This is a genomic window from Xanthomonas sp. D-99, assembly GCF_017746145.1.
GTDB lineage: Bacteria > Pseudomonadota > Gammaproteobacteria > Xanthomonadales > Xanthomonadaceae > Xanthomonas > Xanthomonas cissicola.
Genome location: NZ_JAGHWU010000016.1, coordinates 173015 through 230320, shown reverse-complemented (window position 1 = coordinate 230320; position 57306 = coordinate 173015). Strand labels below are relative to the sequence as shown.

Below are 57306 nucleotides of genomic sequence, written 5' to 3'. Positions count from 1 at the left end.
GCACCGGTGCCCGCGCAATTTGCCGGCACGGATGTGTCGGCAGCCCCTCCGGCTGCCGCTGCCGATACCGGCAGCACCACCGACACGGCGTACATCGCCGACATCGGCTGGCGTGAGGTCTTCACCGATCCGGCGCTGCAGCAGGTGATTGCGCTGGCACTGGACAATAATCGCGACCTGCGCGTGGCCGCGCTCAATATCGAGGTCGCCCGCGCGCAATACCGGGTGGATCGCGCCGCGCTGCTGCCCGCCATCGAGGGCACCGGCACCGCCAACAATGCGCGCACGCCCTCGGAGCTAGCCATTCCCGGCCAGCCGCAGGTGTTCCGCACCTACAGCGCCAACATCGGCATTAGTGCCTACGAGCTGGACCTGTTCGGTCGCGTGCGCAGCCTGAAGGAACAGGCGTTGCAGCAATTCCTGTCCACCGCCGAGGCACGCCGCAGTACGCATATCAGCCTGGTGGCAGAAGTGGCCACCGCCTACCTGACCTTGGCGGCCGACCAGCAGTTGCTGCAGCTGGCGCAATCCACCCTGAGCAGCCAGAGCGACAGTTATCGTCTGCAGCAGCGCAGCTTCGAACTGGGCGCGGCTTCGCAACTGACCTTGCGTCAGGCGCAGACCACGGTGGAAACCGCACGTGTGGATGTGGAGCGCTACACCGCGCAGGTGGCGCAGGATCGCAATGCCCTGGTGCTGCTGGTCGGCAGGTCGGTGCCGGTGGAATTGCTGCCACATGCACTGCCCGACAACGCGAGCGTGGAAGGCAATGTGTTGGCCAGCGTGCCGGCCGGCCTGCCATCGCAGTTGCTGCAACGTCGCCCGGACATCCTGGAAGCCGAGCGCAACTTGCGTGCGGCCAACGCCAATATCGGTGCGGCGCGGGCAGCGTTCTTCCCCAGCATCAGCCTGACCGCGTCTACCGGTTCGTCCAGCAGCAGCCTGTCCAGGCTGTTCGACGCCGGCACGCGTGCCTGGAGTTTCGTGCCCACGCTGACCTTGCCGATCTTCAATGCCGGGCGCAATCGCGCCAATCTGGACATGGCCAAGGCCAACCGCGATATCGAAGTGGCGCGCTACGAAAAGTCGATCCAGAGCGCGTTCCGCGAGGTTTCCGACGCGTTGGCGCAGCGCGACACGCTGGGCAGGCAGCTGCAGGCCCAGCAAGCGCTGGTGGATGCCACTGCCGATAGCTACCGGCTGTCGCAGGCGCGTTTCGAACGCGGCATCGACAGCTATCTGCAGGCGCTGGATGCGCAGCGCTCGCTGTACAGCGCGCAGCAGACCTTGATCAACACCCAGCTGTCGCGCTTCACCAACCTGGTGACGTTCTACAAGGCCATGGGCGGAGGCTGGCTGCAAACCGCTGCGCCCACTGCCGCCGCGAGACCGGCAGTGGAGTCGCCGCGTGGATGATGACGCGCCGCCCATTGCACGTGCGCCACACGACAAGCGCGGCGCCATCCTGGCGGCGGCACGCGTGCTGTTTCAACAGCACGGCTTCGACAGGACCAGCATGGACACCATCGCCGAGCGTGCGATGGTGTCCAAGGCCACGGTGTATGCGCATTTTGCGTCCAAGGAGGTGCTGTTCCGCACCACCTTGGAAGCGCTGGCGCAGGCCTCGCCCAATCGCTGGACGGCCTTGCTGGCGCTGCAGGGGCCGTTGGAGCAACGCCTGACTGCGGTGGCCGATGCAGTGCTGCGCGTGTCTGCCAGCAGCATGCGGGAGGATGTCGCGTATGGCCTGGTACGCCCGCCACTGCTGCCTAGCCAGATGCGCGAGGAAATGTGGACGCTATGCTTCGAGCGCTACGACACCATGATGCGCGCGTTGTTGGCGCGCGAGGTGCAACGCGGGGCATTGGTGATCGACAACGTGCCCGATGCATCGGTGCATTTTTTCGGGTTGATGACCGGGCGGCCGGCCACCGCTGCTGCCTGCGACGATGCGCCAGATGCGCGGTCGGTGCAGCTGGATGCGTATGTCAGCGGCGCGGTGGCGTTGTTCCTGCGGGCGTATCGACCGGACGCGGTGGTGCCAGGGGGAGATAGCAAGCGCGAGGTGCCCAGCGAATTCTAGGCCGGCCGGCGTGCGATGGAGCAGTCGTACGTGCCCAGGTCATCGCGGTGGGCCAGCGCGCTACAGTGCCAAGACTAGAAATGAAGGAGCGCTGCAATGAATCCTTTCGCGACCGCGATATCTGTCTCCATGATGGCCGCCGTGACGACGGATGAGGCTGCGCAGCCGATCAGGGTGAGCAGGGCGGGCGAGGCGCCATCGGTAGTGGGGGCGGCCGAGTATTTCACCGGCAAGGTGCGCATCGACGCACCGTTCCAGGCCGACGCGCCGGCACGCGTCGGCGGCGCCACCGTCACCTTCGAGCCGGGCGCGCGCACCGCATGGCATACCCATCCGCTGGGCCAGACGCTGATCGTCACAGCTGGCGCCGGGCGCGTGCAGGAGTGGGGCAAGCCGGCACAGCAGATCCGCCCGGGCGATATCGTGTGGATTCCGCCCGGCGTCAAGCATTGGCACGGCGCCAATGCCAACGTGGCGATGACGCATATCGCCATCGCCGAGTCGCAGGACGGCGCGCCCGTCACCTGGCTGGAGCAGGTGAGCGAGGCGCAGTATGCGGCGGAGTAGACAGCCGCGATGCCGATGCTGGCGCGGCGATGGCGCCGCCGCGCGGCCCGTGCTGGGCACGGCAGACCTCACGCCGCTTCGGTGGCGTCCTGCGCGTTGGCACGCAGCCGTTGCGCATCGCGCGCAGGCGAGATGCCGAGAATACGTGCGTAGTCGCGGCTGAACTGCGACGCGCTCTCGTAGCCAACCCGGAAGCCGGCGTCGGCAGCGGTCAGCGCCTCGGCCACCATCAGGCGGCGTGCTTCGTGCACGCGCAGCTGCGACCGGTATTCCAGCGGCGTCATCGTGGTCACCGCCTTGAAATGCGCATGGAAGGTGGAGCGGCTCATCGCCGACAGATCGGCGATCTGCTCGATGCTGAAGCGCTGCGCATAGTGTTCGCGCAACCACACGATGGCCCTGGAAATCTGGTTGAGCCGGCTGTCGGTGATGGCCATCTGGCGCACCGCCGCATTGGCCGGGTCGGCCATCAGGCGGTACAGCAGTTCGCGCACGATCAAGGGCGCGAGCGCGGCAATTTCATGCGGTTGGTCGAGCAGGCGCGCCAGCCGTAGCGCCGCGTCCTGCAACTGCGGCGTGCTGCGGTTGAGTAACAGCCCGGCCGATGCCGCATCGCGCTGCGTGTCCACCAATTCCGGATGGTTGATCGCCAGCTCGCTGAGCACCGAGGTGTCCAGGTCCAGGCAGAAGCATAGATACGGTTGCGCGCCGCTGGCTTCGATCACCGAGCCGACGATGGGCAGATCCACCGACGCCACCAGGTACATCTGCGGGTGATAGAAGTACGCCTGCGCGCCCAGCATTGCCTGCTTGCGGCCTTGCGCCACCAGGCACAGCATGGGTGTGTAGACAGTGGGCATGGCCACGGTCGGCGATGCGCTACGCATGATCTGCAACCCGGCGATCTGCGTGGGATGCATGCCGTCGCCAGGCGCATGACGCAGCAATATCGTGCTCAACTCGGTCAGCGAAGACATGCCAAAACCCGTCGACGATGCAATGCGGTCCAGCCGCGAAGGCACCGATCGTACAAGAGTGCAGGTGGTGCGGGCGGCAAGGTCCGCTGCGCGGGTTGCGGGCTTGCGCCCGCTCGAAGGCGCGGCAGCCGTCGTGGCCGCCTGCGCGTGAACTGCGCGTCGGCCTGATAGGGCGGTCACAGGCCGGCCGTATCATGGCGAGGTCTCTCGCATCCGCCTGCTGCCATGCCCGCAAAACGTTCCAGCTTTCCAACGCCGACCAGCCCCGCCGAGTGGAAGCGGCTCCAAGCCGCTGCCGCCACCGAATTGGCACGGCGCACCGCGCAGGCGCATCTGCAGATCCTGGGGCTGCTGCGGACGCATGGACATCTATTGAGCGCCGCGCAGCGGCGTAGCCTGCACAAACGCCTGCTGCGCGGCGGGCGTTGATCCGGGGCAGCGATTGCCTCGGCGGTTGCGCACGCAGCCGGCCTCAGCGTGTGGTCGTGCACGGTGAGGCCGAGAGCCGATGTAACAGCTGGCCAGCCCGTCATGCGGCCGAAGGCTGCGCGTTCGGGCTGCCAGCCAGTCGCGCAGTGGGCGCGCATGAGACGCCGCGTACAACTCATCGATGCCGTCGTTTCCAATGATGGCTGGCATGCCGCAGACCTCGACGTCCCCCGGCGTGCAGCACAGGCACGCGCGTTTGGCTGCGGGGCCATCCGCACGGCAACCGCCGATGCCGGCCGGTCCCATGCGCGCGGCAGCGGGCGCTATGTCGCCAGTTCCCACGGCGGCTGCTCGCCTAGCCGCTCCTGCAGGAAATCCACGAACGCGCGCACGCGCGGCGGTTGCAACCGCCGCGCCGGCATCACTGCGCTGATCTGCGAGGCCGGTGGCGGGTAATCGGGCATGACTTGGACCAGGCGGCCGCTGCGCAATTCGTCGGCGATGTGCCAATACGAATGCACCGCGATGCCCTGGCCGGCGACCACGGCGTCGCGCACCAGTTCGCCGAAGTTGCTTTCGAAGCGGCTCTGCATGCGCACGCGCACCAGCCCGCCGTCGGGCGTTTGCAGTGTCCACACGTCCTGGCGGCCGTCACGGCCCATCAGCAACACGCCGGCGTGCTGCGCAAGTTCGTCCGGCGTGCGCGGTGTGCCGTGACGCTGAAGGTAGGCGGGCGAGGCCGCCAGGGTACGGCGGTTGTCGGCGATACGCCGGGCCACCAGCCCGGAGTCCTCCAGTGGGCCGATCCGGATCGCCAGATCGAAGCCCTGTTTGACCAGGTCCACCAGGTCGTCGCTGAGGTGCGCGCTGATGCGCAGGCGCGGATGGCGGGCCTGGAATTCCGGCAGCAGCGGCGACACGTATTGCCGCCCGAACGAGGCGGACAGGGTCATGCGCAGCACGCCGCCCACATCGTGCGCGCTTTCGCGCAGATCCTCGGCCAGCGCGTCCAGATCTTCCACCAGTACGCGGCCACGTTCGGCCAGCCGCTGCCCCTCGGCAGTGGGATGCAGGCGGCGCGTGGTCCGGTGCAGCAGGCGCACGCCCAGCTCGCGTTCCAGGCGCTTGAGACGCTGGCTGGCCACCGCCACCGACAGATCCAGGCTGCGCGCGCCCGCGGTGATCGAGCCCAGGTCGAGCACGCGCAGGAACAGGGCAATATCGCCAAGACGGTCCATTGCGATTCTCAATGATTGATTGAAAGTGAATCAGCATAGCAGGGGTCATCGCGGGTAAACGTAGGGCGCAGGCTATGCGCAGTCTTCCCTGGCCCATGCCCATGTCCAACCTCACCTCTGCGCGTTCGTCGCGCTTTCCGCCGGCGTTGCTGGCACTGACCATCGGTGCCTTCGGCATTGGCACGACCGAATTCGTGATCATGGGGCTGCTGCAGCAGGTGGCCGCGGATCTGGGCGTTTCGCTCAGCGCGGCGGGCCTGTTGATCAGCGGTTACGCGCTGGGTGTGTTCGTCGGTGCGCCGGTGCTGACCCTGGCCAGCGCACGCCTGCCGCGCAAGGCGGTGCTGGTCGGGTTGATGCTGATCTTCACGGTCGGCAACGTGGCGTGCGCGCTGGCGCCGGACTACACCAGCCTGATGGTCGCGCGGGTGCTGACGTCGCTGGCCCACGGCACGTTCTTCGGCGTCGGCGCCGTGGTGGCGACCTCGCTGGTGCCGGCCGAACGCCGTGCGTCGGCCATCTCGCTGATGTTCGCCGGACTGACCGTGGCCACCTTGCTCGGCGTGCCGGCCGGTGCCTGGCTGGGTCTGCAACTGGGTTGGCGTGCGACCTTCTGGGCGGTGGCTGCGATCGGCGTGCTGGCCACTGCCGCGGTCGCGGTGTGGGTGCCGGCCGCGGCAGGTGCTGCCACGCCGGTGTCGTGGCGGCAGGAAGTGGCGGTGTTGCAGCGGGGGCAGGTGCTGCTGGCGCTGGCGATCACGGTGGTGGGCTACGCCGGCGTGTTCGCAGTGTTCACCTACATCCAGCCGCTGCTGCTGCAGGTCACCGGCTTTGCGCAATCGGCGGTGTCGCCGGTGCTGCTGGTGTTCGGCATGGGCATGATCGTCGGCAATCTGCTCGGTGGGCGGCTGGCGGACCGTCGTCCCACCGCGGCCCTGCTGGGCAGCCTGGCGGCCCTGGTAGTCGTGCTGGGCGCACTGGGATGTGTCCTGCACAGCAAGGCCGCCATGGTGACCTTGGTCGGGCTACTGGGTGTGGCTGCTTTCGCCACCGTGGCGCCACTGCAGTTGCGCGTGCTGGAACACGCACGCGGCGCCGGCCAGAACCTGGCCTCCAGCCTCAATATCGCCGCCTTCAACCTGGGCAATGCGCTGGGCGCATGGCTGGGTGGTGTGGTGATCGCCACCCAGGCGGGCCTGGTCGCAACGCCTTGGGTGGCCGCGCTGTTGAGTGCCATCGGGCTGGGTATCGCGCTGTGGAGCGTGCAGTTGCAACGCCGCCGCGCGGCTGCGCCATTGGCCTGTACGCAGATGGGGTGAGTTGATTGCCCGCTGGTCATTGGCCACGTGGCGCAGTGCGCGTCAGGCGGCTCTCGATGTGCATAAACGCTGGTTTCGCCATCAACACTCCACAGGCGCTAGCGGCCGACGATAACGCAGCGCATCTCCCATTCAACGTTGCAAGGACTTCTTCGATGGAAACCCGTCTACTCGGCCGTTCCGGTTTCAAGGTGCCCGTGCTTGGCCTGGGTGCCGGCACGTTCGGCGGCAAGGGGCCGCTGTTTTCTGCATGGGGCGACACCGATGTGGCGCAGGCGCGGCGCATGGTCGAGGTGTGTTTGGAAGCAGGGCTCAACCTGTTCGATACCGCCGATGTGTATTCCGATGGTGCGTCCGAAGACATCCTTGGCCAGGCGCTGCAAGGCCGCCGCGATCAGGTGATTGTTTCGACCAAGACCGGCCTGCGCCTGGGCGATGGCCCCAACGATGCCGGCGCGTCGCGCTTCCGTTTGCTGCGTGCGGTGTAGGCATCGTTGCGACGCTTGCGCACCGACTACATCGATCTGCTGCAGCTGCACGCGTTCGATGCCATGACGCCGATGGAAGAAACCCTGTCCACGCTGGATGACCTGGTGCGCGCGGGCAAGGTGCGCTATCTGGGCGCGTCCAATTATTCCGGGTGGCAGTTGATGAAGTCGCAGGCGGTCGCCGATGCGCACGGCTGGAGCCGCTTCGTCGCCAACCAGACGTATTACTCGCTGGCCGGGCGCGACTACGAGTGGGAGCTGATGCCGCTGGGTATCGACCAAGGCATCGGGGCGGTGGTGTGGAGCCCGCTCGGTTGGGGGCGGCTGACCGGCAAGCTGCGGCGTGGCCAGCCATTGCCGCACCACAGCCGTCTGCATGCCACCGCCGCGGCCGGCCCGGCGATCGACGATGCGCGCTTGTTCGACATCGTCGATGCACTCGATGCCGTTGCCGCAGAGACCGGCCGCAGCGTGCCGCAGATCGCCATCAACTGGCTGCTGCAGCGGCCGACCGTGAGCACAGTGCTGATTGGCGCACGCAACGAAGCGCAACTGCGCGAAAACCTCGGTGCGGTGGGTTGGTCGTTGACTCACGACCAGCGTGCCCGCCTGGATCAGGCCAGCGCAGTGGAGCCGCCGTACCCGTACTACCCCTATTGGCGCGGGCAGTTCGCAGAGCGCAGCCCGCTGCCGCTGTAGGGCGGGCTGCGCCAAACGCGCCACGCGGCAACCCAATGCAGCGTGGCGCGCATGATTGCCGCGGTGCTAGTGCAGTTGCATCACAATGGCCGTGCCGCCGGAACGATCACTTCCGGCTTGATCGCTCCCACGCCGTTGCTGCCTTGCAGCTGGCGGCAATTGTCCAATGCCGTCATCGCCGAGGCGTAGCCGATCATCGCGCTGCCGTCGGTAGCGGAGGCATAGATCAGCCTGCCGCCCGTACGCGCAGCCAGTGCGCGGGCGATGGCTGGCGTGGTATCGAACAATTTGATCGAAGCACCGAGCAATGCCGGCTGGCCGCTACGCGTTTCCAGCGCGGCAACGACGCTCGCCGATGCTGCGCTGCGCGTGGTGCGCGCAACCGCGTCCGCGGCGCCGCTGGTGTCGAGGTAGATCGCGTAGCGATCGACGCGGGCAACCGGTGCCTTCGTGCTGGTTTGCGTGCTTCTTGGCGATTGCGTGGACGCAGTGCCGCGCGTGGCCTCGGCCAGCTGTACCACCGCTGCTGGCATCAGCCGGAAACTGGCGCGGTCCACCACAACGGTTTGTCCGGTTGCGGCAGCACGCAGGCGGGCGCGATCGAACACCTGTGCCGAGGCAGGTGCAGACATGCTGGCGGCAACGACGCACAACAGTGCGATCAGAGAAGTTTTCATGTCAGTGGCCCACCACGCGCATTTCGAATTCCTGCAGTTGTTGCTTGCCGTTGTCGGCGAGCATGTCGTCCACCTCCAATGTCCAGCGACCGGCTGACGCTTCGTCCAGGAACGCATTGCTGGAGGTCAGGAAGACCACGAAGCCATCGCCCGGATCGAGCGTGGAAAACGGCGTCATCACGGTGCTGCGGGTGCCGCTGGGCGAGACCAGCACGGCGCGCAACTGACGAGGATTCTTGTGCGTCCCTGCGAAGTACAGCTGGACGCCTTCCACCTTGAAGGACTGCTTGATGTCGATCGCCAATCGCGCTGGCGAGCTGATACCGCCGATGGTGCTGCTTTTTCCGTCATAGACGGTCCACTCGGTGTCTTGCATTGCAGGCAGCGGAGTGAAATGCACCGCACGCTCCACCGCCGCGGCTGCATCCACCAAGCCGAAGCCATACCAATTGCTGAAATGGTGGCCGGCCGCGTTGGTGATCCAGGCGGGCTCGATCACGGCGTCCTTGTAGAACGCCTTGGCTTGATGAGGATCGACCTGTACCGCCGTCGTTGCCAGGATGTATTTGACATCGCGCAGTGTCAGCTGCGGGTTGGCGCTCAGCATCAGCGCCGCGACGCCTGCAACTGTCGGCGCGGAGGCAGAGGTGCCATTCATGCGTGCGCTGTAGTTGCACGAGGCATCGATTTTCGAGTGGCTGGTATCCAGCGCGTTCTGCGGCGCGCGCGTGCGGTCGCGATTATTGCCTGCCGCGCAACCGCTCAGATCGGTGGTGACGATCGCCGGTGAGAAGAATGGCTGCGGACCCTGCGCAGCGAGCAGTGTATAGAGCGGGCTGAACGTCTCAGGGTGCGGATCGAAGCGACGCTGGAAGCCAAATTCGCCGGACAGCCCGGACACCCACAATGCCGATCCGGGCGATGAGTAGCTCGCGCGTACGCCGTTGGCATTGACTGCACCGACCACAATCATGGTGGTCAGGCTGTTGAGGTTGTCGATATTGGCGCTGCTGCAGGCGACACCGAGCTGCCGGGTCTGGTCGCTGCAGCGATCGATCAGCGTGCCCTGTGCATCCACATCGAGCAGCGTATTGAAATCGTTGCCAGCTGCCTTGACGTAGATGCCGCCCTTGCCGCCACGCTGGGCACGCATCATTTTTTCCAGGGAGCGCTGCTCGTCGAGATCGCTGAATGGATAGACCGCTGTCGAGATGCCGAAGCTGTTGTTGAACACGTCCATCGCACGGGCTTCCGGGCCATCGCCCCAGGAGTAGCGGATGTCGACGTATTGCTTGCTGCCGTCATTCTCGGAAATTGCGTTGAAGCCAGCCACATTCGCCTCCGGCGCGACGCCACGTCCACCCAGGCCATTCCATCCACGTGCGGCGATGATGCCGGCGACCGCGGTGCCGTGGTCATTGTCGATTTCATCCGCAGGCGGCGTCGGATCGTTGGAACCATTCAAGAAGTTGTGCGAGCCGCCGGCAACGATGTTGTCGACCAGATCCTCGTGCGCAATCTCAAGCCCGCCATCGATGACCGCCACCTTGACTCCAGCGCCACGGATGCCGAGCGTATGCAGGATGTCCACATCCAGATCGACTCCTGGCCGTGGACGTTGGTCGCCGAACACCGGCTGGCCTTGATTGAGCAGATGCCATTGGTAGCGGAACAACGGGTCGCTGGTTTGGTTTGTGTTCTGCGTCGTCCTGGTCGGCGCATCGACCCCGTTTGCTGCAGCAGCGGCTGTCAGCGAGAAGGGGCCCAGCGCCAGCAGGCAGGCGCAAGACAGCGGCAATCGCCGCGGGAGAGAGGTTGTCATGGCATGGTATCGGTCATGGTGGTGTACGCAGATGCAGGTGTCGGCCAGACCGGCCGGCCTGCTGCCCGCCGTGGAACGGCCGCAGGGGTCAGCCTGCGGCCGGTGTATTTACATCGGTTGCATGACCGCCTGCATGACCACCAGCGCCGCCTGCGCGACAACGCTGCTGCGCTGCAGGCCGGGTAGTGCACGCTGGGCGCTTTCCACCGATGCATAGGTGATCACTGCGCTGCCGTCTACCGTCGAGGTGTACGCAATGGTCCCGCCGGTGCTGGCCGCCAGCGATGTCGCCGTGGCCGGCGTCGTGCCGGTGAGTTTCACCTGCGGGTTGACCAGCACGACACGACCGTTGCGCTCATTGACCGCAGCGGCGATGGGGCGTTCGGTGTTGGTGGCGAGACTGCGCGCAGCACCTGCAGGCGCATCCAGTACCACCGCATACGGCCCGATACGCGCGGCGACCTTGTCGTTGGGGGCCACTGCACCTGTACTGCCGGCTTTGGCTGCCGATCGCTGCGCTGATGCTGCGTTCCGTGGCGGCATGTGCTCGCTCACCACCGTGCCCGGCAGCATGCGGAACGTGTCCGCTCCGGAGGTGAAACGCACGCCGGTCGCTGCCGCACGCAGGGCATTGGCGTCCATGTATTGCACTGCCTGGGCAGCACCGGTTGCGGCCATGGACAGCGTCAACACGCAAGCAAGAATGATCGGTTTCATATCAGTGCCCCACGATGCGAAGTTTGAAAGCGTTGAGTGCGACAGTGCTCCTGGGGTCGCTCATGTCGGTGACTTCCAGAGTCCAGATGCCGCGCGATTTTTCGTCCAGGAACGCATTGCTGGAGGTCAGGTCGATGTAGAACCCCGTCTGCGCATAAGCAGCCGGATCCAGGACGGAAAACGGCGTGGCGACCACGCTGCGCGTCCCGCTCGGCGACACCAGCACCACACGCAGGTTGGACGGCGTCTTGTGCGCCGACTGCAGCGACAGCTGCACCGCTTCCACCTTCATTGCCTGCTGCACCCGGATGCGCAGCTTGCCCGGTCGCGCCGGGCCACCGATCTGGCTGGCCACGTCGGTGGAGCTGACCCACTGGGTGTCGCGCATGGGCGGCAGCGGCGTGAAATAGCGCGCCTTGTAGACCGCGGCCGCGGCATCGGCCAGGCCGAAACCGTACCAGTTGCTGAAACGGTGCCCGGCTGCGTTGGTGATCCAACCCGGATCGATCACGCTGCCCTGGTAGACCACCCGCGGCTGGTACGGATCGATCTGGCGCGCGGTGGTCGCAAGAATATATTTGACGTCGCGTGCGCTCAGGCTCGTATTGGCACTGAGGATCAACGCAGCCACGCCAGACACGGTGGGCGCTGCAGCCGAGGTGCCATTCATGATCGCGTTGTAGTTGCACGACGCATCGATCTTCGAGTTGCTGCCATCCAATGCGTTGTAGACCACGTCGGGAGCTTCGACGTTCTCGCCCGCTGCGCAGCCGCTGAGATCGGTGGTGACGATCGCCGGGTCGTAGGCATAAGGCGCCGGATCCGGGGCAAAGGTCGACGCTGCGTTGGGATAGAACTTGCGTTGAAAGCCGAACTCGCCACCAAGGCCGGAGACCCACAACGCAGAGCCTGTGGACGAATACGAGGCATGGGTGCCCTTTGCATTCAGACTGGCCACGACGATGGTCCCGGGCAGATTTGCCAACGGGTCGATGTTGGCCAGCGAGCAGCCGACTTTCAATTCACGCGATTGTGCGCTGCAGATATTGACGGGGTTTCCGTTCTCGTCGGGCGCAAGGAACCGCTGGAAGCTATTGCCTGCAGATTTGACATAAATGCCGCCAAGGCCTCCACGTGTCGACCCCATCAATGCTTGCCAGGTGCGCTGGTCTTCCAGAGGAAAATCCAAATAGAACGGGGCAGCCGCCCCCCAGCTGTTGTTGAAGACATCGATATTGCGCGCCTCCGGACCATCGCCCCATGCATACCGGACGCTGGCACCAGTATTCGAAGAATCGCGTGCAAGAAAGTCGAATCCTGCCAGTTGCACTTCTGGCGCCACGCCGCGTCCGCCGCGGCCATTCCAACCCACCGCACCGATGATGCCGGCGACGGACGTGCCGTGACCGTTGCGCGGGTCGATCGGCGTGGTGTCGTGCGAGCCGTCGCCGAAATTGTGCGACCCGTTCGGCAGGATGTTGTCTGCCAGATCTTCATGGCCCAATTCGAGCCCAGTGTCTATTACGCCGACCCGCACGCCGCGTCCGCGAATGCCCAGGGCATGCAGGATGTCGACATCCATGTCCACGCCGGCGACCGGACGGCTGTCGCCGATCACGGCCTGCCCCTGATTGGAGAGATGCCACTGGTACCGCAGCAACGGGTCGTTGCCATTGGCCTTGGCCGTGGCGCTGGTAGTGGCCGGGGTGGTGGCAGCCGCTGCCTGCGCGGCAGCAAGTACCGACAGTGGTGTGCTGCCGGCGAGGAGGGCAACGATCAACAGCGCGAGAGGTCGCCTGCGAAAAGAGTTCATTCCGTCTGATTCCAGTCAAAGGGTGGGCGCCGTCGAAGTGACACAGTCCTCCGTCAGGCCAACCGCGCGATCGGCCCTTGCAACTGCTCCACTCCACGAAAGCTCGCGCCTGTGAAGCCGGTGTTGGTGGAGCCGGAAGGAGGAATGCGAGTGAAGGAACCGGCAGATGCCAGCCGGGTCCGGAAAGCCCCTCAGCCAACGTAACCTGCAAGCGGAGTTGCACCGCAGGCAGTCAGATGCCACGTGTCGATGCCCGGGGTGCGACATCGATGCAAAGAAGCAGCGACAAGCGCCATGTGCGTTTATCCCAGTTGAGTCACAAAAGCGCATTTGCGCCGATGCAAAGCTGCTGTCAGGTCCTGCGTCGGCTCCCCTGTGCGTGTCGACGCAGCCGATGTTGTCGATGCGTCTGCACCAACAACGCCTGGATTACAAAGGGGGACAGCATTGCCTGCAAGGCATGCACACGGCGAGATATTCGTGACACATCGCGCAATTTACGACGGGCGTGTCGGGTGATGCGTTGCATGCGAAGTTCTGCCGACGAAATTTGCAGAAAAACTTGGCGGGGGCGGTCATTTCGATCGAAATAAGCGATCACGATGCGTCGTTGTGCTTCGCATGCGAGCTGTTCGCCTCCGCCCCGTCATCACCGGGTTGCAGCGGCCGTCGCGCGTGGGAAAACGCATGGGTGCCGCAACGCCTGGCAACGCCGGTTTTGGTCCGGGCATGCCAGCGTCGCGAGACTGCGCATCGAGGCATGCGCTAGCGAGGTCCCGCGCAGCAGTCTCCGCTGCTGCGCGGCTCAGGTGTGGCGGCGGACTACCAGCGGTACGCCACCGAGAGTTGGTACTGCCGCCCGGCGATGGGGCGGCCCATGAAGACACCACCGGTGGCTGCGCCAGGCACGCGCACGTTGCCTTCGGTCAGGCCCAGCGTGTCGGTGACGTTGCTGCCGCTGGCCGTCACTTCCCAATGTTCGCCCACATGCAGGTTGGCGCCGATGTCCAGCATGTCGTACGCGGGCAGGCGCTGGCTGTTGGCCAGGTCTGCAAAGCGCTCGCCGATGTACGAATAGGTGGCAAACACCTTGAGGTCGCCGAACGGCAGCATCCAGTAATAGCTGGGCGTGATGCGGAACTGGCGCTTGGGTTGGCGCATCACCCGGTTGCCGGTGAACTCGCGATAGTTGCGATATTTCGCATCCAGCCATACCCCGGTGCCAGCCAGCTCGAACCCGCCGAACGGCCGGATCGCACCCTCCACTTCCAGGCCACGTGCGCGCGAATCGCCCACAGCGGTGAAGTTCTCGCCATTGGCCAGGAATGCCTGGAACGGCGAGTTCTTGAAGGTGTTGTAGAACGCGGTGAGATACAGGTCGTAGACGCTTGTGCCGGACTTCAAACCCAGCTCGTATTGATCCACATCCTGCACGCGGTTCTGCCCATCGCGCAGGTTGTCGAAGCCGGGAAACTTCACCCCGGAGTTGACCCGCGCAAACAGGCTGTTGTTCTGGTCCAGCGTGAAGTTCAGGCCAGCTGTCCACGAGAACGCTTCATCGTCCTGATCGATGCGCCGGGTGGTCGCCAATGCCAGCGAGGTGGCGTTGTCGTACAACGTGGCCGGGTTGCCATCCAGATCCACGGTCGTGGTGTCGTGCACATCGCCGGTGACGCTCTGGCGCTCGTAGCGTGCGCCCAGGTCCAGGCGCAGGCGTTCGCTCAGCTCCCATTCGTCGGCCACGAAGGCGGCGATGTTTTCGCCGTCGTACTTGGCGCGCAGGTTCAAGAACGCGGTACTGGTGAACCCCTGGCGCGTGGCCTGGCGGCCATCGTCCAACGTTACATCGATGCGGCGTGCGTTGTTTTGCGCGGTGAGCAGCATGGTGTTGCCCAGGTACCAGGTATCGGCAGACGAATACTTGGCGTAGTACGCGCCCACGGTGAGCGTATTGCCGGCAAACAGCTCGCGGCTCAGACGCAGGTCGTTGGTAAAGGAATTCAGGCGCTTGTCCACCGACCACCAACCGGCTTCGAGCACCTGCTGGTTCGGATCCACCGTACCCCCGCCATTGGTGTAGCTGGCGCTGCCGCCGCTGCCGTAACCGGCAATGAAATCGCCCAGGCGCTGTGGCGCATCGCCGGTAAAGAGCGCGTAGGTCGGCGCGCTGCCGCTGATCACGTTGAAGCGGTCGGCAACGGTCCAGCCGCCGCTTTCCCAGTTCCATTCGCCGCCGAACACGTCGATGTTGACGCCGCGCCCGTCGGCCAGATCGCGCCGCAACGTCTGGCCATCGGGCCCGACCAACAGCTCCACATTGCGGAAGTCGCGGCCGAGCAGGGTGCCGGTCTGCGCGTTCAAGCCGGGGAAACTGGAAAGATCGTTGCCGTTGTTGCGCGAGAGCAACGGAATCGCGGTGTAGAACGCGTTGTTATCGTCGGTGTGGCGTGCGTAGAACGACAGCTCGCCGCTGTCCCAGCGCTTGCTCAACGTGGCGCTGAACTGGCCGCCCTTGTCGGCGGAGAACTGCGGGTCGCGCACGCCGTCGGTTTTGCGAAAAAAGCCGCCCACGCTGTAGTACCAACCATTGCCCATCGGCCCGCTGTTGAACACATCGATGCGGCGCAAGGCGTTGTTGCCGCCGGTCAGGCGCACGCTGCCTTCGGGTTCGTCCTGGCCTTTTTTCTGGATGAAATTGACGGTCAGGCCGGACTGGCCGTTGGAGAAGATCGGACTGGAGCCGCCGCGCAGCACTTCCATGCGTTCGACAGTGTCATCGACACGGAACAGCGTGGAATTCTCCAGGAACGACAAGGTCGGCGGTGGAAACAGCGGTGAGCCATCCAGTTGCATGGTCACGAACGGCGCATCGCCTTCCGATGGCATGCCGCGCACGAAGATGTTGGCACCGGTGCCGCCACCGCTGGGCTCTGCCCACACGCCGGGCACGATCTTGAGCAGGTCGGCGGTGCTTTGCGGCACCGCCTGCTGAATCTGTTCCGGGCTGGCCGTGGTGATCGAAAAGCTGGCATCGCGCTTGGCCAGGCCCTTGAAGCGCGCGGTGCCGCTGACGATGACCGCATCCAGCGTCGTGGCCTCTTGATTGGCTGCTGCGGGCGTGGCGGTTTGCGTGCGGCCATCGGGTGCCAACAGCGCGGCAGCGACGGCGAGCGAGAGGGTGTAGCGGGGCGATGAAAAACGCATGCGCAAGGCTCCTTGTGTAGGTGCGAGAACGCTGCCGAGCCATGCGGCGGTGTGCAGGCATCGGCAGCCAGTGCACGCGCGCGCCCGCGCTATTGCGTCGCGTGCGCCCCCTGTCAGCGCAGTGCTAATGAAGTTTTAACCCCAGATGCGCCGCAGCCTGTTGTGCGACGCAGCAGCATGCGGCAGCGTTTTCTGTTGGGAACACGGCGGTACTTGCTTGCAGCGCGACGGTGCCCCCGTCCTGTGCGCCATGCAGCTCCGCACGATGGCGAACGCGACTGCAGCCCCGGTGCAGCGCGCTGCCGTATGCGCCGACCGGTCGGCAACGCCCATAAAAAAGGCCGCCCGAAGGCGGCCTTCCTTCCAGTCAGCAGGGGAGAGAGTCTGCTGTCAGAAGAACAGGCGCACGCCGAACGAGGCGCTGCGGCCAGGAAGCATCACATCGTCCTTGAGGAAGGAGGTGTGCACGCGTGCGTCCTGGTTGGTGAGGTTATTGCCGTCCAGGAACACTTCCCACGCCGTGCTGCCATGGTCCACGTGATACGCCAGGTGTGCATCGACGAAGGTGTAGCCGTCGGTCGGCGTTTCGTTCACTGCCACCTTGTCCTGCTTCATGGTGCGTGTGGCACCGACCGATGCGCGCCACTGCTGCGCATCCCAGCGCAGCTGCGCACCGAAGCGGCCCGGCGCGATCCGCGGCAGGTTGCCGCCATCGTTCAGGCGCGCACGTACGGTATCGCCGAACACGCGCAGGTCCCACGCACCGTTCTGGTTGTTGGCCAGGTGGAAGGTGGCCTCGCCTTCGAAACCGTGGAAGATCGCGTCGGCCTGCGTCCACTGGCGAATCGGCAGGAAGTCGTTGTCTTCTTCGTTGAACCACTGGCCGCCGGTGTCGACGATGTAGATGAAGTCGTTGTAGCGGTTGTAGTACGCCGCCACCTTGGCATCCACCCATGTGTTCTGGAAATTCAATCCCAGCTCGGCCTGGTTGGCCTTCTCGGTCTTCAGATCGGCGCCGCCGATCTCGAAGGCCAGGGTGGCGATGTGCGGGCCGTTGGCGAACAGTTCTTCCTCGGCCGGCGCGCGTTCGGCGTGGTCCAGGTTGGCGGTCAGGCGCCACTGCTCGTTGAAGCGGAAACCGCCGCTGGCCGAGAAGCTGGTCGGCGTGAAATCGCGGTCCACGCCGATATCGGTCTGGTACTTGACCTTGTCCACGCGCGCGCCGACTTCGGCGGTGACGCGCTCCCAACTGTTGCGTGCGACGGCGAAGGCGCCGAGCGAGCGGGTATCGGTCTTGGGCACGAAGGATTCTTCGCCGATCGCCTGGAAGGTGCTGTCGCTGCCCTGCAGGCCGAATGCGGTCTGCCAGCCGCTGCCAAACGTGAACGAGGCTTCCACGCGGCCTTCGTTGGCCCGCTTGGTGAACACGGTGCCGACTTCGGCGCCTTCGAATTCGGTATGCGCGTAATCGGTATGGCCGAAGCTGTAGCGCAGTGCGCTGCCGTCGCCCCACGGATCGGTCAGCCCGCCCTTGAGGTCGTAGCGGTCCTGCTGCAGTTTCAGCGACACGCCGCGCTCGCCGATGGACGGGTCGCCCGGTTCGCCCGGGTTGCCGTAGTTGTCGCGGAAACGCGATGCCGACAGGCCGACAAAACCCCAGTCGCCGGACAGCGATGCACCGATCGAGCCCACCTTGGAATCGATCCAGCTGTTGAGCTGGCGGCCCTTCGGCGTGTCGTAGTCGTTCTGGTTGCGATACACACCATCGGCATGGATCGACAGGCCGCTGCCATTACCGGCATCGACGCGGAACATGTCGGTGTTGCCGTCCTTGTCGCCGCCGTCGAAGCGCGCTTCGGCGCGCCCGCTGAAGCCGTCCACGGGAGTCTCGGCGATGCGCCCATCGACCACGTTGACCACGCCGCCGATGGCGCCGGAGCCGTACAACAGGGTGGACGGACCCTTCAGCACTTCGATTTGGTTGGCCAGGAACGGCTCGATCGCCGGGGAATGGTCCTGGCTGACGGTGGACACGTCCTGGGTGGACAGGCCGTCGCGCAGCACTGCAACGCGCGGGCCGTCCAGGCCGCGGATGATCGGACGGCCCACGCCGGGCCCGAAGTTGGAGCTCTGCACGCCCGGCAGGCTGGCCACGGTTTCGCCCAGGCTGGAACTGCGCACCTCGTCCAGGCGCTCGCCGGCCAGCACTTCCACCGGGCGGCTCAATTCACCGGCCGCATCGCGCAACGGGCTGGCGGTGACCACCACCTTGTCCAGATCCTTGATATGGCGCCCACTGGAGGGGCTGGCATCGTGGCGGGTGTCCGAATTGGGCGGGGTCTGCCCATCGGCAGCGACCGGAGCGTCCTCGGCCATGGCCAGGGCAGGGGTCAGCAGGCTGGCCAGGGCCAGCGAGAGCGCGGAACGGTGGAACGAGGGTGCAAATGGGGGCATGGTGGGCCGGACTCTGTAATTGTTACTGTGTATCAGTGGTAAGGCGCAGCTTGCCTGCTGCGCCGGCGGCGAGCCCGCATGGCTGCGCGATGCACTGATGCGGGGCTGGAACAGTAAGATGTTATATTATTCCACGTCGCCGCGAGTACCCTGCTGGACGTCATGCCTCTACCATCCCTTCGCCATCTTCTTGACCGCTTCGGCGCAACCGGCTCGCTGCTGTGCGCCGTGCACTGTGCGGTATTGCCACTGGTGCTGGCGCTGGCACCGTCGCTGGGCCTGTCGGTCTGGCTGGGCGACGGGGTGGAACGGGCCATCGTGGTGTTCGTGACGCTGCTGGGCCTGTTCAGCCTGGTGCTGGGGTATCGCCGGCATAAAGCGCTGCATGCGCTGGCGTTGCTGCTGCCCGGTCTGGGGTTGCTGTGGCTGGGCCTGCTGTACGACCCGCTCCATCATTCGGTGGTGCCGCATGCGGTGGTGATGACGCTGGGTGGCGCCCTGGTCGGTATCGCCCACCTGGTCAATCTGCGCCTGAATCACGGGCATGGGCATGTGCACGACGCCAGCTGCGCGCACTAAGCACCGCTACCGCTGCAGCGATGGCCCTTGGGCCGAGGGCTGCACGCAGAATCGAGACCTGCCGTTCGTCCATTCGGGCCGCTCTACGGCGTTCGCCTGATCACAGCGCGGCGCGCACAACGCACGCGGTGCGCCGCAGGCAGCCAGCTCGGCAGGGCGGCCAGGCGCTGCCCAGCTACGCGCGCCGGGGGCCGCCGTGATAGGCTTGTCGGCCTTGCGCGAGGGCGCCGCCGGTGAAACCTCGCCAGACCTGTGCCAGCACGGGAATTTGTATTCACATTCAGGAGTCGACGAAATGGGTAAGGGTGACCGTAAGACCGCCAAGGGCAAGCGCTACAACGCCAGCTACGGCAATTCGCGTTCGCACGCGGTGAGCAAGGTTGTCGTGGGTGCAGCTGCCCCGGTTGCCAAGAAGGGCGTGGTCAAGGCCCCGGCCAAGAAGGCCGTCGCCAAGAAGACTGTCGCCAAGGCCGGCTGATCCCAGCCAGCTTCGCGACACCAGAACGCGGCGCTTGCGCCGCGTTTTTCGTTTTGCAGGCGGTCGTTACGCTCCCGGCCCATCAACGTGCGCCCATATGCGCAGGATGCCGGCGGCGATCTGCGCTAGAAGCGATCAATGACGCTGATGCCGAGGTCGCGCATGGCGTCCATGCCGGTCAGCACCGCAATGGCCTCGTCCAGGTCCACCCGTTTGCCGATGAGCCGTTGTGGTGCGATCTTCCCGGCCTGGATCATCTCCAACATCGCATCGTACCGCCACGCCTGCATCCCGTGGCTGCCGTAGATCTCCAGTTCGTGGCCGATCACCTGCGCCATCGGGATCCTGGGCGTGGCGTGTTCGCCCAGCATCAGTCCCACCTGGACATGACGGCCGCGCCGCCGCAGGTTGCTGATGGAGTTGAAACAGGTCGCGGGGCTGCCGAGCGCATCGATGGAAACATGCGCGCCGCCCTTGGTGATCTCGCGAATCGCCTCCACCGTGTCGGCCGCTTTCGACGCGTTGACCGTTGCGACCGCGCCGCATTCAACGGCGAACGCCAGCTTGTCGTCGAAGATGTCCACTGCAATCACCTGCGCCCCCAGTGCCGCTGCGATCATCACTGCCGAAAGCCCGACGCCGCCGCAGCCATGTACCACGACCCATTCGCCAGGGCCGGTTCTGGCCTGATCGACCACGGCCCGAAACGAGGTGGCAAACCGGCATCCCAGGCTTGCCGCCGTCGCACTGTCGATGCTGTCCGGCAGTCTAACCAGATTCGTTTCGGCAAAGTCGATCGCGACATATTCGGCGAACGATCCCCATGCGGTGAAGCCGGGCTGGAACTGGTTCGAGCACACTTGCTGATGGCCGCCGTGGCACTGCGCACAGCGCCCGCACCCGGACACGAAGGGCACGGTGACCCTGGTGCCGATCGCAAAGCCCGAGATGTGTTTTCCCAAGGCGACCACTTCGCCGGCGAACTCATGTCCCGGCACGTGCGGCAATGCAATGTCCGGATCGTGCCCCATCCAGCCGTGCCAATCGCTGCGGCAGATGCCAGTGGCCGCCACTTTGATCACCACCCCGTCATCGGTTGGCGTCGGGTCCGGGAGCTGCAGAATTTTCGGAACATGTTCGAAACGCTCGAACTGCATTGCACGCATACATAACCTCAGGAAGCAGCACAACGAAGAGGGGATCTACCGCGCTGCACCGCTGGCGAGCGTTGCGGCAGCTTAGGTTCGTGGCGAGGCGTCGTCCTGGCTGCTGTTTCCGGCCAATGTCTGGGACTGCGACGTTGACGCATGCTCTGCAGCGGGCGCCGGCACCGGCAGCAATTGCTCGGCCAAGCCACGATAGATCGGCGTCTTGCAGACCAGCCCGGAGACTGCGCGCGCGATCAGCACGGTGGCCAGGATCGGCAGCAGCATCTGGCCGGTGTCGGTGAGTTCCAGCGAAATCACCGCCGAGGTCAGCGGCGCCTGGGTCACGCCGGTGAGATAGGCGCACATGCCCAACAGCACGAAGGTGCGCGGGTCCACGCTGGGCATCAGCACCGAGAGGTTGTGGCCGATGCCGGCACCCACTGCCAGCGCCGGCGAAAACAGTCCGCCCGGAATGCCGGCCAGATACGAGACCAGGTTGGCGATTAGTTTCATCAAGCCGAACTCGTGGCCGACCACCGCATGCCCCTGCACCAGGCTGCGCGCCTGTTCGTAGCCGTGCCGAAGGCGCCTTGCCCGAACACCAGCGCCAGCCCGACCAGGGCAACGCCGCACAACGCGGCCAGCAGCACCGGATGCCGTTGGCGCAGCGCGCCCAACCAGCGCGGTTTGCCGCTGACGCTGGCCAGCACCATCCGCGCGAAAAGGCCGCCAAGTAACCCGGCCACGCTGCCGCACAAGGCGATCGCCAGCCAGGCCTGGCCCAACGGCAAGGCCACCGCCACTTTGCCGAAATAGGTGTAGTTGCCCAGCAGGCCTAATGACACCACTCCGCCGACGATCACCGCGGTGAGCAAGGTGCCGGAAAAGCGGTGCTCGAAACGCCCGCTCAGTTCTTCGATCGCAAACACCACGCCCGCCAGCGGGGTGTTGAACGCAGCCGCGATGCCGGCGGCGCCGCCGGCGAGCAGAAAATGCGAGAGCTCGCGTGGGTCGCGAAAACCGAACCAGCGCCCGAACACATGCATCAGGCTGGCGCCGACATGCACGGTGGGTCCTTCGCGTCCCACCGATGCGCCGCCGAGCAGCGACAAGGTGGTCAGCGCGAGCTTGCCAACCGATACGCGCAACGAGAGGTTGCTGTCGCGAAACGCCGGGTCCGGGTGCTCCAGCGCGGCGATCACCTGCGGGATGCCGCTGCCGCGCGTGGGCCGCAGCGCACCGGAGGTGAGCCAAGCGAGCAGGGCGAAGATGCCCGGCGTCAGCAGCAATGCCCACCAGATCGAGTGTGCGGTAATGCGTTGAAAGAGATGAAAAGCCGCGTCGCTGGCCTTGGCGAACACGATCGCCACCAGCGCCACCGCAATGGCGCCGCCCCACAGCGCAGCGCGACGACGCCAGCCTTCGCTGGACAACAGCGGCCGCGAGCGATGCGGCGGGGGATTGGAACCGGACATTGCGTCATTGTCGCACTGCCGGGCCGCAGCGGTGTCTACAGCGATCCGCATTTTTGCGCGCTCGCCAACACGCGCTGCGCGGTGGCGAGGTGGAGCGGGATCTTCCCTGCGTGCGCATTGTCGGCGTTGATGCGGCCCGCTTACGCACCGCGGCGGCGTTGCGGATGCCGGTCGCGATTACCGGGCGTCGGCTGCCGGCGGCATGCGCAGGGCCGGCAGCAAGGTTGCCGGGTTGCCATCGTTGGGTGCGGCCGCAATCCCCAGCAGCCGGATCATCAGCGCATAGACATCCACGTTGTCGAAGCCTGGCAGTGTCTTGCCCTGCGCCAGATCCGGGCCTTGCGCCAGGAACACCGCGCGCATCGACGGCAATGCCGGATCGAAACCGTGCGAGCCACGCATGCCTTGCCGCGCGCGCTTGGCAAGCTTGTCCGGGAAGAGCGCATCCCAGCCTTCGTGCATTTGGCAGACGATCGACGGAATGCGCGGGTGGCTGCCGTACTGCCAGCGTGCCGGCAGCTCGGCCTTGCGCCAGCAGTCGTAGTGGTCGTGCGCGCCAAGCACGCTGGCCTCGGCAGCGGCCTGTTGCCCGGGCAGTGGCTCCAAACCGATCACCTGGCCATCGGTGATTGCGGTGGCGATCTGCGGCGGCGCGATGTCTTCCACGCTGATCGCATGCCCTGGCGCCACCTCGGCCATGCCATGGTCGGAGACCACGATGATGTTGGTGCGCGCACGCGTGCCATCGCGTTGCATGCCTGTCAGCAGCCGGCCGATGGCCGCATCCACCGCGCGCACGGCGTCGGCGTATTCGCGCGATTCCGGGCCGTGGTCGTGGCCGGCTTCGTCCACGTGTTCGAAGTACAGCGTGACCAGGCGATTGCGCTGGGCACCGTCGGTTTTTAGCCAGCCCCGCACTGCGTCCACGCGCGTGTCCAGGCGCACGCCTTTTTGGTAATGGCGCCATTGCGACGGGCGCACGCCCTTGATCGCCGCCTCGCTGCCTGGCCACGACCAGGTGGCCGCATGCTGGCCCGATTTTTCTACGCCCACCCACACCGGTTCGCCGCCCCACCAGCGCGCATCGCCCACCGCGTCGGACTTGCTCAACCAGAATCTCCCAAGCGTCGGGTCGCGCATGCTGTTGTGCACGATGCCGTGGTGGTCCGGGCGCAGCCCAGTGACCAGGGTGTAGTGATTGGGGAAGGTCAGCGACGGATACGAGGGCGTCATCCAGCGCGCACGTACGCCTTCGCGTGCCAGTTGCGACAGGTTCGGCGTGATGCCGCGATCGAGCATGTCCGCGCGCAGGCCGTCGATGGAGATCAGCAGCAATGCGTGCGGGATGCTGGCCGATGCGGTAGTCGCCGCTGCAGTCGGCAACTGCGTGGGCGCGCTGCGCGCAGATGGGGGGCTGCTACAGGCCGCAAGCAAGGCAAGCGCCGCTGCGGCAACTCCAAAACGTCGGTCGATCATGGCGTAAGTTTACGGCGCAGCGATGACTCCGCGAAGTCAGCCAGTGCGCGCTGCCGAGGCAGGTGCGAACAGATCGTCGGCGCGCGCGGCGCTGCGCGGCGACCAGCCTTCCAGCTGCAACAACGCCTGCTTGGTCGGCAGGCCGCCGCCGAAGCCGGTCAACGCACCATTGGCGCCGATCACGCGATGGCAGGGCAGCACGATCGGCAGCGGGTTGCGTCCGTTGGCAGCGCCCACCGCGCGACTGGCGGCCGGCTTGCCGACTGCCTGCGCTAGTTGCGCATAACTCCAGGTCTGCCCGAACGGAATCTGCGCCAGCGTGCGCCAGACCATCAGCTGAAACGGTGTGCCGACTGGCGCCAGCGGCAGATCGAAACTGCGTCGCCCGCCATGCAGGTAATCGAGCAATTGTTCGCGTGCTTGTCGCACCAGCGGCGCATCGGGGGCGCGCAACCAGCGCGCACGGCCGATGGCGTCGTAGCGGTTCTGCGCAAACAGGATGTGGTGCACGCCGGTGTCGTCGGCGGCCACGCTGAGCGCGCCGATCGGCGAGGGAAAGGTGTCGTAGTGCAGTGTGCTCATGCGCGGGTGTCCTTGCGGTCGTTGGCCAGATGCCACAGGTGCAGCACGGCGTAGGCGCGCCACGGTCGCCATGCCTGCGAACGGGCGTCGGTGGCGCGTTCGCTCAGGCGCTCGGGTGCGCCGAGCACCTGCTGCAGGATCAAATCGCCAGCAGGGAACGCATCCGGATGCGACAACGCGCGCATGGCCACGTAATGCGCGGTCCATGGGCCGATCCCTGGCAAGGCGGTGAAGGCGGCGATGAAGTCGGGCAGGCGCTGTCCGGCGCCGAAGTGCAGCCGGCCTTGCGCGCAGGCCGATGCCAGCGCACGCAGCGTGGCGGCACGCGCACGCGGCAGCCCGAGCTGTTCCAGCGGCGCGTCGGCCAACTGTTCGGGCGTGGGGAAACTGCGATCCAGTCCGGGGGGCATGTCGGCATGCTGGCCGCCGTGGCGGTCGACCAGCCGCGCTGCCAGCGTTGCCGCGCCGGCCACGCTGATCTGCTGCCCCAGTACCGCACGCACCGCCACTTCGAAGCCGTCCCAGCCACCGGGCACGCGCAGGCCGGGTCGGCGTGCGATTGCCTCGGCCAGCAGGGGTTCCGGCGCGAGCGTGGCGTGCACGGCCTGCAGGTCTGCATCCAGATCGAACAGCCGGCGCACGCGCCGCACGATCTGCGGAACCTGGCGCGGGTCGGTGGCGCCGATGCGCAGCAGCAGTTCCGGGCGCTGCGGTGCCGCGCTGACCTCGATCACGCTGGCCTTGCCCGGCGCGCCGATCACGCGCCGGTAACCGTTGGCGTCGACCTGCTCGATGCCCGGAATCGCGCGGCGCTGCAGGAAGGCCAGCATCGCCGGCAGATCCAGCGGCGGGCGATAGCCCAGGCGCAATGTCAGTTCGCCGCCCGGCACCTCGGCACGCTGCTTGCGCAGTGCAGAGGGCGGCATGCCGCAGCCCTGCAGGAAGGCCGCATTGAAGCGGCGCAGGCTGTTGAAGCCGGCTGCGAGCGCGACCTCGGTGACCGGCAGGGCGGTTTCGGTCAGCAGTTGCTTGGCCAGCAGCAGCCGATGCGTGCCGTGCACCTGGATCGGCGTGGCACCCAGCTGCTGCACGAATTGCCGCTGCAGCTGGCGCGCGCTCACGCCCACCGCATCGGCCAGCGTCTGCACCGGCTGCGCCTGCAGCGCGCCGTCGGCAATCATCGCCAGCGCACGCTGCACGCTTTCTTCGCCAAGATGCTGCTGCGCCTGCGGCGACAGCTCCGGCCGGCAGCGCAGACATGGCCGGTAGCCGGCGGCGCTGGCCGCCGCGGCAGTGGGGTAGTAACTGATATTGGACGGATTCGGCGGCGGCGCCGGACACACCGGGCGGCAATAGATGCCGGTGCTGCGCACGGCGGTGAAAAACAGCCCGTCGAAGCGTGCATCGCGTGCCAGCCGGGCGCGGTCGCATTGGGTTCGGTCGGGCGTTGCGGTCTGCATGTCGCCAGTCTATGCGCTCGCACCAGCGCCGGCTGGCCGTTTTCGGACGCGGTTGCGGCGGGCCTGCGCGTTCATGGCCGGGTCAACCCATCGATCCATTCAGCCATAGACTGCGGGTGATCTCCGTCGCGCGCAGTGCCCCACATCATGCTGAAATCGGTTTGTCTGTCCCTTGCCTGCTTGCTCCTGCTGGCCGCCTGCGATCGTTCGGCGACCTCGGCCGATGCAGCAGTTGCGCAGCAGGGTGGTGCAGGGCAGGCCGGCGATGGCGATCACATGGTGTCGGTGGATACGCCCGAACCGGTACCGCCGCCGCGCCCGCGCACGCAGGCAGGCGAGGCAAGCTGGCCGCAGGCGGAACTGGAATCGGGCCAGGCCTGGATCAGCTGCGCGACCGATTACAGCCGCGAGGCCGGCGACGGCACGTTACTGGCGGCCCTGGACCGGGCCAGCGTGGAAGCGGTGCTGGCGCCGTGTCGCGAGACCGGGCTGGTGCGGGTGCGCTACGCCGGCAAGATCAACGCAGGTTTTGCGGCGCTGGTGTGGCGTCTGGCCTCGGTCGCGGAGCAGTGGAAGTTGCCGCATCGCATCCTGGACCTGGATTCCAGTGGCGGGCAGGTGGAGGCGGCAATCCGCGCCGGCTACACCATCGGGGAATCCAACTGGACCATCTGGGTGCGCGAAGGCTCGATCTGCCACAGCGCCTGCGTGTTCGTGCTGGCGGCCGGCGACAACCGCCTGGTCGCCGGCAAGGTCGGCATTCACCGCATGATGCGGATCAGCTCCAAGGCCACCTCGCGCGCCGAGCTCAATCGCGAACTGCGCGAGGTCTACGGCAACGTCAAGGATTACCTGGAGCGCAACGGCGTGGCGGTGGCGGTGGCCGACCTGATGATGACCGTGCCCAACCGTAGCCTGCGCCTGCTCAGCATGGAAGAGCTGCGCGAATACGGGCTGGATGGCACCAACGCGGTGCAGGACGACCTGGAACGCATCCGCCAGATGCGCAAGTGCGGCGATGCCTTCGTACGCCGCAAGGACGCGTTTCTGGTCGCCTTCGACCAGAAGTGCAAGGGCGAGGGCGCAGACCTGGACGCGGTCAATGCCTGCGGCCTGGCCTTGAAGCAGCGCTTCGGCTTTCCGGATGCCGCCTGCCCGGAAGAAAGCCCGCTGGCCGAAACCGATGTCGCGGCGCTGCCGGCCAGCCAGCCGGCCGAGACGCAGACGGGTGAGGCGCAGACCGGCCAAGCGCAGAACGACCAAGTCCAGCGCGACGCCGCAGGTGCGGCAACACCTGCAGCCGAACCAGACGCCGCGCCTGCGCAGGATGCGGCCCAGGCCGGCTCGCCGTCCGCGCTGCACCCCGACGGCTGAGCGCAGCGACCGGCTTCACGCGTATCGCACTGGGCGCTGCCTATCGTCGCTGCATCACAACCGAGCCGGTGACGTATGCGAGGCAAGACCAAGGGTGTGTTACTGGCATATCTCCCGTCGGCCCTGCTGGTGCTGGTCGGCTTCGGCGTGGCCGAGTTGCTGCGCCTGGCCGCTGCCGCCATGCACGAACAATGGCCGGCGACGCTGGCGACCTGGCTGAGTCTGGCGGCGCTGATTGCCGCGATCGCGCGTGCCTTCTGGGTCAGTTGGCGTCTGTGGCGGCCGCGTGGCGTGGCGGCCGTGCCGCCGGCCTCCGGGGGCGAGGCCTAGATCGCGCAGACAACGGCGATGGGACTTCAAAAGGGGGGGGCTGTTCGCGACTGGCCCCTGATGACTCCAAGACATTGCCGCACGCATCGCACCCAGCCGATGCTGCCATCTGCAGCATGCCTGCCACTTCAAACAGAAGGACGAAAACGCCGCTGCCAGACGGATGACGTCCAATGCGCGCGGCCGTCGGCCGTGGCCAGAGGTCTCTGCTCGCCGCTTGCGTGCTCGAGATATGCGTTGTCCCCAAGGCCCGCGTCAGCGCCTGCCTTGCTGCCTTCAGTGCGGTCTCCGGACCTGCACCCGAGACTTGTGTTGCGCACGAGGCGTCCCAGAGCGTGTTATGTACGTTGAGGTGATGCGAAGCGTCCTGTGGCGCGTGGAGGCAAGGCGCGCAGCGCGGTCTGGGCGCGCCACAGGGCGTTCCTGGCGGGTTTGCCGTCGGCGGCACGGCGCGGGCGCCGCGCGGCTTGCCTTGGCGCCAGCCAAGCCGGCGCCCACGCGGCACCCGCTTTGCACCGCCGGCGGCCAACGCATCTCATCTCAACGTGCATCACGCTCTAGACTGCGCAACTCATCAAGGGTTTGCTGCGCTCTCCCTTTCCACCCGATCCGTACAAGGTCCCGTCCCATGCTTCGTTCTCGTCTGGTTATCGTGTTGGCACTGGCTCCAGCACTGGCGTTCGCTCAACAACCGCAGGCCGCCAGTCGCCCTGCTAGCCCGGCTGGGGCGCAACCGGCACCTGCAGCGCCCGGAGGGCAGCCGGCCCTCAGCCCGGCGCAGCAGGCGCAGCTGACCAAACAGAACACCGAGATGACCCAGGCCGCCTTGCGCGTGGCGCAGATGGTGGACGGCAACCAGGTCGCTTCGCTGTGGGATGGCGCGTCCAAGGTGGCCAAGACCGCGGTCAAGCGCGATGTCTTCGTCAGCCAGATCGGTACCGAACGCGCGCGGCTGGGTGCGGTAGTGGGGCGCGGGCAGGGCTCGGTCACACGGGTCAAGTACGGTCCCGGCGCGCAGGTGCCCGAAGGCCTGTATGTCAACGTCAGCTTCCCGACCCGTTTCGCCAAGGCGCAGCAGCCGGTCCGCGAGTTGGTGTCGTTCCGTCTGGACGAAGACAAGACCTGGCGGTTGGCCGGTTACAGCCTGCGCACGGCGGTGAAGTGATGTTTCCATCGGCCGGGAGAAACGTATGCAACTGACGATCGAGCTGCAGATGCTGGGCTGGGCGATGGTGCTCGGGTTGGTTCAACTGCTGGCTGCCTCGGCCAGCATGACCGCCCAACGCGGCACCAAGTGGAACGCCAGCGCACGCGATGGCGAGGCCAAGCCGCTGACCGGCGTGGCCGCCCGGTTGGACCGCGCGTTCCGCAACTATCTGGAGACCTTTCCGATCTTCGCGGCCGCCGTGCTGGCGGTGAGCGTGGCCGGGCGCACCAGCGCAGACACCGCACTCGCCGTGCAGCTCTATCTGTGGGCGCGCGTGGCCTATGTGCCGGTATATGCCGCGGGTATCCCGTACCTGCGCAGCGCCATCTGGGTGGTGTCGTTCTGGGGCATCATCAAACTGGTGCGTGCACTGCTGGGCATTTGAGGCAGCGTCGCCGGCAGGTGTGAGCTTCAATCAGCAGCTTGCACCCGCGCCAAGATTGCATCGATGGCCGCCTGCGTATTGCCGGTACGCAGGGCTTGCTCCAGCATTGGAATCACCCAGGCGCAACCGGCCCTGGTCACATGTGCACACCAGTGGCCGCGCCAGGTGTCCAGTTCTTGCAAGGCCAGCATGCTGCAGCCGCCTCGCTCGGCATGGCCGCCGCGGATGGATTGCTCCAGCCAGAACGGCTTGTCCGCGTCGATGGCGATCGAAAAAACACAGACGTCGTGCGTCGGATCGTCGGCCGAAGGTGCGTTGTTGCGCCGGCTGATCTCCACGACCTTCATGCGTCAGGCTCGGCGTCCGGGTCCCATGCCAGTACGCGAATTTCCACATCGTCCAGCTGTACCAGCTGGCCGGGGCGGATCTTGGCGGTCTTGCGCAGCTCCTGCACGCCGTCGACGCTGACCGCGCCGCTGGCGACGATCGCCTTGCCCTGGCCGCCGCTGTCGGCAATGCCGGTCAGCTTGAGCAACTGGTTGAGTTCGATGTAGTCGCCGTCCAGGTCGAATTCCAGGTATTGCATGGTGCGCTCGGTCGCAGTGAGGCCGCGATTATCCGCCTACTCGCGCTGGAAACGCGCGATCTGTTCCAGCAGGGTTTCGGTACGAGCGACGCTGCGGCCGGCGTGCACGGTGTCCAGGCGTTCCAGCCAGGGGTGACCGCTGCGCTGCAGCCGTCGATAGCACAGCCAGGTGCCGATGCCGCCGAGTACGCCGACCAGCAGGTTGCATAGCAGCCAGGCGTACGGCAACGAAACGCCGGTGAACGCGCGCCACGCAGCGTCTGCCACTGCCACCCACAGCACCCAGAACGCTACGCCCAGCCACGGCGCCACGCGTGTGCGCCAGCGCCGCAGCTGTGCAAGCGCGCGCTGTGTCTGCAGCAGTGGCCTGGCGAAATCCAGCTGCGACAACAGCCACAGTTGACGGGCCGCAGAGGCTGCCAGCGCAACGCACCACATCTGCAGCAATACTCCGCCGACGATGGCTGCCGCCTGTTCGGGGAACGCAAGCCAGCTGTGGGCAACGCAGCCGCTCAATCCGATGGCGCACAGCAGTTGCGCCGACTGGCTCAGCCACAACGGGCGCAGGTGCGCGCGTGCTGCGTGGCTGCGCAGGTCGCCGAGCAGTTGGTTGGTGAGTTCGGCTTGTTGGTCCAGCCGTTGTTCCAGCGAACGCCAGGCCAGGGCGATGTCGTCCAGTTCCATGTCTTGCTCCGCTTGCGGATTGGTGGGGTTCACAGCTCGGCGCGGATGCGCGACTTCAGGCGGCTGAGTTTGGTGGCGACATTGGTTTCGCTGATGCCGAGCACGTCGGCGATCTCGCGATAGCTGTGTTCGTCCAGATAGAGCAACAGCAGCGCGCGTTCCAGCGGCGGTTGGTGTGCGATGAAGGCATACAGCGCGGCCACCTGTTGCTCGCGCACCGGGTCGTGCGCACATGGATCGGCGATGCGCTCCACCACCGCGTCCAGCGCGATCGGCTCGCCGGCCGCACGGCGGCCGCGCAGATCGCTGATCGCTACGTTCAGGGCGATGCGGTACATCCAGGTGGAAAAGCGCCGATTCGGGTCGTAGCCGGGAAATGCCCGCCACAATTGCGTGGCGATTTCCTGCGCCAGTTCGTCGCGGTCGTCGCGGCCGCGGCAATAGCTGGCCGCCACCTTCAGCACGATGGCCCGATGCTGCTGCAGCAGGGCGCTGAAGCGGGTGTGCAGATCTGTGTCCAGGGGCATGGCTCCGGTCGGGCAGGTGAAGGGGCGACACGGGGTGATTCGCGCAGGAGCGCAATTCCTCACAACCTGAATGGACTGTCATGAAAATTTCGACAGCAAGGGGGCTGAAGAGGCACACTATGCTGCTTTGCGCCTGCCGGCTCCGTGCGGCGCCTCCGGAGTTACCCATGACCCAAGAATCTTCCGCGCCGCTGCTGTTTGCAGATCTCGGCCTCTCGGACGCTGTGATGAAGGCCGTTGCCAATGTGGGCTACGAGTCGCCGTCGCCGATCCAGGCCGCCACCATCCCCGCGCTGCTGGCCGGCCGCGACGTGCTCGGCCAGGCCCAGACCGGCACCGGCAAGACCGCCGCGTTCGCGCTGCCGGTGCTGTCCAACGCCGATCTCAACCAGGTCAAGCCGCAGGCATTGGTACTGGCCCCGACCCGCGAACTGGCCATCCAGGTCGCCGAAGCGTTCCAGAAATATGCCGAGGCCATTCCCGGCTTCCGCGTGCTGCCGGTGTACGGCGGCCAGCCGTATGCCCAGCAGCTGAGCGCGCTCAAGCGCGGCGTGCATGTGGTGGTCGGCACCCCGGGCCGGGTGATCGATCACCTGGACCGCGGCACCCTGGACCTGTCCCAGCTCAAGACGCTGGTGCTGGACGAAGCCGACGAAATGCTGCGCATGGGCTTCATCGACGATGTCGAAGCGGTGTTGAAGAAACTGCCGGAGCAGCGCCAGGTGGCGTTGTTCTCGGCCACCATGCCGCCGGCCATCCGCCGCATCGCGCAGACCTACCTGAAGGACCCGGCCGAAGTCACCATCGCGGCCAAGACCACCACTTCGGCCAATATCCGCCAGCGCTACTGGTGGGTGAGCGGTCTGCACAAGCTGGATGCGTTGACCCGCATTCTTGAGGTCGAGCCGTTCGACGGCATGATCATCTTCGCGCGCACCAAGGCGGCCACCGAAGAGCTGGCGCAGAAGCTGCAGGCGCGCGGCATGGCCGCAGCGGCCATCAACGGCGACATGCAGCAGGCCGCCCGCGAGAAGACCATCGCCCAGCTCAAGGACGGCAAGCTGGACATCCTGGTCGCCACCGACGTGGCCGCACGCGGCCTGGACGTGGAGCGCATCAGCCACGTGCTGAACTACGACATTCCCTACGACACCGAAAGCTACGTGCACCGCATCGGTCGCACCGGCCGTGCCGGGCGTAACGGGGATGCGATCCTGTTCGTGACGCCGCGCGAGAAGGGCATGCTGCGCTCCATCGAACGCGCCACCCGTCAGCCGATCGAGGAGATGCAGCTGCCGAGCGTGGACGCGGTCAACGACACCCGCGTCGCGCGCTTCATGACCCGCATCACCGAGACCCTGGCCGGTGGCCAGATCGACATGTACCGCGACCTGCTGCAGCGCTACGAGGCCGAAAACAACGTGCCGGCGATCGATATCGCTGCCGCGCTGGCCAAGCTGCTGCAGGGCGATGCCCCGTTCCTGCTGACCCCGCCGGTGCGCGGTGCGCGCGAGGATACTGCGCCGCGCGAACGTCATGAGCGTGCCGACCGCGGCGATCGCCCCCGCTTCGAGCCGAAGTTCGAACGTGGCCCGCGTGCCGACGGCGAGCGTCCGCGCCGCGAGCCGGCCCCGCGTGGGGAGCCGGAGTTCGGCATGGAGAGCTACCGCATCGAAGTGGGCCACAGCCACGGTGTGAAGCCGGCCAACATCGTTGGCGCGATCGCCAACGAAGCCGGGCTGGAAAGCCGGTATATCGGTCGTATCGATATCCAGGACGATTATTCGATCCTGGATCTGCCGGCCGACATGCCGCGCGAACTGCTCGCCCACCTGAAGAAGGTCTGGGTGTCCGGCCAGCAGCTCAACATGCGCAAGCTGGAAGACGGCGAAGCGGCCACTGCGGCGTCCAAGCCCCGCTTCCCGCGTGGCGGCAAGCCGTCCGGTCGCCCGAACGGCCCGGGCCGTCCGATGGACCGCGCCGGCGCCCCGCACCGCAAGGGTCCGCCGAAGCCGCGCGGCGAGTAAGCCTGTTCGGCATCGCCGGCAGGCACCCTGCAGACGGTGGGCTGCCCAGTATCGCTATGCATTAAAGAGCATAGCGAGCGGGTGGCGCGTTACGGCGCCTCAAGGCGGCGGCGATCAGGCTGATCTCGTCAGCGTCGCTAACCCCGATTGCGGTACGCCAAGCGGGCATAGCCATACAGACTCGGCCGTTGCGGCCGTTACTGCCTTCAGGCGCCCACTGGGCGCCTGAATCGCACTGGGGCGAAGGACGGACGGCGATGGCGCAGGCAATACGCGGCAAGGGCGCTGGGCAAACCATGCATCTGGTGCGTGGCTGGCTGACGCTTCCTCTGGCGCTGTTGATCGGTATCGCCGTCTGCATGACGGTGGTGTCGGCGCTGGTGATCGAAGTCCAGTCCGGCGCTACCGCCTGGATCGTCGGCCAAAACCATTGGTCCAACGCCCAGCAAGAATCGGTGTACTGGATGGAGCGCTACCTGGGCAGCGGCGATACGGCCGATCTGCAGGCCGCCTGCCGCGCGCTGGAAGTGCCGCTGGGCGACCGTGCCGCACGCTTGGCAATCGAACAACCGGTGATCGATTGGGATGCGGTCTACGCCGGTCTGGGCGCCGGGCGTAATGCACATCAAGACATGCCGCAAATGGTGCGGTTGTATCGCTACGGGCACCAAATTCCGTATCTCGGCGACGCCATCGCGCTGTGGAAGCGCACCGACGCCGGCATCCTGCAACTGAGCGACCTGGCCGACCGTGCCGCTTCGGTGCAGGCCGCCAACCGGCCCGACCCGCGTGCGCTGCAGGCAATGCGCGATGAACTGCATCTGCTGGACGGCCGCATGCGCCGCGACGCCTCCGACTTCCTGTCGTACCTGACCCGCTGCGCGCGGCTGCTGCACGATGTGATGGTGGTCTGCAGCCTGGCCACCTTGCTGCTGGTCTTGATCACCTGCGTACTGGCGATGCGGCGCATCCGCGATTATCTGCTGTCGCACGAAGGTCGCTTCCGCACCGCGTTTCAGCAGGCGGCGCTGGGCATGGTCAAGTTCGATCTGCGCGGCAACGTGCTGGATGCGAACGCGTCGATGGCCAATGTGCTGCTCTACCGGCCCGAGGAGCTGCAGGCCTGCACGCTGGCCGAGGTGATGCATCCGGAAGACATCAAGCTGGACAGCCGCGGCATGCTCGATTGGCCCAAGCTGCTGCAGTCCGGCGAGTTGCGCTTCGTGCGTGCCGACGGCGGGGTGATGTGGGGCCGCTGGAGCGCGTCGTTCGTCGAGCCGGGGCCGGAAGAGCCGACCCTGGTGCTCGCGGTGATCGAAGATGTCTCGCACGCGCACGAGCTGGCCGACGAAGTGGCCTTCCATGCGCGCCACGATGCGATGACCGGGTTGATCAACCGGCATGAAATCGAACGCCGGCTGCTGCGCCTGATCGAACTGCCGCAATCACCGCAGATGTGCCATGCGCTGTGCTTTGTCGACCTGGATCATTTCAAGCTGGTCAACGACACCTTCGGGCATGCGGTCGGCGACAGATTCCTGTGCCACTTCGCCGATGTGATCACCATGCAGCTGCGTTCCGGTGATTGGTTGGGGCGCCTGGGCGGCGACGAGTTCGCCATCCTGTTGGCCAATACCGATCTGGCGCAGGCGCAGATCGTGCTGGAACGCATGCATGGCGCACTCGGGCAACCGTGGAGCCATCAAGGCGGGCGACCGCTGACGCCCAGTTGCAGTTTTGGCGTGGTGGAGATTCGCCAGGGCGTCAGCGACCTCAATGCCTTGATGACCGCCGCCGATCTGGCCTGTCATGCAGCCAAGGAAGAAGGGCGCAACCGCATTCGCTGCTTCAACGAAAACGATCTGGCGCTGGCGCAGCGCCGCCACGATGGTGGCTGGATCAGTGCGGTGCAACAGGCGATCGCCGAAGAGCGTTTGCTGTTGTATGCGCAGAAGATCCAGGTGCTGAACGACCCGGGACGCCTGCAGTACGAGGTGCTGGTGCGCATGCGCGCCAGCGACGGACGGGTGCTGAGTCCGGGTGAATTCTTGCCGGCCGTGGAGCGTTACGGCTTGGGGCGCATGGTCGATACCTATGTGCTGGAAGCGCTGTGCGCGCAGTTGTCGGCCAACCCGATGCATGTGGCGACGCTGGACCTGTGCCACGTCAATCTGTCTGCGCAGTCGATCGCGCAACCGGATTTTCTCGACGTCGTCTGCGCCCTGTTCGAGCGCTACCCGGCACTGGTGCCGAAGCTGTGCATGGAGATCACCGAAACCGCGGTCATCGGCGATTTGGAACACGCGCAGCGTTTCGTGCAGAGCGTGCGCGCGTGCGGCTGTCATGTGGCGCTGGACGATTTCGGCAGCGGCCTGGCCTCGTTCGGCTATCTCAAGCAATTCACCGTGGACGTGTTGAAGATCGATTGCGGCTTCGTCCGCAACTATGCGCACGATGCGGTGGATCGCGCGGCGGTGCATTCGATCGCCCAGGTCGGGCTGGCGCTGGGCATCGAGGTGGTCGCCGAAGGCGTGGAATCGGAGGCCGACATCCCCGGGCTGCGCGAAGCCGGTGTGGGCCAGGTGCAGGGTTTCAGCCTGCATCGTCCATGCCCGCTGGAAGAGCTGTTGCACACGCCGCAGCTGGTGGCCGTCTCCGGATAAGCGCGCTTGACCCAGGCGACTTCCCGCAGTGCCATGCCGGTGCTGCGTGTACACGCCTCTGGCGGCTGCACGGTAGTTTTGTTGGCTGCTCTAAATCGCCGATAATTGGCAGATGACGATCCGACTCAACAAATACATCGCCGAAACCGGCTTCTGCTCACGCCGCGAGGCCGATCGCCTGATCGGCGAACGCAGGGTCACCGTCAATGGCATGCCCGCCGGCACCGGCGCGGTGGTCGGCGAGGAAGACACCGTGCTGGTGGATGGCCAGCCGCTACGCATACGCGAGGCCAAGAGGCTCGGTGGTCGCAAGCACGTCTACATCGCGCTCAACAAACCGGTGGGCATCACCTGCACCACCGAGAGTTCGGTCAAGGGCAATATCGTCGAATTCGTCGGTCACGAGCAGCGCATCTTCCCGATCGGCCGGCTCGACAAGGACTCCGAAGGGCTGATCCTGATGACCAGCAACGGCAACATCGTCAACGAGATCCTGCGCGCGGAAAATCGCCACCAGAAGGAATATCTGGTCGCGGTCAACAAGCCGGTCACCGACGAATTCCTGCGCGGCATGGCGCGCGGCGTGCGCATCCACAACGAAACCACGCTGCCGTGCCGCACCGCGCGCATTGCCAAATTCGGCTTCCGCATCGTGCTGGAGCAGGGCCTGAATCGACAGATTCGCCTGATGGCTGCCGAGTTCGGCTACCGGGTGACCCAACTGCGCCGGGTGCGCATCGACAACATCAAGCTGGCTGCGCTCAAGCCGGGGCAGTGGCGCAACCTCAGCGATGCGGAATTGCGCGGCCTGCTGCCGCAACGCACCGACTGGTAAGCGCCTGTGCCGGGCCGACTGCATCGCTGTTAGGCCAGCGCAGCCGGCGTTTTGGGCATGGCACCTGTCCGCGCTGCAGTGCCGTTCTGCCGCGTCACACGCGCAACCCCGTGCTGGGTGTTTGCGCCCGCTAGATGGGTCACGCTTGGAAACATCCGATGCCGGCCAGGGCGGTGCTTGCGGTGTTGCACAGTGGGGGCCCGCCCGATGGTGGCACTGGCTGGGCTCCGGCATACTTTTACAGATAACAGCCAGGGGGCGGCAGTGATCAAACCGGAATTGCCGAGCAACGAGGCCGAGCGGCTGGCCGCGCTGCGCCAGTACGACGTGCTGGATTCGCCGGCCGAACGGGCATTCGACGACCTGACCATGATTGCCTCCACGCTGTGCGAGACGCAGATGGCGGCGGTGGTGCTGGTGGACGAAGACCGGCAATGGTTCAAGTCTGCGCACGGTGCGCCGCGCAGCGAAGCACCGCGCGATATCTCGTTCTGCGCGCACGCGATCCTGCGCCCGGACGAAGTGCTGACGGTGGACGACACCTTGCTGGACCCACGCTTCCACGATAACCCGATGGTGGTCGGCAGCGGTGGGGTGCGCTTCTACGCCGGCGCGCCGCTGGTGACCAGCCAGGGCATGGCGCTGGGCTCGCTGTGCGTGTTCGACCAGGCCCCGGCGCATCTGCGTCAAGGCCAGCGCGAGGCCTTGCAGGCATTGTCGCGGCAGGCCTCGCAGCTGCTTGAGTTGCGGCTGGCCGGCAGGCAGTTGCGCCAGCAGTTGCATGAGCGCGAGTGATACGAACAGCAGATGGCCGGCTATTACGCGCAGATGGATGCGTTGAACGCCGACCTGGTCGAACAGACCCGCACCGATCCGTTGACCGGCCTGCCCAACCGGCGCGCGTTCGCGGTGGCATTGGCGGCGGCCACCGAACAGACGCGCGCGGTGGGCCAGCCGCTGTCGGTCGCGCTGCTGGATGTGGACCATTTCAAGACCGTCAACGATGTGCATGGGCACGATCAGGGCGATGCAGTGCTGCGCGAGCTGTCTACACTGCTGCGTGCGCATATGGCCGGTGCCGGCACCATCGCCCGTTATGGCGGCGAGGAATTCGTGTTGCTGCTTCCCAATGCGGATCTGCTGCAGGCACGCGTGCAATGCGAATACCTGCGCCAGAGCGTGGCGGCAATGACGATCGCGCTGCCGGTGACGGTGAGTATCGGTGTGGCGACCTTGTACCCGCAGGAAAGCGTGGAGGCGGTGATCAAGCGCGCCGACCAGGCCCTGTATGCGGCCAAACGCGGCGGGCGCGATCAGGTGGTTGCGCTGGAGTAGGGGTGGGCGTGGTTGCGCGCTCGCCGATGCAGATGGCCTGGCAGGCGCCTGGAACCTCGATCGCTGCGCACCGGGATGCTGACGCCGCGGATGCGGCTTGAACGTCAGCGTGCTTCAACGCAGCGGTCGCTGTGGAGAAGCGTTGGTCTTGCAGCGCCGTGCAATCAGTCGACGATATTCTTCGCCTCGGCTGTGCCGAGCAATTCCGGGTGCGCAACCGTCCGCCGACGCTCCAGGACCGGATGCAGGAATACCGCGCCGAGAATGATCGCCACGCCGAGATGGAACTGCAGGGTCAGCTCGCGTTGTTCGCCCAGCAGCGCGATCGCCAGCACGATGGCGTAGACCGGTTCGAGATTGGTCACCAGTTGCACCGAATAGGCGCTGAGATGCCGCAACGCCACCAGTGCCAGCGCGAAGGGCAGCAAGGTGCAGGCCAGCGATAACGCCAGCAGCAACGCGCCATCGTGCAGGCTGGGCACGACCAGCAGATCGCCATGCAACGCCGGCAGCAGCAGCGGCATCGCCGGTGCAAGCAGGGTCAGGGTCAGGGTTCCGGCGCCCAGTTCCAGCGCGGTGACGGTGAGCGGGTCGGCATGCGCCACCATGCGCTTGTTGAGCGAGCCAAATAGACCGACGAACACCGCCGAAATCGCGCCTACCACCACGCCGGCCCGCATGCCGTCCGGCACCCCGCCAACGACCAGCGCCACGCCGGGCAACACGGCCAGCCCGAACAACAACTCGCGCGGACGGAACGGGCGATGCGTGACCAATGGCTCGATCACTGCCGTGAAAACCGGCGCCAGTGCGATACAGGTCGCCGCCACCGACGCATTGGCCAGCTTGATCGCGCCGTAGAAGGTGAGCCAGTGCAAGGCCACCAGCGCGCCGATGCCGCAATAGCCCAGCACCACACGCCCGGACAAGCCGCGCAGCCCGCGCCACACGCGTGGCCACAAGGCCAGTGCCACCACCACGATCAACATGCGCCACCACACCAGCGGCAATGCCTGCAGCGTGATCAGCTTGCCCAGGATCGCGGTGATGCCCCAAAGCAGGACGCAGAAGTGGATGTGCAGTTGCGCCTTGCGCAGGTCGGTCGTGGGCATGCGCCATTGTCGCCGAAAACTGCGTGATGTTGCGCTGCGAGGGCGGCGGCGCCCCTGTGCAGCGGCGGGGCGAGGGAATGGCCGACCAGCTGTCGAGCCGTCATCGCGCGACCCGCCAGCCATCGACCGACTTGCATCACGGCAAGATGGCCGGCGAGCGATGCACCGCCTCGCGCAGCGATCGATCGCTGCACCTCAGCGATCCACGCTGCGCTCCAGAGACGGCCGCATCGATCATCGCCGGTTGCATGCGCGGACCAAGAGCAGCTGATAAAACGGCAAGCCGTCGTCAGATGGCTGTGGATGCAGCATGCAGACTCCGAGCGCACGCGCGGACCTGCCGGTTCCGAAGTGCCGGCGGTGCCCGCATCGCCGCTGCGCAGTCGCGTTGCGAGCTGCTCTAACGCGCCGACAATTCTTTCAACAGCGCCATCGCCGCCGCCGGGTTGCGTTCTTTCGCCGCACTGATGAAAAACACGAAGACCTCGCGCAGCTGCCGTGTCGGCGCTGCCAATGCATCCACGTGCGGCAGGTCCGCCGGGTCTTCGCCACGACGCCAGGCCTGGACGCGCTCTGCCCAGCGCGCCAGTTCCGGCGCCGGATACCCCGCAGTCAGGCGCGCCTGGCTGCGCATCAAACGCGCATAGACGAAATCAGTGGAGAGATCGGCGAACGAGGGGTGCTCATCCGAATCGGTGACTACCGTGGCCACGCCATGGCCGCGTACCAGTGCGAGCAGCGAGGCATCCACCGCATCGTGGTCGCGGATCTCCAGCACATGGCGCAGCGCACGCGTGCCTGCACGCTTGGGCAGCAACGACAAAAACGCGTCCAGATCGTCGGCCTGCAGCCGGTGCCCTTGTTCGAACTGCCACACCACCGGCCCAAGGGTATCGCCGAGCTCGACAATGCCGCCGATGAAGTCTTCCACCTGCGCCTTGGTGCCAGCCAGCTTGCGCGACTGGGTGATGCGGCGCGGCGCCTTGGCCGAGAATACGAAGCCGGGCGGCACGTCATCGCGCCACTTTGCGTAGGTGGCCGGCTTCTGCGTGCCGTAATAGGTTCCGTTGATCTCGATGGCGGTGACGTGGCGGCTTGCGTATTCCAGCTCGCTTCGCTGCACCAGCCCTTCCGGGTAGAACATGCCCGCGCGCCACGGCGCATAGACCCAGCCACCAATGCCGATATGGATGCCTTCGAGGGCTGGCGGGGCGGAAGCGAACAGATCGGTCATTGCATGGATACTCGCTGGCGAGGTCGTGCGCCATTGCGGATGCTTCAGTGGATGCAACGCGCGCCGGCCGATCATAGCCGTGGCGCGCGTGGCGTGATGAGAACGTGCGGTTGCCACCGGGGCGCCGTTGCGCGGTGCAATGGTTGAGCCTGCACGGCGCATCGTGGCATGGCAGTCTGGCTGTCGTCGCGCCTGGGGGCGTTGCTCCTGCGCCGGTCTGCCGCGTTGGCGTTGCAAACTGCTCGAGGTGGGCTGCGCAAGACGCCAACGGCGCAGCTGCCGGCAAGCCGCGTCGGCTGCGTGACGCGTCTCGATGCCGCTGTTCGGCGCTTTCGCAGTGCTCACCTTACGCCGATGCCCTGGACGCTAGCGCAGCAGCGTATTGGCAGGCCCATGCCCGGCAAGCGCCGTATGACGACTGCCTTGCAGCGACCATCATGAAACGGCGAACGCAGCGTTGTCCGCGTGCGCGCAGCTTCGCTGCGCGTGCGTGACTGCGTGTCGCGTTATCGGACATCGGGTATCGGTCATTGGTTATTGGTCATTGGTCAGCCATCGCCCGCGCGCCGCCACAGCCGGCTACCATGCCAGCTCTGCCGCGCGAGATCGCCCCGATGACCTGGACCACGCCTGATCTGTGTGACCGCTACCCCGAAGCGACAATCGCCGAGCCGCTGTTCCGCCACTTCGGCGGGCGCACGGCATTCGCCGGACCGATGGTCACGGTGCGCTGTTTCGAAGACAACTCGCGGGTGTGCGAGCTGGCCGCCACGCCGGGCGACGGCCGCGTGCTGGTGGTGGACGGGCAGGGCTCGCTGAAGCATGCCCTGCTGGGCGACCAGATCGCGGCCAACGCGGTGGCGAACGGCTGGGCCGGCGTGCTGATTCACGGCTGCGTGCGCGATGTCGAGATGCTTGCCACGTTGCCGCTGGGGGTGCTGGCGCTGGCGGCGTGTCCGCGCCGCACCGAGCGACGCGATCTGGGCGATGTGGATGTGCCGGTGAACTTTGCTGGCGTCCCCTTCGTTCCGGGCCATTGGCTGTACGCCGATGCCAATGGCGTGCTGGTGGCGCCGCAACCGTTGGCGCTGGATGGCGCCGGCGGATCGATCTGACCAACAACCTGAAGGTGATGCAGTGACCTTGAACCGATGGCTGAGTGGGGGCGTGCTGATGGTGGCAAGCTTGGTGACGACGACGCACGCGGCCGAACTCCCCGCCGGCATGCAGCAGTTCGATGCGCAGATGGAACGCGTGCGCAAACAGTTCGACGTGCCCGGTATTGCGGTGGCCATCGTCAAGGACGGCCAGGTGGTGCTGGAGCGCGGCTACGGCGTGCGCGAGACCGGCAAGCCCGCGCCGGTGCAGGCCGACACGTTGTTTGCGATTGCCTCCAATACCAAGGCGTTCACTGCCGCATCGCTGTCGATCCTGGCCGATGAAGGCAAACTCTCGCTCGATGACAAGGTCATCGACCATTTGCCGTGGTTTCGCATGTCCGACCCGTATGTGAGCGGGCAGATGCGCATCCGCGATCTGCTGGCGCACCGCAGCGGTCTGAGCCTGGGCGCAGGCGATCTATTGTTCTGGCCCAGCACCAGCTACACCACTGAAGAAGTCGTGCAGCGCCTGGCCAAGGTGCCGCTGAAGGGCGGTTTTCGCGACCGCTATGCGTATGACAACATCCTGTACGCAGTCGCCCAGAAGGTGATCGAGCAGGTATCCGGGCAGAGTTACGCGGCATTTCTGCAGCAACGCATCTTCGACCCGGTGGGCATGCGCGGCACGCGCTTCAACGCCGACCATCTGCAGCCCGGCGATCGCGCCGCAGTCGGGCACGCCAAGTACGACTTTACCGAGCTGCGCACGGTGGCGCCGCTGACCTGGTCCAACAACTCCGGCGCCGGCGGCATCTATTCCAGCGTGCACGACATGGCGCTGTGGATGAACGTGCAACTGGCCGGCGGCATCCTGCCCGATGGCAGACCGCTGTTCAGCGCCAAGCGTCAGCAGGAAATGTGGTCGATGATCACGCCGATTCCGATCGGCGAGGTGCAGGTACCCGAGCTTGCCGCGGCGCGGCCGAACTTCGCCGGCTACGGTGAAGGCTGGAGCCTGAGCGATTACCGCGGCCATCGCATGGTCTGGCACACCGGCGGCTGGCCCGGCATGGTATCGCGCCTGACGCTGCTGCCGGATCAGAAGCTGGGTGTGGTGGTGTTGACCAATCAGGAGGTGGGCGCTGCGTTCAACGCGGTGACCTTCCAGGTGCTGGATGCGTTCTTGCAGGTGCCGTCCACCGATTGGACCGCCGCTTACGCCAAGCTGGTGGAGAAGGCCGATCGCGATGCGGACGCGAGTTGGAACAAGCACCAGGACGCTCGCGCGGCACGTTCGACGCCGTCGTTGCCGCTGCGCAGTTACGCGGTCACCTATCGCGACCCCTGGTACGGCGATGTGGCGATTGTCCAGGACGGCAAGCGGCTGCGCCTGCAGTTCGCCAAGACCGCCCAGTTGGTGGGCACGCTGGAGCATTGGCAGCACGACAGTTTCATCGTGCGCTGGGACGACCGCTCCTTGAATGCAGATGCCTTCGTCAATTTTGCGCTGACCCCGGATGGCGCGGTGCGCGAGATGCGCATGGAGCCGATTTCGCCGCTGACCGATTTCAGCTTCGATTTTCAGGACCTGGTGCTGACGCCGGTGCCGACGCCGACCGCCGCGGGCAAATGATGCAGGCAAGCGCGGATCACCTCTGCGCTGCGCCTGGCGGGCCCAAGCGCGCAGATGGGCTCAGATCGCCACGGCAGCCGCACGCTATCGAAGTGCAGCAGCTCCGGTTACGATCTGCGCACTTTTCAGGGATGTTGCCGCACGCATGACCACTCCGCAGATGTCGGTGTACTTCTTCTTGCAGGCTGCTGCGATCTTGTTGGTATGCCGGCTGGTCGGCATGCTGGCCAAGCGCCTCGGGCAACCGCAGGTGGTGGGCGAAATGATTGCCGGCGTGATGCTGGGGCCCTCGTTGTTCGGTTTGCTGGCGCCGGGCGCGCAAGCGGCGTTGTTCCCCAAACAGACCTTGGACGTGCTGTATGTGTTCGCGCAGTTCGGCGTGGGCCTGTACATGTTCCTGGTCGGCACCGATTTCCGCGGCGACCACTTTCGCGCGCGCTATCGCAGCGCCATGAGCGTGTCGATGGCCGGCATCGCGGTGCCGTTCCTGCTGGCGTTCGCCATGTGCCCGTGGCTGATCAACGTGGAGGGGCTGTTTTCGGAAAGGGCCAAGCTGACCGAAGCGTCGCTGTTCCTGGGCGCGGCGATCGCGATCACCGCCTTTCCGATGCTGGCGCGCATCATCCACGAACGCGGTCTGACCAATAGCCCGTTGGGCACCTTGGCGCTGACCGCTGGCGCGTTCGACGATGCCGCAGCGTGGTGCATTCTGGCCGTGGTGCTGGCCAGTTTCGGCGGCAGTTGGGGCGGTGCCTACCTGGCCATCGGCGGCGGCATCGGCTATGCGGTCTTCATGATTTTCGTCGGCCGGCATCTGCTCAAGCGGCTGGCCGATCATGTGGTGCCCGGCCAGCCGCTGAGCAACAGCGTCTTGGCGGTCGTGCTGATCCTGTTCTGCACCAGCGCCTGGGCGATGGATGCGATCGGCATCCATGCAGTGTTCGGCGGTTTCCTGCTCGGTGTCTGCCTGCCCAGGGGCGCATTGACCGAGAAGCTGCGCGAGATGCTGCAGCCGTTCGTCGTGGTGTTGTTGCTGCCGATGTTCTTCACCTATTCGGGCTTGAAAACACAGCTCAGCGTGTTGCTGCAGCCGCAGATCATGCTGGCCGGCGTGGCGATCCTGGCCGCATCGTTCATCGGCAAGGGCGTGGCCTGCTGGGCCGCGGCGCGTGCGACCGGCGAGAACAACCGCGACGCGATGGCGATCGGTTCGCTGATGAATGCACGCGGATTGATGGAGCTGATCATCATCAACATCGGCTTGCAGGCGGGTGTGATCGAACAGGGCCTGTTCTCGGTGCTGGTGCTGATGGCGATCCTGTCCACGCTGATGGCCACGCCGTTGTTCAACTGGATCATGCGCCGCCACGCCCACGTGAGCGACGCGGTGCCGAGCCTGCAATCGCGGTGATCGGTTACGCAATTGCCCGCAGGTGCGGGCAGTTGCGCCGGCGTGTGCGTGGCCGGCGTTGCGTCAACGCCCCAGCGGTAACTGCACGCTGGCCAGCAGGCCACCGCCGGGGCGATTGCTGACGACCAGTTGGCCATCGTGCGCCTGACAGATGGCCGAGGCGATCGCCAGGCCCAGGCCACTGCCGCCGGAATGCCGTGCGCGCGAGCTGTCGGCGCGCCAGAAGCGGTCCAGCAGGTGCGGCAATTGCGCAGGCGCCACGCCGGGCCCGCGGTCGCCGACGGTAAGCTGCACGCCGGTGCCGTCGCGACGCACCTCGATCTCCAGCAGCTTGCCGGCTGCGGCGTAGCGCAACGCGTTATTGATCAGGATCGACAGCACCTGGCCCAGCCGGTGCCGGTCGGCATGCAGGCGCAGCGCCGGATGCGTGGGGTAGTGGATGGTCATCTGCGCCTCGCGCAGCGCCGGCCCCGCCCATTCGATGCGCTCGGCGACGAGCTCCCGCAGCTCGACGCTTTCCGGCTCCAGCACCAGCTGGCCGGCACGCGCCAGCGACACCAGGTGCAAGTCGCCGATCAGGCGATTGATCTGCTCCAGCTGGCGATGCACCAGCCGCAATTGCTCCGGCTCGCGCGGGAAGACGTCATCCAGCATGCCTTGCACGCGTCCCATCGCGGCATTGAGCGGGGTGCGTAATTCATGCGCAAGCATCGCGCTGGAGTCGCGTAATTCGCGCTCGTACTGCTGCAGCCTGCCGCTCATCGTATTGAAGTCGTCGGCCAGGGCAGTGAGCTCGTCCGGCGCGCCGCGCACCACTTGCGCGCGTGCGCCGAAATCGCCATCGCTGACCCGGTGCGCCGCGAAAGCCACCTGCGAAAATTGCCGCGACAGCGGCCGCGACGCGAGCAGGCCGCAGAACAGGATGACCGGCACCGAGATGGTCATCATGGCGCCCAGCATCCACCAGTCCGGATTGGCCAGCCCGGGCAGGAAATTTTCGATGTCGTAATAGCGCTGGAACAGCTCCCACAGGCGGGCCTGGTTGGCCCTGGGCTGCTCGATCAGCTGGGAAATCTCCGCACGCGGCTCGGCCGGCACATTGCTCAGGATCAGGCTGTAGCGCAGATTGAAATAGCACCACATGCCGAACGCGATGACCATCATGGTCACCACCGCCAGCGCGCTCATGCGCAGTCCGACCCACCACCATAGGGGCGCCTGGTTGCGCCAGGCATGAAACCGCCGCAGCACCTTCATTGAAAGCGATATCCCACTGCACGCACGGTGACCAGTACACCGGTGATGCCATGCACTTCGAGTTTGCGGCGCAGGTTGTGGATGTGTGAGTCCACCACCCGTTCCAATGCATCGCTGTCGGGCAGGCAGGCGTCGAGCAGTTCGCTGCGCGTAAAGGCCTTGAATGGGGTCTTGAGCAGCAGCGCGAGCAGGTTGAATTCGGTCGGCGTCAGATCCAGCGCCACGCTGTCGCCGTTTTCGTGTTGCACGCTGGCGACCACGGCGGCCGGATCCACGCTCAGCCGACCGTGCTGCAATGGCTCGCCTGGCGCGCGCACCGCCACGCTCCGGCGTAGCACGGCATGCACGCGCGCCACCACCTCCTTGGGGCTGTACGGCTTGACCACGTAATCGTCGGCGCCGTAGCGCAGGGCGCCGAGCTTTTCCGGCTCATCGCCAATGGCGGTGACCATGATCACCGGCGTGTCGCCGGCGCGGCGGATCGTCGACAGCACCTCGATGCCGCTGAGCTTGGGCAGCATCACGTCCAGCAGCACCAGATCCGGTGCCCATTGCCGGTGCAGCTGGATGGCGCGTTCGCCATCGCCGGCCACCGCCACATCGAAGCCGTCGCGGCGGAGATAGGCCTCCAGAATGCTGGCGCTATCGCTGTCGTCTTCCACCAGCAGAACCTTTTTGCCTGTCATGCGTGTTGCCTTGTCGTCTCGATCAAATCTGGATAATTCCCGAAAACAACCTGGACGCTGCGGGTCGAGGATGTCGGTCGAGATTGGCTCTGTGCTCCGACATCATGATTTCACAAAATATTCCGCATCGTTGGTCTTGCGTGTGCCTGGTTGCCGTCAGTGCGGTGCTGTCGGCTGGCTGCTCGCTGACGCCGGCCTACCAGCGCCCGGTGGTCAGCGTGCCGGCCACCTTCGGCAGCCCGCAGGCTGCATCCCCACCGGCATCCGGTGAGCCCGACGCCAATGCGACCCCCGCCGTCGCTCTGAACGAGCAAGAGCGCGCATTCCTGCAGGCCTTCGCGTCAGACCGCGACCTACGGCCCCTGGTCGAACGCGCCTTGGCGCACAACGGCGATTTCCGCCGTGCGGCGTTGCAGGTAGAACAGGCGCGTGCGCAGTACGGCATTGCGCAGGCGTCGCGCCTGCCGACGCTCGCCGTCGGCGCACAGCAGCTGCGGCAACATTTCGACAACCCGACGCTGGATGCGCGGTACCAGCAGGATCTGGTGATCGCCAATGCGGGGATCGGCAATTTCGAAGTGGACTTTTTCGGCAAGCTGCAGGCGATGTCCGAGGCCGCACGCCAGCGCTACCTGGCCAGCACCTATGGCCGCGACGCGGCGCGTGGCGCCCTGATTGCAGAGGTGCTGCGCGCCTACACCGCCGAGCGCACCACGGCGCAGGCGCTGCAACAGCTGCAATCGCTGGATGCCGACAGCGCTGCGTTGCTTGCCGTTGCCGAGCGGCAATATCAGGTAGGGCTGATTGCGCGCGATGAGCGCGATGCGCAGCGGCGACAGGCCGACCAGGCCCATGTGGCGGCCCTGCAGGGCAACGACAACCACGCTGCGGCGGTGCGTGCGCTGCAGTTGCTGGCCGGCTACGACAGCACTCCGGTACCCGGCGATCTGCAGGGTCTGATCGCCGCTGATACGCCTGCCGGTGCGTGGCGCGCGCTGGATTCGTCGCTGCTGCTGCAACGCCCGGACATCCAGCAGGCCGAGCTGGAGTTGCGCGCGGCCAAAGCCGACATCGGCGCGGCGCGCGCGGCGTTTTTTCCGTCGATCACCTTGAGCAGCAGCGTGGGTACGGCCAGCGACGGATTGAACGGCTTGTTTTCTGCGGGCCACGGCGTGTGGAGCTTCATGCCGCAACTGAACCTGCCGTTGTTCGATGGCGGCCGCAATCGCGCCAATCTGGATCTGGCGCACGTACGCGAACGTGCCGATGTCGCCGCTTACGAGCAGGCGATCGAGTCTGCATTTCGCGAGGTCGCTAACGCGCTCGACGCCCACGCCACCTTGTCGCAGGCTGAACCGCGCTCGCGCGAGCAGGTCGAACGCGAGCAACTGCGTCTTGCTCGAATGCATGAACGCGTGGATGCCGGTCTGGAAGACCGCAGCGCGCTGCTGGCCGAGCGGACCCGCCTCGCTCAAACCGAACTCGATTACCTGGATACCGCACGCCAACGCGTGCTGAGCCGTATCGCGCTGTTTCAGGCGTTCTATGGCGTGCGCCTGCCCACCGCTTCCTGACTTCCGACGGAGACCTTCGATGAACGTATCGTCCTTCAATCGCCAGCGTGCCACCCATGCCGTTCGCGCCGGCGTCCTTGCGTGCATGAGCGCCCTTCCATGCATCGCGCACGCACAAACCGATCTGACCGGGAGTTCGCGCCTGCTGGGAGACCGCACTGAAATCACGGCCGGCGCCGCAGCGGTGGCCACGCCCGAGTATGCCGGCGCCGAGCGCGCGCGCGTGCAATTCAACCCGGTGCTGGTGGTGCAGCGCGGCGTGCTGTTCTTCGACACTTCCCGCGGCGGCGGCCTGCAGTTCCAGAGCAAGTCCGGCTTCTACATATCGCAATCGCTGTATTACGACCTGGGACGGCTGCAAAGCGACAGCAACTGGCGGCCGGGCTCGCGCCTACTGGCCGGCATGGGCGATGTGCCTGGCTCGGTGACGGCGCGCACGCTGGTGATGCAGCAAGTGACGCCTTACATGAACGTCAATGCGGAGGCGGAATTCACGCTCAAGGATGCTGCGCGCCGCAACCGCTATCGCGCCGGGATGGAGTTCACCCTGCTGCATAGCGCCAACGACACGGTCACCCTGGATCTGAACGTGCATGGCGGCGACCGCCGCTTCAATCAGGCCTACTTCGGCGTCACCGATGCGCAAGCCGCGCGCACCCGCTTTACGGCCTTCAATGCCGGCTCCGGTGCGTATGCCGCCGCGGTAGGTGGCAGTTGGACGCACTCGCTGGGCGACCACTGGGCCACCACGTTGGGGGTCACCGGAACGCGCTACCTGGACAACGCCGAAGACAGCCCACTGGTGGCACGCCGCAGCGTGGTCAGCGGCAATCTCGCACTGACCTACAGCCGCTGAGCGGCATGAACCGGGGGATCGAATGATGACGATGTTTTATCGCGGCCTGGTGTGCGGCACGTTGCTGCTGGGACTGGCCGCATGCAGCGGGCCGGATGCGCCGGCCACCGAGACGCCGCGCGCGGTGAAGCTGGAGCGCTTCGGCGGCGGTAGCGATAACCCGTTGCAGGTGCCGGCGCTGGTGCGGCAGGAGCAACGCGCCGAACTTGGGTTCGAAGGGGCAGGCCGCCTGTCCGCCGTGCTGGTGGATGTCGGCGACCGGGTGACACGCGGGCAACTGCTGGCTCGCCTGGACGATGAACCGCTGCGCCTGCGCGAACAGCAGGCCGATGCCAACGTGCGCGCGGCGCTGGCGCAGTCTGGCGAACGGCAACTGCAATTGCGCCAGCAACAGGCAATGTTCGATGACGGTGCCAGTTCCAACGCCACCTTGACTGCCGCGCGTGCAGCGGCAGATGCGGCCGCTGCGCAGCTGCAGGTGGCCAGGGCCGACCTGGCCATGGCGCGCCGCGGCACTCGTTTGGGCGAGCTCCGCGCGCCCTTCGATGGCAGCGTGGTGGCGCGCCTGCAACAACCGCAGACCGATGTGGCGGCAGGGCAGACGGTGCTGCAGGTGGAAGGGCAAGGCCATGTGCAGCTGGTCGCCACGCTGCCGGCAACTGCCGGTGCCGGTCTGGTGCCGGGCCAAACCGTGCATGCCCGCGTGGTCGATGCGGGCGACGCACCGGTCGACCTGCGTCTGCGCAGTCTTTCCAGCCGCCTGGACAATGCCACGACGGTACAGGCCTTGCTGGAACCGCTCGCCGGCGCGCCTTCGCTGCGCAGCGGCGACAGCGTGATGCTGACGCTGCCGACGCCTGCCGCTTCCACGCCGAGTGTGCCGTTGTCGGCGGTATTGCCCCGGCTCAACCGGCAACAGGCCAGCGTGTTCGTTTACCAGCCGGCAAAGCGGGCTGTGATCGAACGCACGGTCGACCTGGGAACGATCGTCGGCGAGCGTGTGCAGATTCTGCGCGGGCTGCGTGCAGGCGAGCAGGTGGTGAGCGCCGGAGTGGGCTTCTTGGTGAACGGCCAGCCGGTGACGCCACTGCAGGCACAGACGCAGCTGAGCGGAGGTCGCACGCCATGAAGCTGACCCAGATGGCGATGCGCTCGAGCCGCCTGACGTTGTTTGCGGCAGCGATGATCCTGATCGGCGGCATCGTGGCGTTTCTCGGCTTCCCATCGCAGGAAGAACCGTCGGTGACCGTGCGCGACACGCTGGTGTCGGTGGCCTATCCGGGCATGCCCAGCGAGCAGGTGGAAAACCTGCTGGCGCGTCCGGTGGAGGAGCGCTTGCGCGAGCTGGCCGGCATCAAGCGCATCGTCACCACGGTGCATCCGGGCAGCGCGATCGTGCAGCTGACCGCCTATGACGATGTGCAGGATCTGCCGGCGCTCTGGCAGCGCGTGCGCGCCAAGGCCGCAGAGGCCGGCGCACAATTGCCCGCCGGCACCCTTGGCCCATTTGTCGACGACGACTTCGGGCGCGTGTCGGTGGCGTCGATCGCGGTGACCGCACCGGGCTTTTCGATGAGCGAAATGCGCGGCCCGTTGCGGCGCATGCGCGAGCAGCTGTACGCCTTGCCCGGCGTGGAGCAGGTGAAGTTATATGGCCTGCAGGACGAATCGGTGTATGTGTCGTTTGACCGTGCGCGGTTGCTGGCGAGTGGCTTGACGCCGTCCGTCGTGATGGCGCAGTTGCGCGCGCAGAATGTGGTGGGTTCCGGTGGGCAGGTCGCGGTGTCCGGGCTGGCGCTGACCGTGGCCACGTCCGGCGAAATCCGCACGCCCGAGCAGTTGCGCGGCGTCCTGCTGAGCGTGCCCGGCGCGCCTGCCGGCGGGGCCCGCGAAGTGACCCTGGGCGAGCTGGCACAGGTGCAGGTCATGCCGGCCGACCCACCGCAAAGTGCGGCCGTTTACCAGGGCCAGCCGGCGGTGGTGGTCTCGGTCTCGATGCAACCCGGCACCAATGTCGCCGACTTCGGCAAGGCGCTGCGCGCCAAGCTCGACGACACCGCACACGAGCTGCCTGCCGGCTTCACCCAGCACGTGGTGAGCTTCCAGGCCGATGTGGTCGAGCGCGAGATGGGCAAGATGCATCACGTCATGGGCGAGACCATCGTCATCGTCATGGCGGTGGTGATGCTGTTTCTGGGCTGGCGCACCGGGTTGATCGTCGGCGCGATCGTGCCGTTGACCATCTTCGCCTCGCTGATCGTCATGCGTGTGCTGAACGTGGAGCTGCAAACGGTTTCCATTGCCGCCATTATTCTTGCGCTGGGCTTGTTGGTGGACAACGGCATCGTGATTGCCGAAGACATCGAGCGACGTCTGGTGGCCGGCGAGGAACGCCGCCAGGCCTGCATTGATGCAGGCCGGACGTTGGCGATACCCTTGCTGACCTCGTCGTTGGTCATCGTGCTGGCGTTCTCGCCGTTCTTCTTCGGCCAGACCAGCACCAATGAATATCTGCGCTCGCTGGCCACCGTGCTTGGCGTGACGCTGCTGGGGTCGTGGTTGCTGAGCATCACGGTGACGCCGCTGCTGTGCATGTACTTCGCCAAGGTGCATGTCGCCAAGACCAGCGATGCAGCCGAATCGCGGTTCTATCGCGGCTACCGTCGTGTGATCGAACGCGTGCTGCAGCACAAGGTGCTGTTCATCGGTGCGATGACGGCGATGCTGGCGGTGGCGGTCACCGTGCTGGTGTCCATTCCATACGACTTCCTGCCCAAGTCCGACCGCCTGCAGTTCCAGATGCCGGTGACATTGCAGGCCGGCAGCGATTCTCGCCAGACCCTGCGCACGGTGAGTGAACTCAGCCGCTGGTTGGGCGACCGCCACGCCAACCCCGAGGTGGTGGACAGCATCGGGTATGTTGCCGATGGCGGACCGCGCATCGTGCTGGGCCTGAACCCGCCGCTGCCGGCGGCCAACCAGGCGTACTTCACGGTCAGCGTGCGGCCGGGGACCGACATCGATGCGGTGATCGCACGGGTGCGCTCGCATGTGCGCAGCCACTTCCCCGCGCTGCGCGCCGAACCCAAACGCTTTTCGCTGGGCGCCACCGAAGCCGGGATGGCGGTGTATCGCGTGGTGGGGCCGGATGAGGCGGTCCTGCGCAGCAGCGCTGCTGCGATTGCCAGGGCCTTGCGGGCCGTGCCGGGCACCGTGGACGTGCAGGACGATTGGCAGGCGCGCATTCCGCGCTATGTGGTGCGGGTGGACCAGCTCAAGGCCCGCCGCGCCGGTGTCAGCAGCGAAGACATTGCGCAGGCGTTGCAGGGGCGCTACAGCGGTGTGGACGCCACGTTGATCCGCGACGATGGCACCGGTGTGCCGGTCGTCGTGCGCGGCAGCACCGACGAGCGTGCCGCCAACGGCAATCCGGCCGATACGTTGGTGTACCCGCAGGCAGGCGGCGCACCGGTACCGTTGGCGGCGGTCGCCACGGTGCTGCGCGACAGCGAGCCGTCGGCGATCCAGCGGCGCAACCTCAGCCGTGCCATCACCGTGACCGCACGCAACCCGCAGCTGACCGCGACCGAGATCGTCGAGCGGCTGTCCGCGCCGATTGCCGCGCTCAAGCTGCCGGCCGGCTACCGGGTGGAGATTGGTGGCGAGCTGGAAGATTCGGCCGAAGCCAATCAGGCCTTGCTGCACTACATGCCGCATGCGCTGGGCGCGATCCTGTTGCTGTTCGTATGGCAGTTCAACTCGTTCCGCAAATTGTTCATCGTGCTGTCGGCGGTGCCGTTCGTATTGATCGGTGCGGCCCTGGCGCTGGTGATGACCGGCTACCCGTTCGGCTTCATGGCGACCTTCGGCTTGCTGGCGCTGGCCGGCATCATCGTCAACAACGCGGTGTTGCTGCTGGAGCGCATCGAAGCCGAACTTGCCGATGGCCTGCCGCGCCGCGAAGCGGTTGTGGCTGCCGCGGTCAAACGGCTGCGCCCGATCGTCATGACCAAGCTCACCTGCATCGTTGGCCTGGTGCCGCTGATGCTGTTTGCCGGCCCGCTATGGACGGGCATGGCCATCACCATGATCGGTGGGCTGGCGTTGGGCACGCTGGTGACGCTGGGCCTGATTCCGATCCTGTATGACCTGCTGTTCGGTTTGCGCCTGCGCCGCAGGGCCTGAGCGTGGCGAATAAACCGTCGCGAGCGATGGTCAGGCGGGCGTGGCCGGGGCACTCACCGCGATGTACAAGCGGTACATCCCGATCCGGGCACCGGCCGCGCCCGCCTGGTGGTTGCGCTGTTGTTTCTCGCTGATCTAAACAGCGTCTGCATTCGCCAGCCTGGCACGCCATACTGGTGACAGGCAGACGAATGCACGACACGATGGCCAAGGCAAAAAAGAGATCTGCTCAGCAAGCGCTGCAGTCACCTGCGCCGGTGTATCAACTGCATGTGGCATTGACCGGCAGTGCGCCGTTGATCTGGCGGCGCCTGCTGGTGTCGGGCGCAGTACGCCTGGCCACCTTGCATCGCGTGTTGCAGCCGGTGATGGGCTGGAATGGCGCGCATCCGTACGAGTTCGACCTCGGCGGCGGGCGTTACGGCGAATCCGGACTGGATGTGCCCGAGCGCCCCCGGCTCAAGCATGCCGGGCGTGTCACGCTGGAAAGCGCGGTGGGCGAGCTTGAAGGCTTCGATTACTTCTACGGCGCCGGCCCTGGCTGGCAGCATCGCCTGCAAGTGGAAGCGCTGTTGCCGGCCGATGCCGGACTGCGCGTGGCGCGCTGCGTGGACGGCGCCAATGCCTGCCCGCCCGATAGCAGTGGCGGCATTGCCGATTATCAGGCGGTGATGCGCATCATCGCCGACCCGGACCACCCGCAGCATGTGCAGGAATTGGCAACCTTGGGTGGGCGCTTCGAGCCCGGGCATGTCGATCTGGCAGAGGTCAATCGTTTGCTTGCGCGCGTGCGCGAGTGACAGCGGTGGGCGCCTCATGTGCGCAGGCGCTGCAAACCTCGTCTCTATAGTTCTCGTCGCCAGGGCGTTGACGCCTTGCGTGGCCCGATCAGGCCGCGCGTGCCGACCAGCGCCACTGCGGCTTGACGCCCGATCGGCTAGCCTGGGCTCCCGGTGTTTTTGAAGTCTGCGCAATGTTCCGCTGGTTCGAGTCCCTGATCGATATTTTCCCGCCCATCGAGCGGGAGATGCCGCCACGCAGCGTGTGGCGCTTTTATCTGCATTATCTGCGGCCGTTGTGGCCGATCCTGCTGGCCACCTTGATCGCCGGGCTGCTGCTTGCGCTGGTGGAAGTGGCGATGTTCGACTTCCTCGGCCGCATCGTCGACATGCTTGCCGGCAAGCCGGGGCCCGACTTCTTCCGGCAGCATGCGGGCGAACTGATCTGGATGGCGGTGATCACGCTGGTGGCAAGGCCGCTTTTCACCGGCCTGCACAATCTGCTGGTCAATCAGGCGATCGTGCCGGGGCTGAGCAACCGTTCGCGCTGGCTGATGCACAACTACGTGGTGCGCCAGAGCCTTGGCTTCTTCAACAACGATTTTGCCGGGCGCATCGCCAACCGGGTGATGCAGACCGGCACCTCGCTGCGCGAGTCGGCCGTGCAGATGGTGGATGCGCTGTGGTACATCGTGGTCTACACCGGCAGCGCACTGTGGCTGTTCGCGCAGGCAGACCCCTGGCTGATGGCGCCGCTGCTGCTCTGGCTGGTGGTGTACGTCGCGCTGATGGCGTTCTTCGTGCCCCGCATGAAGGCGCGCGCATGGGTGGCATCGGACGCGCGCTCCAAGGCGACCGGCCGCATCGTCGATGGCTATACCAATATTTCCACACTCAAGTTGTTCGCCCATGCCGGCCGCGAACAGGCGTATGTGCGCGATGCCATCGACGAGCTGGCAGTGAAGCACCGCGGGCAGACCCGGGTGACCACCGCCATGGATACCGCCATCGCAGTGGCGAACGGCTTCCTGATCGTGGGCACCTGCGCGCTGGCGCTGTGGTTGTGGAGCCGCGGCCAGATCAGCGTGGGCGCGATCACCTTGGCGACCGGCCTGGTGATCCGCATCCACAACATGTCCGGCTGGATCATGTGGACAGTCAACGGCATCTTCGAGGACATCGGCACCGTGCAGGACGGCATGCAGACCATCTCCCAACCGGTGCAGGTGCAGGATGCCGCGGATGCGGTGCCGCTGCAGGTAACCCAGGGGCAGGTGCAGTTCGAGCACATCCATTTCCATTACGGCAAGCGCGGTGGGGTGATCGCCGGGCTGGATCTGCAGGTGCGTGCCGGCGAGAAGATCGGCCTGGTCGGGCCGTCCGGTGCCGGCAAATCCACCCTGGTCAATGTGTTGCTGCGGCTGTACGACCTGGAGCAGGGCCGCATCCTGATCGACGGGCAGGACATCGCAACCGTGACGCAGGAAAGCCTGCGTGGACAGATCGGCCTGGTGACGCAGGACACCTCGCTATTGCATCGTTCGATCCGCGATAACCTGCTGTACGGGCGGCCGCAGGCCAGCGAGGCGCAACTTCTCGACGCCGTACGCAAGGCCCGCGCCGACAGCTTCATCGACACGCTGATCGACGGCGAAGGCCGCCGCGGTTTCGATGCGCATGTGGGCGAGCGCGGGGTCAAGCTGTCCGGCGGCCAGCGTCAGCGCATCGCCATTGCGCGGGTGTTGCTGAAGGACGCGCCGATCCTGATTCTGGACGAAGCCACCTCTGCGCTGGATTCGGAAGTGGAGGCCGCCATCCAGGACAGCCTGGATGCGCTGATGGGCAACAAGACCGTGATCGCGATCGCGCACCGTCTTTCGACCATCGCGCGCATGGATCGACTGGTGGTGATGGATGCCGGCAGGATTGTCGAGACAGGCACGCATGCGCAGCTCATCGCACATGGCGGCCTGTATGCGCGATTGTGGGCGCGGCAGACCGGTGGATTTGTTGCGGCGGATGCGTGATTGAAAACTGTGCGCGAGCACGGCGCGACCGTAGCCCCTCTCCCGCGTGCGGGAGAGGGGTTTGGGGGAGGGCAGGGGCGAAGCCGCCTGCCGTGTCATTCCGAAGGCGCGTAGCGACGCGTTTGACATGGCAGGTGGTCACACCTTCGCCAGGCGCCCCCTCATCCGCCCCTGCGGGCACCTTCTCCCGCGCGCGGGAGAAGGAGCAATCACTCGATCGGCTGATCCAGCATCAGTTCGCGTGCGAAGCGTACCGGTGGGGCACCGTACGACAGCATCTTGTCGTGATAGGCCTTCAGGTTGAACTTATCGCCGAGCTTGTCCTGTACCGCCTTGCGGGTGTCCAGATGTTCCTGCACGCCCACGAAGTAGGTCGGGAGCTGCGCGGAGGAGAGCTGCGCACGCACCCACTTGCCCGAGGCTTCGCTTTCCTGCTGGAAGGTGTCGTGGGTCATCAGGTGCATCGCCTTGTCGCGATCCCAGCCGTCCACATGCACGCCTTGGTCGAGAATGGCGTTGGCAATGGTGCGCAGGTAGAACTTGAGTTGCACCAGATGGAACAGCGGGTCGTTATCCAGGTAGCCCTGCTCCTGCATCATGCGCTCGGTGTACACCGCCCAGCCTTCGGCGAACATGCCAGAACGCAGCACCGCGCGCAGCGTGGAGGGGAACTTGGCCGAGTGCCAGCCTTCCAGGTAGTGGCCCGGCGTGCCCTCGTGGATGCTGAGTAGCTGGATCATGCGGGTGTTGTATTCGCGCAGGAACGAATCCACCTGCTTGTCGTTCCAATCGTCGGGAATCGGCGACACCGCGTAGAACGTCTTGAGGTTCTTGTCGAGCGGGCCGGGCGAGTCGCAATACGCGACCGCCACGCCACGCTGGAATTCCGGCATCAGGATGATGTCCACCGGCGAATCGGGCAGCGTCATCAAATCCTTCTGACGCACGAATTCGGTCGATTGCGCCAGCGCTGCCGTGGCCGCGTCCACCACCTTGTCGCGCGCCGGCTTGTCGGCATACGCCAGTTCCAGGGCCGCTTCGATCGCCGCCTGCTGTTGGTCGTCGTCGGGCGACTCGGGCAGCTTGGGAGCGCCAGGCGTGTCCTTGAGCACCGTGCGCGCAATGCCATACATTTCGCCGCGTACGCGCTTGAGCTCGGACTCGGCACGCTGCTTGATGTCGGCACGCGACAGCGACGACAGCAGCGCGAATTTCAGCTTCTGGTCGTATTTTTCCGCACCGATGCGGAAGTCGCCCTTGGCATTGGGCACCAGCACGGTGTCCAGCCAGGTCTGCTGCTCGGCCACTGCCTTGCGCAGGTTGTCGATGGCCGCCTGGGCGCGCGCCGCCTCGATCGGGCCAAGCTGGCTGATGTTGGGCGCGATGAAGCTGTCGACGATGCTCAGGATGCCCTTGTTCTGCTTGGCCACCGTTTCGGCATGGATCTTCGGCACGCGCGCCGGGTCCAGGTTCTCGCGTGCCTGCGCAAAGATGCTCGGGATCTTTTCCATGCGCTGTGTTGCTGCGGTCAGGCGCTCGGGCAGCGGCGCGAATTCGCGCGCCATCAGGCTGTACAGTGCGCTGCCGGCCAGGCCGTTGTAGACCTGCGGGTCCCAGGCCCAGCTTTGCAGCACCTCGGTGTTCCAGATCTCCGATTGCAGCTGGTTGCGCAAAATCGCCGCATCCACCTGGTTCTCGCGCGACAGCTTGGTCACCTCGATCGCATCCAGGGTGGCCAGCAGCTTCTTGCCCGCGTCCAGGCTGCGCTGACGGCCGCTCGCGCTCAGGTCGTCGATCTGCGCATCGAAGCGGTG

General features: G+C 66.0%; 44 protein-coding genes and 3 pseudogenes (2 of these 47 only partly in view). 25 read left to right on the top strand and 22 right to left on the bottom strand.

Going from position 1 to position 57306, the window contains the following annotated elements:
• From J7360_RS08095 to J7360_RS08085, 3 genes are all read left to right on the top strand, one after another.
• Positions 1-1416 carry the 3' portion of an efflux transporter outer membrane subunit gene (locus J7360_RS08095; RefSeq protein ID WP_057659947.1) on the top strand. Its footprint begins 90 nt before the window's first position, so only the last 1416 of its 1506 coding nucleotides appear in the window; its start codon lies beyond the left edge, outside the window; the stop codon is at positions 1414-1416.
• Entirely contained in the window at positions 1409-2083 is a 675-nt protein-coding gene (locus J7360_RS08090) for a TetR/AcrR family transcriptional regulator (RefSeq protein ID WP_007962473.1), read from the top strand. The genes J7360_RS08095 and J7360_RS08090 overlap by 8 nt, the downstream gene beginning before the upstream one ends.
• Before the next feature lie 96 nt (positions 2084-2179).
• Positions 2180-2650, top strand: a complete 471-nt coding sequence (locus J7360_RS08085) for a cupin domain-containing protein (RefSeq protein WP_057659945.1) — start codon at positions 2180-2182, stop codon at positions 2648-2650.
• 68 nt (positions 2651-2718) lie between these two features.
• Here the strand turns inward: J7360_RS08085 and J7360_RS08080 are convergent, their stop codons facing one another.
• Positions 2719-3627, bottom strand: a complete 909-nt coding sequence (locus J7360_RS08080) for an AraC family transcriptional regulator (protein ID WP_057659943.1) — start codon at positions 3625-3627, stop codon at positions 2719-2721.
• A gap of 225 nt (positions 3628-3852) precedes the next feature.
• On the opposite strand from J7360_RS08080, the gene J7360_RS08075 reads away from it, so the two are divergent.
• A complete protein-coding gene (locus J7360_RS08075; protein WP_003488570.1) occupies positions 3853-4056 on the top strand; it encodes a hypothetical protein in 204 nt (67 codons plus the stop codon).
• Positions 4057-4379: 323 nt separating this feature from the next.
• Here the strand turns inward: J7360_RS08075 and J7360_RS08070 are convergent, their stop codons facing one another.
• The gene (locus J7360_RS08070; protein WP_057659941.1) at positions 4380-5294 is read right to left on the bottom strand and encodes a LysR family transcriptional regulator; all 915 of its coding nucleotides are present in this window, start codon (positions 5292-5294) and stop codon (positions 4380-4382) included.
• A gap of 101 nt (positions 5295-5395) precedes the next feature.
• Between J7360_RS08070 and J7360_RS08065 the strand changes: the two genes are divergently transcribed.
• Together J7360_RS08065 and J7360_RS08060 are read left to right on the top strand one after the other, a co-directional pair.
• Entirely contained in the window at positions 5396-6613 is a 1218-nt protein-coding gene (locus J7360_RS08065; RefSeq protein ID WP_209033626.1) for an MFS transporter, read from the top strand.
• A gap of 155 nt (positions 6614-6768) precedes the next feature.
• Positions 6769-7800: pseudogene (locus tag J7360_RS08060) on the top strand (aldo/keto reductase).
• An 80-nt stretch (positions 7801-7880) separates the two neighbouring features.
• On the opposite strand, the gene J7360_RS08055 reads toward J7360_RS08060, so the two are convergent.
• From J7360_RS08055 to J7360_RS08030, 6 genes are all read right to left on the bottom strand, one after another.
• Positions 7881-8477: a hypothetical protein gene (locus J7360_RS08055; RefSeq protein WP_057659936.1), complete on the bottom strand. Its 597-nt coding sequence runs from the start codon at positions 8475-8477 to the stop codon at positions 7881-7883.
• Position 8478: 1 nt separating this feature from the next.
• Positions 8479-10299: a S8 family serine peptidase gene (locus J7360_RS08050; RefSeq protein ID WP_057659933.1), complete on the bottom strand. Its 1821-nt coding sequence runs from the start codon at positions 10297-10299 to the stop codon at positions 8479-8481.
• Between the two features lie 108 nt (positions 10300-10407).
• Positions 10408-11016, bottom strand: coding sequence for a hypothetical protein (locus J7360_RS08045; RefSeq protein WP_057659931.1), 609 nt, complete (start codon positions 11014-11016; stop codon positions 10408-10410).
• A gap of 1 nt (position 11017) precedes the next feature.
• Positions 11018-12796, bottom strand: a complete 1779-nt coding sequence (locus J7360_RS08040; protein WP_081027540.1) for a S8 family peptidase — start codon at positions 12794-12796, stop codon at positions 11018-11020.
• An 855-nt stretch (positions 12797-13651) separates the two neighbouring features.
• Complete coding sequence (locus J7360_RS08035; protein WP_209033624.1) at positions 13652-16033, bottom strand: TonB-dependent receptor; 2382 nt, start codon at positions 16031-16033, stop codon at positions 13652-13654.
• Positions 16034-16423: 390 nt separating this feature from the next.
• A complete protein-coding gene (locus J7360_RS08030; protein WP_057659925.1) occupies positions 16424-18487 on the bottom strand; it encodes a TonB-dependent receptor in 2064 nt (687 codons plus the stop codon).
• Positions 18488-18649: 162 nt separating this feature from the next.
• On the opposite strand from J7360_RS08030, the gene J7360_RS08025 reads away from it, so the two are divergent.
• Both J7360_RS08025 and J7360_RS08020 read left to right on the top strand, forming a co-directional pair.
• Entirely contained in the window at positions 18650-19066 is a 417-nt protein-coding gene (locus J7360_RS08025; protein WP_057659922.1) for a MerC domain-containing protein, read from the top strand.
• Positions 19067-19361: 295 nt separating this feature from the next.
• Positions 19362-19544 (top strand): 30S ribosomal protein THX, encoded by a 183-nt coding sequence (locus J7360_RS08020; protein ID WP_008571876.1) that lies wholly within the window; start codon positions 19362-19364, stop codon positions 19542-19544.
• Between the two features lie 125 nt (positions 19545-19669).
• On the opposite strand, the gene J7360_RS08015 is transcribed toward J7360_RS08020, so the two are convergent.
• The 5 genes and pseudogenes from J7360_RS08015 to J7360_RS07995 all read right to left on the bottom strand — a co-directional run bounded on the left by J7360_RS08015 (position 19670) and on the right by J7360_RS07995 (position 25685).
• Complete coding sequence (locus J7360_RS08015; RefSeq protein WP_017158554.1) at positions 19670-20710, bottom strand: zinc-dependent alcohol dehydrogenase family protein; 1041 nt, start codon at positions 20708-20710, stop codon at positions 19670-19672.
• 72 nt (positions 20711-20782) lie between these two features.
• Positions 20783-22167 (bottom strand): annotated as a pseudogene (locus J7360_RS08010) (chloride channel protein).
• A gap of 177 nt (positions 22168-22344) precedes the next feature.
• Positions 22345-23643, bottom strand: a complete 1299-nt coding sequence (locus tag J7360_RS08005) for an ectonucleotide pyrophosphatase/phosphodiesterase (RefSeq protein WP_057659917.1) — start codon at positions 23641-23643, stop codon at positions 22345-22347.
• A 36-nt stretch (positions 23644-23679) separates the two neighbouring features.
• Entirely contained in the window at positions 23680-24225 is a 546-nt protein-coding gene (locus tag J7360_RS08000; RefSeq protein ID WP_057659916.1) for a methylated-DNA--[protein]-cysteine S-methyltransferase, read from the bottom strand.
• Complete coding sequence (locus J7360_RS07995; RefSeq protein ID WP_057659914.1) at positions 24222-25685, bottom strand: DNA-3-methyladenine glycosylase 2; 1464 nt, start codon at positions 25683-25685, stop codon at positions 24222-24224. The genes J7360_RS08000 and J7360_RS07995 overlap by 4 nt, the downstream gene beginning before the upstream one ends.
• 147 nt (positions 25686-25832) lie before the next feature.
• Between J7360_RS07995 and J7360_RS07990 the strand changes: the two genes are divergently transcribed.
• The 4 genes from J7360_RS07990 (at position 25833) to J7360_RS07975 (ending at position 28981) form a co-directional block, all read left to right on the top strand.
• On the top strand, positions 25833-27059 hold the full coding sequence (locus J7360_RS07990; RefSeq protein ID WP_209033622.1) for a hypothetical protein: 1227 nt from the start codon (positions 25833-25835) through the stop codon (positions 27057-27059).
• Positions 27060-27134: 75 nt separating this feature from the next.
• Positions 27135-27389 (top strand): hypothetical protein, encoded by a 255-nt coding sequence (locus J7360_RS07985; protein WP_057659909.1) that lies wholly within the window; start codon positions 27135-27137, stop codon positions 27387-27389.
• Between the two features lie 628 nt (positions 27390-28017).
• Entirely contained in the window at positions 28018-28554 is a 537-nt protein-coding gene (locus tag J7360_RS07980; RefSeq protein ID WP_022558938.1) for a DUF4019 domain-containing protein, read from the top strand.
• A 25-nt stretch (positions 28555-28579) separates the two neighbouring features.
• Positions 28580-28981, top strand: a complete 402-nt coding sequence (locus J7360_RS07975; protein ID WP_007963996.1) for an MAPEG family protein — start codon at positions 28580-28582, stop codon at positions 28979-28981.
• A gap of 26 nt (positions 28982-29007) precedes the next feature.
• On the opposite strand, the gene J7360_RS07970 is transcribed toward J7360_RS07975, so the two are convergent.
• Genes J7360_RS07970 through J7360_RS07955 form a run of 4 tightly spaced genes read right to left on the bottom strand, consistent with a single transcriptional unit; the run spans position 29008 to position 30778 of the window.
• Complete coding sequence (locus J7360_RS07970; RefSeq protein WP_057659906.1) at positions 29008-29328, bottom strand: hypothetical protein; 321 nt, start codon at positions 29326-29328, stop codon at positions 29008-29010.
• The gene (locus J7360_RS07965) at positions 29325-29567 is read right to left on the bottom strand and encodes an RNA-binding S4 domain-containing protein (protein WP_057659904.1); all 243 of its coding nucleotides are present in this window, start codon (positions 29565-29567) and stop codon (positions 29325-29327) included. The genes J7360_RS07970 and J7360_RS07965 overlap by 4 nt, the downstream gene beginning before the upstream one ends.
• Before the next feature lie 36 nt (positions 29568-29603).
• Complete coding sequence (locus tag J7360_RS07960) at positions 29604-30251, bottom strand: hypothetical protein (protein WP_022558940.1); 648 nt, start codon at positions 30249-30251, stop codon at positions 29604-29606.
• Between the two features lie 29 nt (positions 30252-30280).
• A complete protein-coding gene (locus J7360_RS07955; RefSeq protein WP_022558941.1) occupies positions 30281-30778 on the bottom strand; it encodes a sigma-70 family RNA polymerase sigma factor in 498 nt (165 codons plus the stop codon).
• Positions 30779-30945: 167 nt separating this feature from the next.
• Here J7360_RS07955 and J7360_RS07950 point away from each other — a divergent pair, with 167 nt between their 5' ends.
• From J7360_RS07950 to J7360_RS07935, 4 genes and pseudogenes are all read left to right on the top strand, one after another.
• Positions 30946-32805: a DEAD/DEAH box helicase gene (locus J7360_RS07950; RefSeq protein WP_057659902.1), complete on the top strand. Its 1860-nt coding sequence runs from the start codon at positions 30946-30948 to the stop codon at positions 32803-32805.
• A gap of 257 nt (positions 32806-33062) precedes the next feature.
• Complete coding sequence (locus tag J7360_RS07945) at positions 33063-35468, top strand: EAL domain-containing protein (RefSeq protein ID WP_209033620.1); 2406 nt, start codon at positions 33063-33065, stop codon at positions 35466-35468.
• A gap of 112 nt (positions 35469-35580) precedes the next feature.
• On the top strand, positions 35581-36303 hold the full coding sequence (locus J7360_RS07940) for a pseudouridine synthase (RefSeq protein WP_057659898.1): 723 nt from the start codon (positions 35581-35583) through the stop codon (positions 36301-36303).
• 207 nt (positions 36304-36510) lie between these two features.
• Positions 36511-37638 (top strand): annotated as a pseudogene (locus tag J7360_RS07935) (sensor domain-containing diguanylate cyclase).
• 164 nt (positions 37639-37802) lie between these two features.
• Here the strand turns inward: J7360_RS07935 and J7360_RS07930 are convergent.
• Both J7360_RS07930 and J7360_RS07925 read right to left on the bottom strand, forming a co-directional pair.
• Positions 37803-38750: a DMT family transporter gene (locus J7360_RS07930; protein WP_209033618.1), complete on the bottom strand. Its 948-nt coding sequence runs from the start codon at positions 38748-38750 to the stop codon at positions 37803-37805.
• Positions 38751-39150: 400 nt separating this feature from the next.
• The gene (locus J7360_RS07925; RefSeq protein WP_209033616.1) at positions 39151-39984 is read right to left on the bottom strand and encodes a DUF72 domain-containing protein; all 834 of its coding nucleotides are present in this window, start codon (positions 39982-39984) and stop codon (positions 39151-39153) included.
• A 614-nt stretch (positions 39985-40598) separates the two neighbouring features.
• Between J7360_RS07925 and rraA the strand changes: the two genes are divergently transcribed.
• The 3 genes from rraA to J7360_RS07910 all read left to right on the top strand — a co-directional run bounded on the left by rraA (position 40599) and on the right by J7360_RS07910 (position 44128).
• Complete coding sequence (gene rraA / locus J7360_RS07920; RefSeq protein ID WP_209033664.1) at positions 40599-41099, top strand: ribonuclease E activity regulator RraA; 501 nt, start codon at positions 40599-40601, stop codon at positions 41097-41099.
• Complete coding sequence (locus J7360_RS07915) at positions 41041-42717, top strand: serine hydrolase (protein WP_057659896.1); 1677 nt, start codon at positions 41041-41043, stop codon at positions 42715-42717. Before rraA ends, J7360_RS07915 begins: the two co-directional genes overlap by 59 nt.
• Before the next feature lie 145 nt (positions 42718-42862).
• Positions 42863-44128, top strand: a complete 1266-nt coding sequence (locus J7360_RS07910; protein WP_007963979.1) for a cation:proton antiporter — start codon at positions 42863-42865, stop codon at positions 44126-44128.
• A 63-nt stretch (positions 44129-44191) separates the two neighbouring features.
• On the opposite strand, the gene J7360_RS07905 is transcribed toward J7360_RS07910, so the two are convergent.
• Both J7360_RS07905 and J7360_RS07900 read right to left on the bottom strand, forming a co-directional pair.
• On the bottom strand, positions 44192-45385 hold the full coding sequence (locus J7360_RS07905) for an ATP-binding protein (RefSeq protein WP_057659894.1): 1194 nt from the start codon (positions 45383-45385) through the stop codon (positions 44192-44194).
• Positions 45382-46071 carry a response regulator gene (locus tag J7360_RS07900; RefSeq protein WP_005912893.1) on the bottom strand — a complete coding sequence of 230 codons (690 nt, stop codon included), beginning with the start codon at positions 46069-46071 and terminating at the stop codon, positions 45382-45384. Before J7360_RS07900 ends, J7360_RS07905 begins: the two co-directional genes overlap by 4 nt.
• 104 nt (positions 46072-46175) lie before the next feature.
• Here J7360_RS07900 and J7360_RS07895 point away from each other — a divergent pair, with 104 nt between their 5' ends.
• From J7360_RS07895 to J7360_RS07870, 6 genes are all read left to right on the top strand, one after another.
• Positions 46176-47645 (top strand): efflux transporter outer membrane subunit, encoded by a 1470-nt coding sequence (locus J7360_RS07895; protein WP_057659892.1) that lies wholly within the window; start codon positions 46176-46178, stop codon positions 47643-47645.
• A gap of 19 nt (positions 47646-47664) precedes the next feature.
• On the top strand, positions 47665-48501 hold the full coding sequence (locus J7360_RS07890) for a MipA/OmpV family protein (protein ID WP_209033614.1): 837 nt from the start codon (positions 47665-47667) through the stop codon (positions 48499-48501).
• 22 nt (positions 48502-48523) lie between these two features.
• Positions 48524-49630 carry an efflux RND transporter periplasmic adaptor subunit gene (locus J7360_RS07885; protein ID WP_057659887.1) on the top strand — a complete coding sequence of 369 codons (1107 nt, stop codon included), beginning with the start codon at positions 48524-48526 and terminating at the stop codon, positions 49628-49630.
• Positions 49627-52686, top strand: a complete 3060-nt coding sequence (locus J7360_RS07880; protein ID WP_209033612.1) for an efflux RND transporter permease subunit — start codon at positions 49627-49629, stop codon at positions 52684-52686. Before J7360_RS07885 ends, J7360_RS07880 begins: the two co-directional genes overlap by 4 nt.
• A 203-nt stretch (positions 52687-52889) precedes the next feature.
• Positions 52890-53486, top strand: a complete 597-nt coding sequence (locus J7360_RS07875; RefSeq protein WP_057659975.1) for a plasmid pRiA4b ORF-3 family protein — start codon at positions 52890-52892, stop codon at positions 53484-53486.
• Between the two features lie 173 nt (positions 53487-53659).
• Positions 53660-55492 (top strand): ABC transporter ATP-binding protein, encoded by a 1833-nt coding sequence (locus J7360_RS07870; RefSeq protein WP_022558956.1) that lies wholly within the window; start codon positions 53660-53662, stop codon positions 55490-55492.
• A 209-nt stretch (positions 55493-55701) separates the two neighbouring features.
• Here the strand turns inward: J7360_RS07870 and J7360_RS07865 are convergent, their stop codons facing one another.
• A protein-coding gene (locus J7360_RS07865) for a DUF885 domain-containing protein (RefSeq protein ID WP_057659973.1) crosses the window boundary here: on the bottom strand, positions 55702-57306 show its 3' portion. The gene runs 201 nt beyond the window's last position; the window shows 1605 of its 1806 coding nt (coding positions 202-1806); its start codon lies beyond the right edge, outside the window — the gene reads right to left on this strand; its stop codon occupies positions 55702-55704.

What these genes read in the sequence shown, in the direction of transcription:
- J7360_RS08085 (WP_057659945.1), top strand. Translation starts at nt 2,180, where the DNA reads ATGAATCCTTTCGCGACCGCGATATCTGTCTCCATGATGGCCGCCGTG.
- J7360_RS08080 (WP_057659943.1), bottom strand. Translation starts at nt 3,627, where the DNA reads ATGTCTTCGCTGACCGAGTTGAGCACGATATTGCTGCGTCATGCGCCT.
- J7360_RS08075 (WP_003488570.1), top strand. Translation starts at nt 3,853, where the DNA reads ATGCCCGCAAAACGTTCCAGCTTTCCAACGCCGACCAGCCCCGCCGAG.
- J7360_RS08070 (WP_057659941.1), bottom strand. Translation starts at nt 5,294, where the DNA reads ATGGACCGTCTTGGCGATATTGCCCTGTTCCTGCGCGTGCTCGACCTG.
- J7360_RS08065 (WP_209033626.1), top strand. Translation starts at nt 5,396, where the DNA reads ATGTCCAACCTCACCTCTGCGCGTTCGTCGCGCTTTCCGCCGGCGTTG.
- J7360_RS08055 (WP_057659936.1), bottom strand. Translation starts at nt 8,477, where the DNA reads ATGAAAACTTCTCTGATCGCACTGTTGTGCGTCGTTGCCGCCAGCATG.
- J7360_RS08050 (WP_057659933.1), bottom strand. Translation starts at nt 10,299, where the DNA reads ATGACAACCTCTCTCCCGCGGCGATTGCCGCTGTCTTGCGCCTGCCTG.
- J7360_RS08045 (WP_057659931.1), bottom strand. Translation starts at nt 11,016, where the DNA reads ATGAAACCGATCATTCTTGCTTGCGTGTTGACGCTGTCCATGGCCGCA.
- J7360_RS08035 (WP_209033624.1), bottom strand. Translation starts at nt 16,033, where the DNA reads ATGCGTTTTTCATCGCCCCGCTACACCCTCTCGCTCGCCGTCGCTGCC.
- J7360_RS08030 (WP_057659925.1), bottom strand. Translation starts at nt 18,487, where the DNA reads ATGCCCCCATTTGCACCCTCGTTCCACCGTTCCGCGCTCTCGCTGGCC.
- J7360_RS08025 (WP_057659922.1), top strand. Translation starts at nt 18,650, where the DNA reads ATGCCTCTACCATCCCTTCGCCATCTTCTTGACCGCTTCGGCGCAACC.
- J7360_RS08020 (WP_008571876.1), top strand. Translation starts at nt 19,362, where the DNA reads ATGGGTAAGGGTGACCGTAAGACCGCCAAGGGCAAGCGCTACAACGCC.
- J7360_RS08015 (WP_017158554.1), bottom strand. Translation starts at nt 20,710, where the DNA reads ATGCGTGCAATGCAGTTCGAGCGTTTCGAACATGTTCCGAAAATTCTG.
- J7360_RS08005 (WP_057659917.1), bottom strand. Translation starts at nt 23,643, where the DNA reads ATGATCGACCGACGTTTTGGAGTTGCCGCAGCGGCGCTTGCCTTGCTT.
- J7360_RS08000 (WP_057659916.1), bottom strand. Translation starts at nt 24,225, where the DNA reads ATGAGCACACTGCACTACGACACCTTTCCCTCGCCGATCGGCGCGCTC.
- J7360_RS07995 (WP_057659914.1), bottom strand. Translation starts at nt 25,685, where the DNA reads ATGCAGACCGCAACGCCCGACCGAACCCAATGCGACCGCGCCCGGCTG.
- J7360_RS07990 (WP_209033622.1), top strand. Translation starts at nt 25,833, where the DNA reads ATGCTGAAATCGGTTTGTCTGTCCCTTGCCTGCTTGCTCCTGCTGGCC.
- J7360_RS07985 (WP_057659909.1), top strand. Translation starts at nt 27,135, where the DNA reads ATGCGAGGCAAGACCAAGGGTGTGTTACTGGCATATCTCCCGTCGGCC.
- J7360_RS07980 (WP_022558938.1), top strand. Translation starts at nt 28,018, where the DNA reads ATGCTTCGTTCTCGTCTGGTTATCGTGTTGGCACTGGCTCCAGCACTG.
- J7360_RS07975 (WP_007963996.1), top strand. Translation starts at nt 28,580, where the DNA reads ATGCAACTGACGATCGAGCTGCAGATGCTGGGCTGGGCGATGGTGCTC.
- J7360_RS07970 (WP_057659906.1), bottom strand. Translation starts at nt 29,328, where the DNA reads ATGAAGGTCGTGGAGATCAGCCGGCGCAACAACGCACCTTCGGCCGAC.
- J7360_RS07965 (WP_057659904.1), bottom strand. Translation starts at nt 29,567, where the DNA reads ATGCAATACCTGGAATTCGACCTGGACGGCGACTACATCGAACTCAAC.
- J7360_RS07960 (WP_022558940.1), bottom strand. Translation starts at nt 30,251, where the DNA reads ATGGAACTGGACGACATCGCCCTGGCCTGGCGTTCGCTGGAACAACGG.
- J7360_RS07955 (WP_022558941.1), bottom strand. Translation starts at nt 30,778, where the DNA reads ATGCCCCTGGACACAGATCTGCACACCCGCTTCAGCGCCCTGCTGCAG.
- J7360_RS07950 (WP_057659902.1), top strand. Translation starts at nt 30,946, where the DNA reads ATGACCCAAGAATCTTCCGCGCCGCTGCTGTTTGCAGATCTCGGCCTC.
- J7360_RS07945 (WP_209033620.1), top strand. Translation starts at nt 33,063, where the DNA reads ATGGCGCAGGCAATACGCGGCAAGGGCGCTGGGCAAACCATGCATCTG.
- J7360_RS07940 (WP_057659898.1), top strand. Translation starts at nt 35,581, where the DNA reads ATGACGATCCGACTCAACAAATACATCGCCGAAACCGGCTTCTGCTCA.
- J7360_RS07930 (WP_209033618.1), bottom strand. Translation starts at nt 38,750, where the DNA reads ATGCCCACGACCGACCTGCGCAAGGCGCAACTGCACATCCACTTCTGC.
- J7360_RS07925 (WP_209033616.1), bottom strand. Translation starts at nt 39,984, where the DNA reads ATGACCGATCTGTTCGCTTCCGCCCCGCCAGCCCTCGAAGGCATCCAT.
- rraA (WP_209033664.1), top strand. Translation starts at nt 40,599, where the DNA reads ATGACCTGGACCACGCCTGATCTGTGTGACCGCTACCCCGAAGCGACA.
- J7360_RS07915 (WP_057659896.1), top strand. Translation starts at nt 41,041, where the DNA reads ATGGCGTGCTGGTGGCGCCGCAACCGTTGGCGCTGGATGGCGCCGGCG.
- J7360_RS07910 (WP_007963979.1), top strand. Translation starts at nt 42,863, where the DNA reads ATGACCACTCCGCAGATGTCGGTGTACTTCTTCTTGCAGGCTGCTGCG.
- J7360_RS07905 (WP_057659894.1), bottom strand. Translation starts at nt 45,385, where the DNA reads ATGAAGGTGCTGCGGCGGTTTCATGCCTGGCGCAACCAGGCGCCCCTA.
- J7360_RS07900 (WP_005912893.1), bottom strand. Translation starts at nt 46,071, where the DNA reads ATGACAGGCAAAAAGGTTCTGCTGGTGGAAGACGACAGCGATAGCGCC.
- J7360_RS07895 (WP_057659892.1), top strand. Translation starts at nt 46,176, where the DNA reads ATGATTTCACAAAATATTCCGCATCGTTGGTCTTGCGTGTGCCTGGTT.
- J7360_RS07890 (WP_209033614.1), top strand. Translation starts at nt 47,665, where the DNA reads ATGAACGTATCGTCCTTCAATCGCCAGCGTGCCACCCATGCCGTTCGC.
- J7360_RS07885 (WP_057659887.1), top strand. Translation starts at nt 48,524, where the DNA reads ATGATGACGATGTTTTATCGCGGCCTGGTGTGCGGCACGTTGCTGCTG.
- J7360_RS07880 (WP_209033612.1), top strand. Translation starts at nt 49,627, where the DNA reads ATGAAGCTGACCCAGATGGCGATGCGCTCGAGCCGCCTGACGTTGTTT.
- J7360_RS07875 (WP_057659975.1), top strand. Translation starts at nt 52,890, where the DNA reads ATGGCCAAGGCAAAAAAGAGATCTGCTCAGCAAGCGCTGCAGTCACCT.
- J7360_RS07870 (WP_022558956.1), top strand. Translation starts at nt 53,660, where the DNA reads ATGTTCCGCTGGTTCGAGTCCCTGATCGATATTTTCCCGCCCATCGAG.